Annotated in this window: 53 protein-coding genes and 1 riboswitch (2 of these 54 only partly in view); of the genes, 42 read left to right on the top strand and 11 right to left on the bottom strand. The window is 39.3% G+C overall.

The features are described from left to right. The 15 genes from pstB (IGJ14_RS09635) to IGJ14_RS09565 all read left to right on the top strand — a co-directional run. On the top strand, positions 1-480 hold the 3' portion of the coding sequence (gene pstB, locus IGJ14_RS09635; protein WP_071866762.1) for a phosphate ABC transporter ATP-binding protein PstB. It extends 327 nt beyond the left edge of the window; only the last 480 of its 807 coding nucleotides appear in the window; the start codon falls outside the window, past its left edge; its stop codon occupies positions 478-480. Between the two features lie 15 nt (positions 481-495). Continuing rightward, positions 496-1,254 (top strand): phosphate ABC transporter ATP-binding protein PstB, encoded by a 759-nt coding sequence (gene pstB / locus IGJ14_RS09630; RefSeq protein WP_010734920.1) that lies wholly within the window; start codon positions 496-498, stop codon positions 1,252-1,254. A gap of 12 nt (positions 1,255-1,266) precedes the next feature. Continuing rightward, complete coding sequence (phoU, locus tag IGJ14_RS09625) at positions 1,267-1,953, top strand: phosphate signaling complex protein PhoU (protein ID WP_010734921.1); 687 nt, start codon at positions 1,267-1,269, stop codon at positions 1,951-1,953. A 705-nt stretch (positions 1,954-2,658) separates the two neighbouring features. Further along, positions 2,659-3,705 (top strand): YibE/F family protein, encoded by a 1,047-nt coding sequence (locus IGJ14_RS09620; RefSeq protein ID WP_410300574.1) that lies wholly within the window; start codon positions 2,659-2,661, stop codon positions 3,703-3,705. Further along, on the top strand, positions 3,705-4,463 hold the full coding sequence (locus IGJ14_RS09615) for a YibE/F family protein (protein ID WP_430607654.1): 759 nt from the start codon (positions 3,705-3,707) through the stop codon (positions 4,461-4,463). The genes IGJ14_RS09620 and IGJ14_RS09615 overlap by 1 nt, the downstream gene beginning before the upstream one ends. Positions 4,464-4,574: 111 nt before the next feature. After that, a complete protein-coding gene (liaX, locus tag IGJ14_RS09610; protein ID WP_430607652.1) occupies positions 4,575-6,146 on the top strand; it encodes a daptomycin-sensing surface protein LiaX in 1,572 nt (523 codons plus the stop codon). 153 nt (positions 6,147-6,299) lie between these two features. Next, positions 6,300-6,605: a PspC domain-containing protein gene (locus tag IGJ14_RS09605; RefSeq protein ID WP_010734926.1), complete on the top strand. Its 306-nt coding sequence runs from the start codon at positions 6,300-6,302 to the stop codon at positions 6,603-6,605. Beyond that, the gene (locus IGJ14_RS09600; protein WP_019723337.1) at positions 6,605-6,961 is read left to right on the top strand and encodes a phage holin family protein; all 357 of its coding nucleotides are present in this window, start codon (positions 6,605-6,607) and stop codon (positions 6,959-6,961) included. Before IGJ14_RS09605 ends, IGJ14_RS09600 begins: the two co-directional genes overlap by 1 nt. Positions 6,962-7,189: 228 nt before the next feature. Continuing rightward, positions 7,190-8,128 (top strand): HPr(Ser) kinase/phosphatase, encoded by a 939-nt coding sequence (gene hprK / locus IGJ14_RS09595; protein ID WP_010734928.1) that lies wholly within the window; start codon positions 7,190-7,192, stop codon positions 8,126-8,128. A 14-nt stretch (positions 8,129-8,142) separates the two neighbouring features. Beyond that, entirely contained in the window at positions 8,143-8,973 is an 831-nt protein-coding gene (gene lgt / locus IGJ14_RS09590; RefSeq protein WP_019723336.1) for a prolipoprotein diacylglyceryl transferase, read from the top strand. A 43-nt stretch (positions 8,974-9,016) separates the two neighbouring features. Next, positions 9,017-10,030, top strand: a complete 1,014-nt coding sequence (locus IGJ14_RS09585; protein ID WP_065096315.1) for an NAD(P)H-dependent glycerol-3-phosphate dehydrogenase — start codon at positions 9,017-9,019, stop codon at positions 10,028-10,030. 22 nt (positions 10,031-10,052) lie between these two features. After that, complete coding sequence (gene galU / locus IGJ14_RS09580) at positions 10,053-10,985, top strand: UTP--glucose-1-phosphate uridylyltransferase GalU (protein WP_010734931.1); 933 nt, start codon at positions 10,053-10,055, stop codon at positions 10,983-10,985. Positions 10,986-11,109: 124 nt separating this feature from the next. Further along, complete coding sequence (locus IGJ14_RS09575; protein ID WP_010734932.1) at positions 11,110-11,553, top strand: DUF948 domain-containing protein; 444 nt, start codon at positions 11,110-11,112, stop codon at positions 11,551-11,553. Between the two features lie 2 nt (positions 11,554-11,555). Beyond that, a complete protein-coding gene (locus IGJ14_RS09570) occupies positions 11,556-12,119 on the top strand; it encodes a YtxH domain-containing protein (RefSeq protein WP_019724317.1) in 564 nt (187 codons plus the stop codon). Positions 12,120-12,213: 94 nt separating this feature from the next. Then, positions 12,214-12,642, top strand: a complete 429-nt coding sequence (locus tag IGJ14_RS09565; protein WP_195475779.1) for a GNAT family N-acetyltransferase — start codon at positions 12,214-12,216, stop codon at positions 12,640-12,642. 537 nt (positions 12,643-13,179) lie between these two features. On the opposite strand, the gene IGJ14_RS09560 is transcribed toward IGJ14_RS09565, so the two are convergent. Further along, complete coding sequence (locus IGJ14_RS09560; RefSeq protein ID WP_066026353.1) at positions 13,180-14,283, bottom strand: aminopeptidase P family protein; 1,104 nt, start codon at positions 14,281-14,283, stop codon at positions 13,180-13,182. Between the two features lie 213 nt (positions 14,284-14,496). Here IGJ14_RS09560 and ccpA point away from each other — a divergent pair, with 213 nt between their 5' ends. After that, positions 14,497-15,498, top strand: a complete 1,002-nt coding sequence (gene ccpA / locus IGJ14_RS09555; protein WP_023520019.1) for a catabolite control protein A — start codon at positions 14,497-14,499, stop codon at positions 15,496-15,498. Positions 15,499-15,722: 224 nt separating this feature from the next. On the opposite strand, the gene IGJ14_RS09550 is transcribed toward ccpA, so the two are convergent. Beyond that, the gene (locus IGJ14_RS09550; protein ID WP_065096318.1) at positions 15,723-18,068 is read right to left on the bottom strand and encodes a transglycosylase domain-containing protein; all 2,346 of its coding nucleotides are present in this window, start codon (positions 18,066-18,068) and stop codon (positions 15,723-15,725) included. A gap of 261 nt (positions 18,069-18,329) precedes the next feature. On the opposite strand from IGJ14_RS09550, the gene IGJ14_RS09545 reads away from it, so the two are divergent. Beyond that, positions 18,330-19,229, top strand: coding sequence for a deoxyribonuclease IV (locus IGJ14_RS09545; protein WP_195274256.1), 900 nt, complete (start codon positions 18,330-18,332; stop codon positions 19,227-19,229). 106 nt (positions 19,230-19,335) lie between these two features. Here IGJ14_RS09545 and IGJ14_RS09540 read toward each other — a convergent pair whose 3' ends face one another. Beyond that, positions 19,336-20,898 carry an Nramp family divalent metal transporter gene (locus IGJ14_RS09540; protein ID WP_019723117.1) on the bottom strand — a complete coding sequence of 521 codons (1,563 nt, stop codon included), beginning with the start codon at positions 20,896-20,898 and terminating at the stop codon, positions 19,336-19,338. Positions 20,899-21,142: 244 nt separating this feature from the next. On the opposite strand from IGJ14_RS09540, the gene IGJ14_RS09535 reads away from it, so the two are divergent. The 5 genes from IGJ14_RS09535 to IGJ14_RS09515 all read left to right on the top strand — a co-directional run bounded on the left by IGJ14_RS09535 (position 21,143) and on the right by IGJ14_RS09515 (position 28,376). Beyond that, entirely contained in the window at positions 21,143-21,367 is a 225-nt protein-coding gene (locus IGJ14_RS09535) for a YneF family protein (RefSeq protein WP_010734944.1), read from the top strand. 215 nt (positions 21,368-21,582) lie between these two features. Further along, positions 21,583-23,334: an ABC transporter ATP-binding protein gene (locus tag IGJ14_RS09530; protein ID WP_019723116.1), complete on the top strand. Its 1,752-nt coding sequence runs from the start codon at positions 21,583-21,585 to the stop codon at positions 23,332-23,334. Further along, positions 23,334-25,112 (top strand): ABC transporter ATP-binding protein, encoded by a 1,779-nt coding sequence (locus IGJ14_RS09525; RefSeq protein WP_430607644.1) that lies wholly within the window; start codon positions 23,334-23,336, stop codon positions 25,110-25,112. The genes IGJ14_RS09530 and IGJ14_RS09525 overlap by 1 nt, the downstream gene beginning before the upstream one ends. A 429-nt stretch (positions 25,113-25,541) precedes the next feature. After that, positions 25,542-26,399: a BglG family transcription antiterminator LicT gene (gene licT / locus IGJ14_RS09520; protein WP_430607641.1), complete on the top strand. Its 858-nt coding sequence runs from the start codon at positions 25,542-25,544 to the stop codon at positions 26,397-26,399. 90 nt (positions 26,400-26,489) lie between these two features. Next, positions 26,490-28,376: a beta-glucoside-specific PTS transporter subunit IIABC gene (locus IGJ14_RS09515; protein WP_430607638.1), complete on the top strand. Its 1,887-nt coding sequence runs from the start codon at positions 26,490-26,492 to the stop codon at positions 28,374-28,376. A 250-nt stretch (positions 28,377-28,626) separates the two neighbouring features. Here IGJ14_RS09515 and IGJ14_RS09510 read toward each other — a convergent pair whose 3' ends face one another. Further along, the gene (locus IGJ14_RS09510) at positions 28,627-29,532 is read right to left on the bottom strand and encodes a MurR/RpiR family transcriptional regulator (protein ID WP_430607636.1); all 906 of its coding nucleotides are present in this window, start codon (positions 29,530-29,532) and stop codon (positions 28,627-28,629) included. 307 nt (positions 29,533-29,839) lie between these two features. Between IGJ14_RS09510 and IGJ14_RS09505 the strand changes: the two genes are divergently transcribed. The 5 genes from IGJ14_RS09505 to IGJ14_RS09485 all read left to right on the top strand — a co-directional run bounded on the left by IGJ14_RS09505 (position 29,840) and on the right by IGJ14_RS09485 (position 36,112). After that, positions 29,840-31,240, top strand: a complete 1,401-nt coding sequence (locus IGJ14_RS09505; RefSeq protein ID WP_430607633.1) for a 6-phospho-beta-glucosidase — start codon at positions 29,840-29,842, stop codon at positions 31,238-31,240. Between the two features lie 5 nt (positions 31,241-31,245). Then, positions 31,246-32,679: a 6-phospho-beta-glucosidase gene (locus IGJ14_RS09500; RefSeq protein ID WP_430607631.1), complete on the top strand. Its 1,434-nt coding sequence runs from the start codon at positions 31,246-31,248 to the stop codon at positions 32,677-32,679. A gap of 143 nt (positions 32,680-32,822) precedes the next feature. Continuing rightward, entirely contained in the window at positions 32,823-33,758 is a 936-nt protein-coding gene (trxB, locus tag IGJ14_RS09495) for a thioredoxin-disulfide reductase (protein WP_104776172.1), read from the top strand. 261 nt (positions 33,759-34,019) lie between these two features. After that, positions 34,020-35,747, top strand: a complete 1,728-nt coding sequence (locus IGJ14_RS09490) for a phospho-sugar mutase (RefSeq protein WP_195475783.1) — start codon at positions 34,020-34,022, stop codon at positions 35,745-35,747. Between the two features lie 65 nt (positions 35,748-35,812). Further along, a complete protein-coding gene (locus IGJ14_RS09485) occupies positions 35,813-36,112 on the top strand; it encodes an ArsR/SmtB family transcription factor (RefSeq protein WP_010734954.1) in 300 nt (99 codons plus the stop codon). Positions 36,113-36,340: 228 nt separating this feature from the next. Here the strand turns inward: IGJ14_RS09485 and IGJ14_RS09480 are convergent, their stop codons facing one another. Further along, positions 36,341-37,198 carry a pyruvate, water dikinase regulatory protein gene (locus IGJ14_RS09480; protein ID WP_010734955.1) on the bottom strand — a complete coding sequence of 286 codons (858 nt, stop codon included), beginning with the start codon at positions 37,196-37,198 and terminating at the stop codon, positions 36,341-36,343. A gap of 91 nt (positions 37,199-37,289) precedes the next feature. On the opposite strand from IGJ14_RS09480, the gene IGJ14_RS09475 reads away from it, so the two are divergent. From IGJ14_RS09475 to IGJ14_RS09465, 3 genes are all read left to right on the top strand, one after another. Continuing rightward, the gene (locus IGJ14_RS09475; protein WP_010734956.1) at positions 37,290-37,718 is read left to right on the top strand and encodes a Fur family transcriptional regulator; all 429 of its coding nucleotides are present in this window, start codon (positions 37,290-37,292) and stop codon (positions 37,716-37,718) included. Positions 37,719-37,882: 164 nt separating this feature from the next. Further along, a complete protein-coding gene (gene rpsU, locus IGJ14_RS09470; protein WP_002356740.1) occupies positions 37,883-38,059 on the top strand; it encodes a 30S ribosomal protein S21 in 177 nt (58 codons plus the stop codon). Positions 38,060-38,085: 26 nt separating this feature from the next. After that, the gene (locus IGJ14_RS09465) at positions 38,086-38,532 is read left to right on the top strand and encodes a GatB/YqeY domain-containing protein (protein WP_010734957.1); all 447 of its coding nucleotides are present in this window, start codon (positions 38,086-38,088) and stop codon (positions 38,530-38,532) included. 284 nt (positions 38,533-38,816) lie between these two features. Here the strand turns inward: IGJ14_RS09465 and tnpB are convergent, their stop codons facing one another. Continuing rightward, entirely contained in the window at positions 38,817-39,959 is a 1,143-nt protein-coding gene (gene tnpB / locus IGJ14_RS09460) for an IS200/IS605 family element RNA-guided endonuclease TnpB (RefSeq protein WP_430607627.1), read from the bottom strand. A 16-nt stretch (positions 39,960-39,975) separates the two neighbouring features. Further along, on the bottom strand, positions 39,976-40,380 hold the full coding sequence (gene tnpA / locus IGJ14_RS09455; protein WP_430607624.1) for an IS200/IS605 family transposase: 405 nt from the start codon (positions 40,378-40,380) through the stop codon (positions 39,976-39,978). 369 nt (positions 40,381-40,749) lie between these two features. Between tnpA and IGJ14_RS09450 the strand changes: the two genes are divergently transcribed. From IGJ14_RS09450 to glyS, 8 genes are all read left to right on the top strand, one after another. Continuing rightward, positions 40,750-41,721: a PhoH family protein gene (locus IGJ14_RS09450; protein WP_010734958.1), complete on the top strand. Its 972-nt coding sequence runs from the start codon at positions 40,750-40,752 to the stop codon at positions 41,719-41,721. A gap of 21 nt (positions 41,722-41,742) precedes the next feature. Then, entirely contained in the window at positions 41,743-43,932 is a 2,190-nt protein-coding gene (locus IGJ14_RS09445) for an HD family phosphohydrolase (RefSeq protein ID WP_065096279.1), read from the top strand. Positions 43,933-43,952: 20 nt separating this feature from the next. Next, positions 43,953-44,429: an rRNA maturation RNase YbeY gene (gene ybeY / locus IGJ14_RS09440; protein WP_010734960.1), complete on the top strand. Its 477-nt coding sequence runs from the start codon at positions 43,953-43,955 to the stop codon at positions 44,427-44,429. Then, positions 44,413-44,820: a diacylglycerol kinase family protein gene (locus IGJ14_RS09435; protein ID WP_029594236.1), complete on the top strand. Its 408-nt coding sequence runs from the start codon at positions 44,413-44,415 to the stop codon at positions 44,818-44,820. The genes ybeY and IGJ14_RS09435 overlap by 17 nt, the downstream gene beginning before the upstream one ends. 13 nt (positions 44,821-44,833) lie before the next feature. Continuing rightward, positions 44,834-45,733 (top strand): GTPase Era, encoded by a 900-nt coding sequence (era, locus tag IGJ14_RS09430; RefSeq protein WP_010734962.1) that lies wholly within the window; start codon positions 44,834-44,836, stop codon positions 45,731-45,733. A 280-nt stretch (positions 45,734-46,013) separates the two neighbouring features. Then, a complete protein-coding gene (gene recO / locus IGJ14_RS09425) occupies positions 46,014-46,817 on the top strand; it encodes a DNA repair protein RecO (RefSeq protein ID WP_019724240.1) in 804 nt (267 codons plus the stop codon). A gap of 375 nt (positions 46,818-47,192) precedes the next feature. Then, positions 47,193-48,110, top strand: coding sequence for a glycine--tRNA ligase subunit alpha (glyQ, locus tag IGJ14_RS09420; protein ID WP_104776401.1), 918 nt, complete (start codon positions 47,193-47,195; stop codon positions 48,108-48,110). Between the two features lies 1 nt (position 48,111). After that, positions 48,112-50,181 carry a glycine--tRNA ligase subunit beta gene (gene glyS, locus IGJ14_RS09415; RefSeq protein ID WP_065096281.1) on the top strand — a complete coding sequence of 690 codons (2,070 nt, stop codon included), beginning with the start codon at positions 48,112-48,114 and terminating at the stop codon, positions 50,179-50,181. Between the two features lie 60 nt (positions 50,182-50,241). Here glyS and yidC read toward each other — a convergent pair whose 3' ends face one another. Further along, positions 50,242-51,180, bottom strand: a complete 939-nt coding sequence (gene yidC, locus IGJ14_RS09410; RefSeq protein ID WP_104776400.1) for a membrane protein insertase YidC — start codon at positions 51,178-51,180, stop codon at positions 50,242-50,244. 219 nt (positions 51,181-51,399) lie between these two features. Beyond that, positions 51,400-51,675 carry an acylphosphatase gene (locus IGJ14_RS09405; protein WP_034687338.1) on the bottom strand — a complete coding sequence of 92 codons (276 nt, stop codon included), beginning with the start codon at positions 51,673-51,675 and terminating at the stop codon, positions 51,400-51,402. Positions 51,676-51,783: 108 nt separating this feature from the next. Here IGJ14_RS09405 and IGJ14_RS09400 point away from each other — a divergent pair, with 108 nt between their 5' ends. The 4 genes from IGJ14_RS09400 to IGJ14_RS09385 all read left to right on the top strand — a co-directional run bounded on the left by IGJ14_RS09400 (position 51,784) and on the right by IGJ14_RS09385 (position 55,524). Next, complete coding sequence (locus IGJ14_RS09400) at positions 51,784-52,545, top strand: TrmH family RNA methyltransferase (RefSeq protein ID WP_104776399.1); 762 nt, start codon at positions 51,784-51,786, stop codon at positions 52,543-52,545. A gap of 123 nt (positions 52,546-52,668) precedes the next feature. Next, a complete protein-coding gene (locus tag IGJ14_RS09395) occupies positions 52,669-53,172 on the top strand; it encodes an HD domain-containing protein (protein ID WP_010734969.1) in 504 nt (167 codons plus the stop codon). 279 nt (positions 53,173-53,451) lie between these two features. Continuing rightward, positions 53,452-54,108: a FusB/FusC family EF-G-binding protein gene (locus tag IGJ14_RS09390; RefSeq protein ID WP_195273232.1), complete on the top strand. Its 657-nt coding sequence runs from the start codon at positions 53,452-53,454 to the stop codon at positions 54,106-54,108. Between the two features lie 40 nt (positions 54,109-54,148). Continuing rightward, positions 54,149-54,216, top strand: a riboswitch (Fluoride riboswitch). Between the two features lie 51 nt (positions 54,217-54,267). Next, positions 54,268-55,524, top strand: coding sequence for a voltage-gated chloride channel family protein (locus tag IGJ14_RS09385; protein WP_104776398.1), 1,257 nt, complete (start codon positions 54,268-54,270; stop codon positions 55,522-55,524). A 51-nt stretch (positions 55,525-55,575) separates the two neighbouring features. Here the strand turns inward: IGJ14_RS09385 and IGJ14_RS09380 are convergent, their stop codons facing one another. Both IGJ14_RS09380 and IGJ14_RS09375 read right to left on the bottom strand, forming a co-directional pair. Further along, positions 55,576-56,778 carry a YdcF family protein gene (locus tag IGJ14_RS09380; protein WP_104776397.1) on the bottom strand — a complete coding sequence of 401 codons (1,203 nt, stop codon included), beginning with the start codon at positions 56,776-56,778 and terminating at the stop codon, positions 55,576-55,578. A gap of 335 nt (positions 56,779-57,113) precedes the next feature. Next, positions 57,114-57,671, bottom strand: the final stretch of a protein-coding gene (locus IGJ14_RS09375) for a serine hydrolase (RefSeq protein ID WP_104776396.1). The gene runs 750 nt beyond the window's last position; 558 of the gene's 1,308 nt are visible here — the last part of the coding sequence; its start codon lies beyond the right edge, outside the window — the gene reads right to left on this strand; its stop codon occupies positions 57,114-57,116.

The following is a 57,671-nucleotide window of genomic DNA, read 5'->3' as shown; positions in this document are numbered from 1 at the left end:
CGTCCGAATCCTTTTAGTAAATCAATCTATGACAATATTACGTTTGCCTTGAAACAGCATGGTGAGAAAAACAAACAAAAACTAGATGAGATCGTCGAAACTAGTTTGAAGCAAGCGGCATTATGGGATCAAGTCAAAGATAGTTTGAATAAAAGTGCTTTGGCGTTATCAGGTGGACAACAGCAACGTCTTTGTATCGCTCGTGCAATTGCGATGAAACCAGATATTTTATTGCTTGATGAACCAGCGAGTGCGTTAGACCCGATTTCAACTGGGACTGTTGAAGAAACGTTAGTCAACTTAAAAGAAGATTATACGATTATTATTGTGACTCACAATATGCAACAAGCTGCCCGGATCAGCGATTACACTGCGTTCTTCTATCTTGGAAATGTGATCGAGTATGACAAGACGAATAAGATATTTACTAGACCTAAGATTCAGGCAACTGAAGACTATGTGTCCGGTCATTTTGGTTAAGACGGAGGACTTGCTATGACAAAAGAAATTATCTCATCAAAAGATCTTCATCTGTATTATGGGGAAAAAGAAGCCTTGAAAGGCATTGATCTAAGTTTCAATAAAGGCGAGATCACTGCAATGATCGGACCATCTGGTTGTGGGAAATCTACTTATTTACGTTCATTGAATCGTATGAATGATTTGATCCCAGGTGTAACGATCACTGGTAGTGTCGTTTACAAGGGCAATGATATCTACAGTCCTAAAACGGATATCGTTGGACTACGTAAAGAAATCGGTATGGTGTTCCAACAACCAAATCCTTTTCCATTCTCCATCTATGAAAATGTCATTTATGGGTTGAAAATCAAAGGTGAAAAAGACAAAAAAGTGTTAGACCAAGTAGTAGAAGAGAGCTTGAAAGCAGCATCTGTTTGGGAAGATGTCAAAGATAAATTGCATAAAAGTGCGTTGTCTTTATCAGGTGGACAACAACAGCGAGTGTGTATTGCCCGTGTGTTAGCTGTCAATCCAGAAATTATTTTATTAGATGAGCCAACTAGTGCCTTAGATCCAGTCTCTACTGGTAAAATAGAAAGTATGTTATTAGAGTTAAGAGAACGCTATACGATGATCATTGTGACTCACAATATGTCACAAGCATCACGTATCTCAGACAAAACAGCTTTCTTCTTAGATGGCAATTTGATCGAGTTCAACAATACGAAAAAAATATTTATGAATCCTGATAAAAAAGAAACGGAAGATTATATCTCAGGACGATTCGGATAAGGAGGAAAGAGGATGTTACGAACACAATTTGAAGAAGAATTATTGAACCTTCATAATCAATTTTACGAAATGGGAATGATGGTTAGTAATGCCGTGCATAAATCAGTGCGCTCTTATACAAAACACGACAAAGTTCTTGCAAAAGAAGTAATTGAAAATGACATTACAATCAATGATATGGAAACACGATTAGAGAAAAAAAGTTTTGAAATGATTGCTTTGCAACAACCGGTGACAACTGATCTACGAACGATCATCACAGTCATGAAAGCAAGTTCAGATTTAGAGCGTATGGCTGACCACGCAGTATCAATCGCCAAGTCAACGATTCGTCTTAAAGGAGAAACAAGAATTCCTGAAATCGAAAAAGAAATCTCTGATATGTCTGATTATGTCAAAAAAATGGTAGATAATGTCTTAGTCGCTTACGTTAAAACAGATGAAAAGGACGCACGTACGATTGCAAACATGGATCATCGTGTCAATGAATCCTTCAATCGGATCTACAATGCAACGATCAAAAATATGCAAGCAAATCCCGAAACTGTTATCAGCGGAACGGACTATGTCAACGTAGCAAGTTATTTAGAGCGGATCGGTGATTACGTAACAAATATCTGTGAATGGATCGTGTATCTAGCTACAGGTAAAATCACTGAGTTGAACACAAATCATAACGAAGAGACTAATCAAAGATAAAAATCATTCGCTGATTTTTGTCAAATGCTGATCAGTATTTCTGAGAAATAAGCGCCAACTTCCGAAAAGAGAGATATATTTTTGGAAGTTGGCTTTTTTATTAATATAGAAGACAATTATTCGAGATTTGGCGATGATTAATTATTTGTTGTTATCCATTTCATAAATTTTAAGGATCGGGTACATTAGATATCCTGTTCCTTCTAAAAACGAATAGACGGTGTTCAAGAAGCTGACCTTCAACACTAAGCTAAAAAATTGTAAAATATGAAAAACTATTTTTCAATTTTCTATCTTACTGCTCAGGTCAAGTCGCTTCTTTCACAACCTAGATAGACGGTGTTCAAGAAGCAACACTTCGGACATAAGTCAAAAAAATCAAAAATGAAAAAGCCATTTTTCGATTTTTCTTCCTTATGCCTTAGTGCTGACCGCTTCTTTCACAACCTTAGAATAAACGGTGTTCAAGAAGTAGCTCCTTCAGAAATAAGCGTGAACTCCCTAAAATTTGAAGAACAATTTTCGGTTCTTCACGCTTATTTCTCGGAGCTGAGCACTTCTTTCACAACCTAGATAAACGGTGTACAAGAAGCTGACCTTCAACACTAAGCTAAAAAATTGTAAAATATGAAAAACTATTTTTCAATTTTCTATCTTACTGCTCAGGTCAAGTCGCTTCTTTCACAACCTCTGAAAGGAAGGCGTATGTACAAAAAAAATCGATTATTGATCAAATGTTTGATTCTTTGTAGTTGTTTTGTGGCCGCATGGGTAATCCAACATGCCACTGAATGGTACGAAGACCCAATCATGCAAGTACAGCAAGTATCGCTAGAAAATGAACAACAAGTAATCAAAGGAGAATTGATGAATACGCAAGCGAAAGGAACAGAACTCACTCTGTTTATTCCGCACCAAGAAAATCAGATCGAACATGCAAAAGTTAAGACGAATCAACTTTATCTCGTACGAAAAATCGGGGATGAATGGCAGATACTCAGCAAAAAAAATGACGGATGGTTATTCCTTTTTACAAGTTTATTTATCTGCGCGCTCTTGTTCGTAGGCGGAAAAGCAGGCATATTCACTTTGATCAGTGTAGGACTCAATCTCTTGTTATTGATTTTACTTCTTCAAGGTTTCACGCAGCTCCAAGGGATATCTTTGGTGATGACGAGTGTCCTTTTTGTCTTTCTAGGAACGGTCATTTGCGTTTTTGCTTTAGATGGTTGGCAACAAGGTGGACTGATAAAAATCGTCGCAACCATGACGAGTGTAGGTGTAGCTTTTCTAATTTGTTTGTTCGCAATGGATTATTTGAACGATCAAGGATTACGTTATGAGGAAATGAGTTACTTGACTCGACCGTATCGTTCCGTTTTTTTAGCTAGTTTATTAGTAGGGATGACAGGTGGGGTATTGGATACAGTCGTCACAGTCACGACGACTTTAGATGAGTTGGTGAGTAAACAACCAAAAATAACGATGAAGCGATTGTGGCAGTCTGGTCAAATGGTAGGACAAGATGTAATTGGCTCCATGACGAATATCTTACTATTCGTATACGTCAGTGGGACGATCCCAATGTTACTTGTTTACTTTAACAATGGTTGGCCCTTGAGAGATGCGATTGAGCTACATCTCTCGTTGGAATTGCTACGTGTGATCAGCGGAAGTCTAGGCATTGTCCTTTCGATTCCCATTACACTTTTATGCTATTTAGGCCATTTGAAGTATCGGAGGGCGATTTGATGAATGTACTTTTGCTCTTAGCGCTTCTCTTAGTGCTATTGATTTTACTGGTTGGTGGGAAAAATGGGCTCTATACGATCTTAGGTCTGTTCATCAACGTATTGTTGTTTTTCCTTCTATTGGTCCTGTATCATTTTCGTTTGCCAATATTGCCAAGTGCCATCGTGATCTTTTTATTGATCACTAGTGTCACATTGTTTTTTGTTAATGGCTATAATCTCAAGATGAAAGCAGCTTTTCTTAGTGTATTACTTTTTTTAGTGGTTTTCTTAGTGGTGACGCCGGTTCTTTCTGAACTAGCGGTCCAAGGATTTACAAGGATTGAATTAGATGAGCTGACAGGGTTTGATTTGCATGTACCTTTGGATTTTTTCGCATTGACACGAGCGATTTTATTGATCAGTGTCAGTGGAGCCGTGTTAGATGCAAGTGTGTCGATCGCTAGTGCGACGTATGAAGTATATCTTACAGATCCATTACAAACGTATCGCGAATTAGTAAAATCGAGTATGCGGATCGGCAGAAAAATTTTAGCTACAACAGTGACAACATTGGTGTTTGCTTTCATGGGAAATTGTTTGGCACTGATTTTATGGTTTATCGATCTAGAATTGTCTTTTGCTCAGTTGATCAACGAAAAAACCTTCGTTTTGGAGTATGTAACTGTAGTGATCACCACAAGTGCAGCGATCCTTGTTTTACCGATAACATCAGTCATTTCTTCAGTTTTATTTACTCGACAGAAAAAATCATCCTAAGAATGAGAGAAAGTTACAACTTAAGTCCTATGACTTTTTCTTCAAATCATTGCATAATGTGTATGTAAGGAAAAGCTTGCAAACAATTTTTGCTATAAGGAGGCAATTTCCATGAAAGAAAGAGAACGTATTTTAGAATTAGTTAAAAAAGGCATCCTTTCCACAGAAGAAGGTTTAGACCTATTAGAGAGCATGGCAACTGAAAAAGATGAAAAGCAAATCGCAAAAGAGGCAGATCGTGTACATGCTGATCGTAAAGAAAAAGATGAAGCAAGTCGTTTGATCGATGAACTTGAAAATGGCAAAGCTGAACGTGAAGCAGTAGAACCAGATACAAGACAAAAAGAACAAGAAGACAAAGAGAATCTAGAAAAAATCTTAGATGAATTGGCGACTGAAGCGAACAAAACTTCTGCTCACTTAGATGAAGTCAACGCAAAACTTTTTGAAAATAAAATTGCACGCAATGAAAAACAGGAAACATTGATGCAATTGAATACAAAAGAAGAGTTGGATCAACTAACAGAAGAAGAATTGACACAACGTCAACAATTGGAGCAAGAAGTCAAAGAACTTGAAGCAGCCGGAGATCTCTTATCTGAAGAGCGGATCAAGCTTGAAGCTGAATTAAAAGATATCCGTAAAAACCAATGGTCTGAGAAAAAAGACACCTTTGCTGAGAAATTTGACTTGCCAGAGGATTGGAAAGAACAAGCAAATGACACATTGAACCAAGTCGGCGAAAAAATGACTGAAGCTGGGAGTCAACTAGGTAAATTCTTAAAGAAAACCTTCCAAAATGTTTCCGTAACAGTGAATGACAATATGGAATGGAAAGATGTCAGCTTACGAGTACCTGGGATCGCTACAACTAAATTTGAACACGAATTTTACTATAGCGCGCCACAAGCAAGTATTATCGACATCAAAGCGGCTAATGGGAATGTCACCTTGAAAACTTGGGATAGCGAAGACGTAAAAGTCGAAGCAAAAATCAAGCTTTATGGAAAAATGGGTGCAGAGCCTTATGAAGCTTTTGCTGAACGCAGCCAAATCGAAGTCAATGATGAACACATTTCTTTCCAAATCCCGAACAAACGTGTACGTGCCGATTTAGTCTTCTACTTACCAAAACGCATGTATGACCATACAGCAATCAAATTACTCAATGGTAATATTGTAGTTGAAGATTTAGATGTAAAAGATATTTACATGAAATCAACAAACGGTAATATTTTGGTTGAGCAAATGGCTGCAACGATGCTTGAGATTGGTGGAGTCAATGGGAATATCGATGTCCGTAATGGAGATATTTTAGATTCAATCATTGAAACAGTCAACGGTACAGTTACTTTTGGCGCAACACCAGAAAACTTAGCGATTTCATTAGTCAATGGGGATGTTCGTTTGACAATGAAAGAAGATCGTTTGAAGAAAATCGAAGCAAGCTCAGTCAATGGTAACGTCAAAGTTGCATTGCCAACAACCATCGGTATGGACGGTCATGCAAAAACAAGTCTCGGCAGTATCAATAGCCGCCTGTCTGATTATGAAGTGATCCGTGAAAAGAAAGAGCGCACGAATCAAATGTTAGAATTCCGTCGCGTTTCTGAAAATGAAATGGCGAAAATTGAATTGTCTACTACAACTGGTAGTATCTATTTAAAAGATACAGATAAATAATTTTTTCGCTTCGACCTTCTGAAAGAGGAAGGCGAAGCGAAAATCATACTTATAAGAAACAAACAATAGGTTTATTATTCCAATAAATCTTCCGAAGTAAGATTGTTTTAGCATCTTTCTTCAATTAAAATAGGAGAACAGAGGTGAAAGAAAATGAAAAAAAAGTTGACAAAATCAAATAAAAATATTGTATTGACTGGTACTTTAGCCGGGATTGCTGAATATCTTGGGATTGATCCGACAGTTGTTCGTGTCATTTACGTCTTCTTAAGTTTAGTAGCATTTGGAAGCCCAATTATTTTATACATTCTGTTGGCTTTGCTTGTGCCTTCAGGAAAGAATAATCAACGTCGTTATGGACATGACAACGACTATTATCAAAAAAACAACTACAGAGAACAAACGAATAAACGAAAAGAGGCAGAGAAAATCAACGATGACGAATGGAGTGACTTTTAATGTCTTATCTTCAACGTATTGTTGTTAGTACGCTGACGTTTATCTCTCTGGCAGTTATTTTTCCAAATATGATATTTGTGAATAGTATTTGGACCGCAGTTGTGGCGAGTTTTGTTCTTTCTGTGCTGAATCTATTCGTCAAGCCATTCATTATGTTTTTATCGATCCCCTTTACCTTGTTGACGTTTGGATTATTCACTTTTGTAATCAACGCATTGATTTTACAGATGACCTCCTTCTTTGTCGGAGCAGCTAATTTTAGCTTTTCGTCATTTGGATCAGCTATAATGATTGCAGTGATCATGTCATTCGTAAATATCATCGTTAGCAATCGTAATATGAACAGGAATCGTTAGAAAACAATCCAAAGGACAATAAAGCACAATCAAATAAGTGGAAAGAGGAAGTGGCAATTGTCGCTTCCTCTTCTTATTTCTAAAGAAATGATAGCGATTTCTTGATGGGTGCTTGCAAAAAAAACGAGTGTAATGAAAAGGATATCCCTTGTTTTTTTTATTGGTAGTACTTTTACCGATAGAATGATAAAATAAAAGAGAACAGTTTAATAGAAATGAGGTATACGAATGGCAGAAATGGTAAAAGTTAGCCAATTAGTAGAAAAACTATCATTAGAAATCGTCACTGGTGACGAGCAAAGTTTAAATCGTGTCATCGTAACCGGTGATATCTCCAGACCTGGACTGGAATTGACCGGTTATTTTAATTATTATTCGCATGATCGACTACAGTTATTTGGGAGCAAAGAAATCAGCTTCGCAGAACGGATGATGCCGGAAGAGCGTTTGATGATCATGCGTCGTTTATGCAGTGAAGACATGCCAGCCTTTATCATCTCTAGAGGTTTAGCTGCACCGGAAGAAATGATTCAAGCAGCAAATGAACATGGCATGGCCGTTTTGCGTTCGCCGATCTCAACCTCACGTTTACTTGGTGAGTTATCAAGTTATTTAGATGGACGATTAGCACCTAGGACAAGTGTTCACGGCGTCTTAGTCGATGTCTATGGACTAGGTGTCTTGATCCAAGGAGATAGTGGTATTGGGAAGAGTGAGACAGCGTTAGAACTGATCAAAAGAGGCCATCGATTGATTGCAGATGATCGAGTGGATGTGTATCAACAAGATGAGCTAACTGTTATTGGAGAGCCACCAAAAATCCTTGAACATTTGATTGAGATTCGCGGAATCGGGATCATTGATGTGATGAATCTTTTTGGTGCCAGTGCAGTCAGAGGATCAATGCAAGTCCAATTAGCTGTCTACTTAGAAGCTTGGGCAAAAGAGAAAAAATACGATCGTTTAGGGTCTGAAGATACTTCTGTTGAAATTGCGGAAGTAGGTATTCCCCAAATCAAAATACCTGTGAAAACTGGACGAAATGTCGCGATCATCATTGAAGTTGCTGCGATGAATTTCCGTGCGAAAACGATGGGATTCGATGCAACGAAGACATTTGAAGAAAGATTGAGCCGTTTGATCGAAGAAAATTCAAACGGACAATAGCTAGGAGTGAAAGTATGATTGCACAAATCAATCGGGTCGCTTTTGACCTTTTAGGAGTTCCTATTTACTGGTATGCATTGATCATTGTTTCAGGCATTATCATCGCCATGTGGTTAAGCAGTCGAGAAGCAGTAAGGGTAGGAATGAAAGCAGAAGACGTCACTGACTTTATGTTATGGGGATTACCGCTATCGATCATTGGCGCACGCTTGTATTACATCTTGTTCGATTTACCACAGTATATTGCAAATCCGATCCAAATATTCAATATCCGTTCAGGCGGTCTAGCGATTTATGGTGGTCTGATTGCAGGCGGTATCACATTATATTTTTACACGAAATATCACTTCATTGATGTCTGGACGTTCTTGGACATTGCTGCACCTAGTGTTTTATTAGCACAAGCAATTGGACGCTGGGGAAATTTCATGAACCATGAAGCATTTGGACCAGATACAACAAGGAGTTTCTTAGAAAGCCTATATTTACCAAATTTTATCATTGATAATATGTATATCGATGGGATCTATCGGCAGCCAACCTTCCTTTATGAATCGATGTGGAGCCTTCTTGGTGTGATCATTCTCTTATTACTGCGGAAAAAAGCGCATCTTTTGAAAAAAGGGGAAATCGCACTGCTTTACTTGATATGGTATAGTTTTGGTCGTTTCTTCATCGAAGGAATGAGAACGGATAGTCTTTACTTTTTAGATACGATTCGTGTGTCACAGCTTTTATCTGCTGTGCTATTCATTGGAGCAATCGTTCTATTCATCTGGCGTCGGAAAAAAGGCAACTTACCAGATTACGACCGATCTTTAGGGAAAAATCAATTCATTATCTAAAGTCCAAGTCGAAAAAAATGAAAAAATTTGCAGGAGTGGTAAAATGAAATATAGGGTAGCGGTTTTAGGTGCTGGCTCGTGGGGAACAGCATTAGCACAAGTGCTTGCTGAAAATGGTCATGACGTTCGACTCTGGAGTCACCGTGCCTCACAGGTTAATGAAATCAACCAAAAGCATACCAATGAGCGTTATTTACCAAAACACCAATTGCCCAAAACGATCATCGCATACTCGGACATGGCGAAGGCTGTTTCTGATGTAGATGCTGTTTTGTTCGTTGTACCGACTAAGGCGATTCGTTCTGTATGTCAAGAACTCGTTGAGGTCTTGAAAACAAAACCAGTGATCATCCATGCAAGTAAAGGCTTAGAACAAGGAACACACAAGCGGATCTCAGAAGTCCTGGCAGAAGAGATCCCAGCAGAAAAGAGACAAGCAATTGCTGTTTTATCGGGTCCAAGTCATGCAGAAGAAGTGGCTCGTCACGATATTACGACGATCACTGCTGCAAGCACGGAAGCAGATGCTGCTAAATTTGTTCAAACACTATTTTTGAATCATTATTTCCGAATCTATACGAATCCTGATGTTATTGGGGTCGAAATGGGTGCCGCTTTAAAAAACATTATCGCAATCGGTGCAGGTGCAATCCATGGCTTAGGTTTTGGGGATAATGCAAAGGCAGCTATCATGACAAGAGGATTAGCAGAAATCAGCCGCTTAGGTGTTGCTATGGGAGCAAATCCGTTGACCTTCATCGGACTGAGCGGTGTCGGTGATTTAATTGTCACGTGTACAAGTATTCACTCGAGAAATTGGCGTACCGGTCATCTGCTTGGACAAGGCCATGAATTAAGCGAAGTCTTGGATAATATGGGCATGGTCGTGGAAGGTGTCCAGACCACACGAGCTGCTAAAGAGTTAGCTGAGACCATGGGGATCGAGATGCCGATCACTCAAACGATTTATGAAGTGCTATATGAGCACAAGAACATAAATGAAGCAGCGACAGAGATCATGTTGCGCGATGGCAAAAAAGAGAATGAATTTCACTAACATTTTTAAGGGAGAGAAAAAAATGAAAGTAAAAAAAGCAGTGATTCCAGCAGCAGGTTTAGGAACAAGATTTTTACCTGCAACAAAAGCGATGGCAAAAGAAATGTTGCCGATCGTTGATAAACCAACGATTCAATTTATCGTAGAAGAAGCGTTAAAATCAGGGATTGAAGATATTTTGATCGTCACAGGGAAAGCAAAACGCCCAATTGAAGATCATTTTGACTCAAATATCGAATTAGAAACGAATTTAGGCGAAAAAGGAAAAACTGAATTACTAAAATTAGTGGAAGAAACAACGGATGTAAACCTTCATTTTATTCGTCAATCGCATCCTAAAGGGTTAGGACACGCTGTGTTGCAAGCAAGAGCATTCATCGGAAATGAACCGTTTGTTGTCATGTTAGGCGATGACATCATGGAAGATGAAATCCCATTGACACAACAACTGATCGACGATTATGAGCGTACACATGCTTCAACGATCGCCGTGATGCAAGTACCTCACAAAGATACATCTAAATATGGGATCATCAATCCAGGAGAAGAACTAGAAGACGGCTTATTCAATGTCAAAGATTTTGTTGAAAAGCCTGAACCAAGTAAAGCACCAAGTGATTTAGCAATTATTGGACGCTATTTATTGACACCCGAAATCTTTGATGTGTTAGCAGAGCAAAAACCAGGTGCAGGTAATGAGATCCAATTGACCGATGCAATCGATACATTGAATAAGACACAACGCGTATTCGCACGTAAATTTACGGGTAAACGTTATGATGTCGGCGACAAATTTGGTTTTATGAAAACAAGCATCGAATATGGATTGACACATCCAGAAGTGGGTGGACCATTAAGAGAATACATTCTATCATTAGGCAAGTCTTTAGCAGCAGAGACGCCTTCATCTTTCAATCAATCAACAGAAACTTCTGAACCAACTAACAAAAAGTAAACAAGCGAGATGCTTCAGCTGCTGATCAAAATGTAGGTAGTTGAAGCTTTTTGCTATTTTTTATTTGTTTAAAAAATATGAAAATGCTATCCTTATAGCAAGAAGAGGAGAAGGAGGCTTGATTATGACAGTTGGAGAAATTGCTGGCTTGATTGCAGCAATTGCTTTTGCAATACTTGTGGTCTTTCTAGTACGTGTATTGATTCGATTAGCAAAAACGATTGAAAAAGCAGAACAAACAGTAACAGAAGCAAACACAACGATTGAAGTCGTTACCAAAGATGTTGATCTTTTATCGAGACAAGTCGAAGGCTTGTTAGTGAAAAGCAACGAATTGTTGAATGATATCAACGGAAAAGTAGCAACGATCGATCCTTTATTTACAGCTGTCGCTGATTTGAGCGAGAGTGTATCAGAATTGAATTCTTCAAGCAAACACATCGTTACAAAAGTTGGTGGCATCGGTAAAACAACAGCAAAAGCAACTGTTGCCAGCAAAGTCGGTGGGACTGCAGTGAAATTCTTTAAACATAAAAAACCAACAACAGATACGACAGGAGGAAAATAATCATGGCAAAAAAAGGTGGATTTTTACTAGGTGCAGTGATTGGTGGTACAGCAGCAGCAGTAGCAGCTCTACTACTTGCACCAAAATCAGGTAAAGAATTACGTGATGAATTAGCAGCACAAGCGGATGATTTTCTAGATATGGCTTCTGATTATACAGAGATGGCAAAAGAAAAATCAACTGAATTGACAAGTATCGCAAAAGACAAAGCGCATGATCTTTCACAACAAGCAGGCGATTTAGCTGGTAATGTCAAACAAACAGTCTCAGACGCAACAGCCGACGCAGGAGACGAATCAGAAGATATTTTAGTGACATTGAAAGAGCAATCAGCTGATTTATCTGATCGTTTCAAAAAATCAGCTGCTGATTTAGGCGACACAGCAGCTGCTGCGAAAGAAGACATCATGATCGACATCAAAGATACAGCAGACCAAGCAGGTAGTACTGTAAAAGAAGGCATTGACGAAGCTAAACCAGTAGCTGAAGATGCAAAAATCTTGTCTGAGATGGCAAAAGAAGATGCAGCTACTGCGAAAGAAGATCTAAAAGATACATTTAAATAAGCAACACTAAAAAGTGAGCAAGAAAAGGCACGATCAGGAAACAACCTGATTCGTGTCCTTTTTTCTCTAATCTTACGTGGAGAGGATATTGTAAATGATTGAGATCAAGAAAAGCGATTCCGAAGAAACAGAAAAGAAAATCATTGGTCTGCTGAACGAACAATATATGCAATCATTTTCTACAAATGAACACTTAACAACTCAAACCATTTCAATCAGTGCATCTAAGGATGAGAAGTGGATCGGTGGCGCAGTGGCATCTTTATTTGGAAATACCTTGCATCTATCATTGCTCGGCGTAGATCAATCGTACCGTCACGAAGGCATCGGATCGCGATTAATAGAAGCGGTTCAACAAACAGCTTTGGAAAACCAGTGTTTGTATATGACCGTCAATACGCAAGATTATCAAGCTCGAGAGTTCTACGAAAGGCATGGCTTTGAGGTGTTTGCTTCGGTGGAAAATATGCCTTTTGTTGGCACAACAAAATTCTATTTAAAGCAACAAATAGCAAATGAATAGGTATCGACAACTAACGGATATCAGAAAAAGCAACTAAAAAAATAAGCGATAACCCGAAAATAGTTTCTACTTTGGGGTTATCGCTTATTTTACAGGTCAAAACGCTTCTTTCACAACCTAGATAAACGGTGTTCAAGAAGCAACACTTCAATAATAAGCCAAAACCATCAAAAATGAAAAAGCCATTTTCGATGGTTCTGTCTTATTACTCAGTGCTGAACGCTTCTTTCACAACCTATGATAAACGGTGTTCAAGAAGCTGACCTTCAACATTAAGCTGAGAAATCAAAAAATATGGAAAGCTATTTTCTGATTTCCCCTCTTACTGTTCAGGTCAAAACGCTTCTTTCACAACCTAGATAAACGGTGTTCGAAAGCCAGCTCCTTCAGTATTAAGGCAGAACGGCTTTCTCACAACCTCGATGAACGGTGTTCAAGAAGCAACACTTCAATAATAAGCCAAAACCATCAAAAATGAAAAAGCCATTTTCGATGGTTCTGTCTTATTACTCAGTGCTGAACGCTTCTTTCACAACCTTACTCCACCACTAATAATTCTTTTGGTGTTGTTGTAAATGGGATACAACTGTCACTTGTGACATAGACGCAATCTTCGATTCTTACGCCTACTTGATCAGGGATATAAATACCTGGTTCTAATGAGAAGCACATGCCTTCTTCGATCACTAGATCATTGCCTGCCACTAGTGAGGGATATTCATGAACCGTTGTACCAATACCATGACCTAGACGATGATTGAAGTATTCACCGTAGCCGTAGCTTTCAATGACGTTACGTGCGACTTGATCAAGTTCAGCGGCTGTGACGCCTGGACGAACAGCTTCTTGAGCTGCTAATTGGGCTTCAAGCGTGATTTGGTAGATTTTCTCTTGAAATTCTGTCGGTTTTTGGAAGGCAACTGTTCGTGTCGCATCACTACAATAGCCATCCCATACGACGCCTAGATCGAACAAGACAAGTTCATTTGGTTGGATCGTAGTACTTCCAGGTGTTCCATGAGGGCTTGCTGCATTTGTCCCCGCTAAAACTAGCGTGTCAAAAGACATTTGAGATACCCCTTGTTTTTTTAGTTGATATTCGATTTCAGCAATAATTGCTTGTTCCGTTACGCCTTCTTTGATGGAGCGAAAACCAATTTCAAAAGCTACATCTGCCCATTTTCCTGCCGCAATCAATTGCTCTTTTTCTTTTGTTGTTTTGATTAATTGCAGACGTTGGATGACTGGAGTCAGGTCAGCAAATCGGACACTGCTTGTCATTTGTTGCGATAACGCGTCAAAGCGATCAACCGTCAACGCATTTTTTTCGATCCCGATCGTTTTTATTTGTGGATAACGGGTGCGGATCTCTTGCCCGATCAATAGCCAAGGATCTTCACTATCAAGATAACCTCGGACATCATAGGCCCAAGGACTATTTTGTGCATCTTCTACTTCTAACGCTGGTGTAAACAAGAAAGGATCTTGGTCAAGTGGAAGAAATAGAGCTAGTACACGTTCGTGGGGTTCACTTTCATAACCAGCAAAATAGGCGATATGACCTGGATCACTGATATAAGCAAGGTCGATTTCTTTTTGAGCCATCCATTGGCGTAATTCATTGATTTTTTCAAGATTCATTTGGACATCCTTCTTTCGCATTTATGGCATGTTTCGATAATTCATTGTACCACTCTTGTAAAAAAAGACCAATTGACTAAAAGTGAAAAAGGTGATTTTTTTCATGAAAACGCTAGTAAAACGGTTGCAATTTCTGTCAATCTTTGATATCCTGTTTTAGAAATGTAAATCGTATTTTCAGAAAAGATATAAAAACAGAATAGGAGAACAACGATGGAAAAACAAACTATCACTATTTATGACGTAGCGAGAGAGGCAAATGTTTCGATGGCTACTGTTTCACGTGTTGTCAATGGGAATCCAAATGTAAAACCAGCTACAAGAAAAAAAGTATTGGAAGTCATTGACCGCTTAGATTATCGCCCAAATGCTGTAGCTCGTGGTCTTGCAAGTAAAAAAACAACGACGGTTGGGGTCATCATCCCAGATGTCAGCAATATGTTCTTTGCTTCATTAGCACGTGGGATCGATGATGTGGCAACGATGTACAAATATAATATCATTTTGGCAAATTCAGACGGAAATGACCAAAAAGAAGTCAACGTACTGAACAATCTTTTAGCCAAACAAGTTGACGGTGTGATTTTCATGGGGCATCATATCACAGATGAAATCCGTGGCGAATTCTCACGTTCAAAAACTCCAGTTGTTTTAGCTGGTTCGATCGATCCAGACGAACAAGTAGGAAGTGTCAATATCGACTATACTTCAGCGACAAAAGATGCAGTGACTAAATTAGCTAAAAACGGCAATAAAAAAATTGCCTTTGTAAGTGGTGCATTGATTGACCCGATCAATGGCCAAAACCGTTTGAAAGGCTACAAAGAAGCGTTGAAAGAAAACGGACTGACTTATAGTGAAGGGTTGATCTTTGAATCAAGCTATAATTTTAGAGATGGCTTGTCATTAGTAGAACGTATCCACAATAGTGGAGCAACTGCTGTTTATGTAACGGATGATGAACTAGCAATCGGTATTTTAGATGGCTTGATTGACCGTGGTGTCAAAGTACCAGAAGAATTTGAGATCATCACAAGCAACAATTCTTTATTGACTGAAGTTGCTCGCCCACGCTTGACAAGTATTACGCAACCATTATATGACTTAGGTGCGGTATCAATGCGTCTATTGACAAAAATGATGAACAAAGAAGAAGTGGAAGAAAAAACAATCATCTTACCATATGGAATTGAAGAAAAAGGTTCAACGAAATAAATCGATTGAGATAAACATCAAGCGATTGATCAAATAAAACGATAATTAAAAGTAGCTGAAATGACAAAGAATCGTCGTTTCAGCTACTTTTTTTATGGAAATAACAGGGGCAAAGTTTCACCAAAGATAAGTAAAAACGAATAAAAAATGAGCCGGATCTTGATATCATTTATCAAGATCTGACTCATTTTTTTGAGAAAGAGTAGTGGACTCAGATTGTTTTGTTAATCGTCGTCTTTGTCATCCTCTTTGTTCTGTGGATTTTCACGTTCGAATGTTCCGACAGTATTCCAATAATCTTTGTAATTTTCATCTGTTCCACCTACACCAAATTTGAAGGTGCTTTTCTCAGGACCATTTTTTGCCCAAAGTGACTCGACAGTTTTGCTAGGTGTATTGATCGATCTTCGGTCAACGGTCACTTTTCCAGGTAATTGTCCTGTGAAGGCAGAAACGTCTTCTTTCTTCACATCAGAAGCAAGTGTGAATTTCTGATCGGTACCAAAAATCGTTGGGTTTACTTGATACACTTGATTGATTAAATTCGCTAAATATTTGGATGAACGCAATCTTGCTTGGGCATCCATTCCGGTATTATCATCGTGTCCTGCCCAACTACTGATCGTGACAGAGGGTGTGGAGACAACTAACCATGAATCTCGGTAATCATTCGTTGAACCAGTTTTACCGATCCAGTCCGCTTGACCTAAGCTGCCATTGAGACTAGTGATATCATCTTTGAATGGTGTGGTGATCTTTTCATTGATAACGCTACGCAACATATCATTGACGATCGAAGCGGCGGCTTCGGAAAAGACACGCACTGGCTTAACTTCGTGTTGATAAATGACATTCCCCTCGTTGTCAGTGATCGCATCAATGATATACGCTTGCTGGAATTCGCCATTATTTGCTAATGCCTGGAAGCCATTGGTTTGTTGAAGAGTGGTGACATCGACTGTTCCCAGTGGTGCCGATTCAACGCCCCAGTTAGCATTTGCGGGATAGTTCATTTTTGATAGATACGTTTCGTAGGCGTATTGTTTTGAGCCGCCATTGTTCAAAACATCTTGATATAAATGGTAAGCAGGGATATTGTTCGACCATTCCAATGATTCACGAACCGTTTGGAAGGTATTTGATCCTTTATTCGTCGCATTGACGATGTCTTCTCCGGCATTTGAGCCTTCTTGCCAAGTAGTTGCATAGTCAGAAACACGTGATTCTGAACCAACTAAGCCCATATCGATCGCTGGGCCATAAACCAACATCGGCTTGATCGATGATCCGGCTTGTCTTTGAGTATCAAAGGCATGATTATTTTGGTTCAGCGCATAATTACGACCACCGACAAATCCATAAACTCGACCGGTTTTATTATCCATCAGAACGTTACCAGTCTCAACAGGTGTGCCTTTTCCGTCATCAAGTAAGTAACCATAATTGGCAACACCTGCTTGCATCGCATCATAGATGCCTTTATCGATCGTTGAATGAATCGTGTACCCTTGATTTTGGATCGTTTGTTCTGCACGTTGATAGTAGGCATTGTAGACGTCTGTATCGGATAGATCTGCGTTATCTTTTTCTCCCAATTGTCTAGCAATGATATCGGTCGCAGCATTCATGACCGTGTAATATAAGAAGTCACGGTCAGTTTGTTCTGCCACTTGTTGACCTAAGAAATCTTTTGTTAAGTCATAGGCTTTTGCTTCTTCATATTGTTCTTTTGTGATTTGGTGTTCACGATACATGCTAAATAGCACGATGTCTTTTCTTTCTAAGCCGGCAGTAAGGTCTTCTTTCAATGCACCTGTATTGGTATAAGGGCTATAAGTGATCGGACTTTGTGGTAAACCTGCGATAAATGCCGCTTGTGGTAAGGATAAATCGCTCGCATTGACTCCGAAGATCCCTTGCGCAGCTTCTTGGACACCGGCAATATTTTGGCCTTTATTGTTTCTTCCGAAAGGTGAAACATTCAAATAAGTGGAGATGATTTCGTCTTTTGTAAAATGTTTCTCGACTTGAGCAGCCAATAAGATCTCATTTGCTTTACGCTTAAAGGTTGTTTCATCGGTCAAAATCTGTTGCTTGACTAACTGCTGTGTCAGTGTTGATCCTCCAGATGAGCCGATCCCAGTTGCTTCAGAGAAAAGTGCTCGGATCACCGCTTTAGGAACATAGCCTTTATGTTCTTCAAAATATTCATCCTCTGTGCTGATGATCGCAGATTTTAAATAAGGCGACATTTGATCTGAAGGGACGGTTGTCCGCATCAAATCAGTTTGGATCGTCGAGATCTCTGTATTATCGGCATAAACAAGTTTTGATGTTTCGGTTATATTACCTAACTCAGATTGTAACTCAGATTTGGAAGGTAGCTTTGTATCTTCAACTAGATACGCAAAATAGCCGGCACCGACTCCCACACCTAATGCAGCGAATAGAATGATAAGAACCATGATAAAAACGGTTAATGATTGAAAAACGCGAAAAATGACCTTAGGAACAAACCACTTTTCTTTTGTTCGTCGTGCTTGTTTTCTTCGTGTATTATTACGTGGCAAAGGTTTCACCTCAACTAATGGTTTTATTTCGCTAATTATAGCAAATAATAGAACAAAAAAACAGACATGGCTTTTTTTGTGTCTTATTTGACCTTTGGTTTTGAGAAAACATTAAAAATTCTTCTAGTTATTTTGTATCTGCTCGGATCATTGGACAGATTTCAAACTTTTCTTTCAAATCCGTTTCAGTTAAGATAAAAGGAGAGTGAACAAATCCATTCACTGAGTGACTAGCCGAGAGGGCTTTATAGGAGGAGTACGATGTTATTAGGTTCACATGTCAGTATGAGCGGTAAAAAGATGTTACTAGGTGCAGCAGAAGAAGCAGTCAGCTATGGTGCTTCTACTTTTATGATCTATACAGGCGCACCACAAAATACCCGTAGAAAACCAATTGAAGAAATGAATATTGAAGCTGGAAAACAATATATGGAAGAAAATGGACTGAAGAATATAGTGGTCCATGCACCGTATATCATTAATTTAGGAAATACAACGAAACCAGAGATGTTTCCTTTTGCTGTACAGTTTTTAAGAGAAGAAATCGTTCGAGCGGAAGCATTAGGAGCAACTCAGATCACATTGCACCCAGGCGCACATGTCGGTGCTGGAGCAGAGGCAGGGATCGCAAGGATCATTGAAGGGCTAAATGAAGTCTTGACGAAAGAACAGACCGCACAAATCGCCTTAGAGACAATGGCAGGAAAAGGTACAGAGATCGGCAGAACGTTCGAAGAGTTGGCACAGATCATTGATGGGGTGACATTGAATGAAAAGCTATCAGTGACCTTTGACACGTGCCACACGAACGATGCCGGCTATGATGTAGCGAATGATTTTTATGGCGTCATTGAAACGTTTGATAAAGTGATTGGTTTAGATCGCTTGAAAGTACTACACATCAATGATTCCAAAAATCCACAAGGTTCACATAAAGACCGCCACGCCAATATCGGCTTTGGTACGATCGGTTTTGATGCATTAAATAAAATCGTCCATGAACCAATGTTCAAAGATGTTTCAAAGATTCTTGAAACACCATATGTCGGAAAAGATAAAAAATTGGCTTATGCCCCTTATGGGAAAGAAATCGCGATGTTCAAAGCTGAAACCTTTGATCCAGAAGTATTTCCAGAATTATTAGTAGATGTAGAAGCCTGAATAATCTGTAAAGGTTATTAGATAAAGAAAAAAGCCTAGATCACAAAAATATGTAAAAATATTTTTGTTCATCTAAGCTTTTTTTGTTTAGTTTAAAAACCTTTGATCAAGACAACTCTTGTAATCGTTGTTCATAGCGTTTATTTCCCTTATAAAGATCAACGATCGTCCAAGCGAGTAAGGCGAGAACTGCAACGATGATGATGTAAGCGATCCGATCAGCAAGGACGATTGACGCAGTGGAAGCTTGATCGCCAAAGAAAGCTTCGATTTGTCCTGGGAGTCCGCGCAAGTTTAAATACGTCAAACTGATGACAGAAAACCAACCAAGTATTTTGACGATCAGTGAATTTTTGAAACGGGCACCCATTTCTGCTTGGCTGTTGGTCATCATCAATAAAGGAATCATTGAAAAAGGCAAGGCAAAAGCTAAGAATACTTGGGACTCATTCATTAGATTATTAAGTGCTGTATGTTCTTCGATCGTGCCTTTGGAGCTAGTGAACAAGACACAAAGTAGTACTGGAATGACGGACAATAGTCGAGTGACTAAACGGCGTAACCAGATCGGCATGCGCATATGGATAAAGCCTTCCATAATGACTTGTCCAGTCAATGTACCGGTAATCGTTGAATTTTGACCAGAAGCAAGCAGTGCTACTGCAAATAAGGTTGATAAAATGCCTGATTTTGCTACGGCGATCAAGACGCCGTTACTCATCGCAGATGGATCGGAAAGTGCTTCATACAAACCAAAGAAAGAGGGATCTTGAACTGCACCAGTTTTAAAGACGGCAACCCCCATGATCAATAGAAGTGCATTGACAACGAAAGCCATCGTTAATTGAATATTGGAATCCCATGTCGAGAAACGCACCGCTCTGGCAATATCTTCTGGATCTTTTCGATCGATCTCGCGGGTTTGGGAAACAGCAGAGTGCAAATAGAGATTGTGAGGCATCACAGTTGCACCAATGATCCCTAAAGCTCCAGTCAATGGGGTCTCTCCACCGATTTTTGGTTCTTCAGCAAATGTTTGGCTATTAGGAATAAAGCCTTTGAATAGACTGCTCCAATCAGGGTTTGAAAGCGCCACTTGGTAGACAAAGACAAATAGGATAACGAAAATCAAACAGACGACTAACGCTTCGATTTTACGAAAACCGATCTTTGTCAAAAGAAGCAAGACAAAGACATCCAAGACGGTAATAAAGACAGCAATTGCCAAAGGAATATCAAATAATAAATATAGAGCGATCGCTGCACCAATGACTTCAGCGATATCTGTCGCCATGATCGCTAATTCGGTCAAGATCCAAAGAATGACCCCTAGCGTTTTACTCGTACGAGCACGAATCGCCTGTGCCAGATCCATTTGGCTGACGATCCCAAGTTTGGCAGCCATATATTGTAGTAACATAGCAATCAAGCTGGACATCAGAATAACTGACATCAATAAGTATTGGAAATTTTGGCCACCGGTGATCGATGTTGACCAATTACCTGGGTCCATATAGCCGACTGCTACGAGTGCACCAGGTCCGGAATAGGCAAGTAAGGTGCGGAAGAAACTTTTTCCTTTTGGTACTTTGACCGTACCGTTTACTTCTGAAAGGGATAACCCATTAGTGTGTTCAATCCATTTATGTTTATTCTCGTGATTATTCAAATGAAAACCACCCTTCTATTTCTTTTCGAATTCATTCTACACCCAGAGACGAAAAAATAAAAGAAAAAAATTCGGCTAACCTAAAAATTAAATGTGGCTTACTTTCTAAATGGGTGTTTTTGTATAATCATGAAATAAAAATGACTTTTTTTACATATTCTTAAGAAAACGCCTTTCTTTTTTTTGTAAGTTTTAGTAAAATGAATCATTGAGAGCAATTAGGAAAAGGAAAGGAGAGATTTACATGGTATCAAACGGAATCGTTGTACTTATTGCAGTTATTGCATTGTTAATCGGCGCAGTCGGTGGATTCTTTCTTGCGCGTAAATATATGAAAGATTACTTAGAAAAAAATCCTCCCGTTAATGAGGAAATGTTAAGATCAATGATGATGTCTATGGGGCAAAAACCATCTGAAAAGAAAATTCGTCAGATGATGCAACAAATGAAGAACCAAGGGAAGAAGTAGGTTCTTATTCGACAACATCAAAAAGCGGGCTGATTGATTTCAGCTCGCTTTTTTCTTTTTCTCAATTTGAGAAAAGCGCATTCATGCCGATCAATGATTATTTTTTTATAAATTGTATGACGATCATATTTTTTCGATTGTGATCAACGATATCTGAGGATTCAATTCAACCTCGGAAATAAATGAAATTTTTAGGAGTTAGAAGGAGGAAATATATGTCGATTTTCAGAAAATTGGGTTGGTTTTTTAAACAAGAGAAAAAGCACTATTTGATTGGCGTATTTTCTTTGTTCGCGGTGGCAATAGTGCAGTTGATCCCACCTAAAGTCATCGGGATCATTATCGATGAAATCGCCGATCAAAATATCTCGATGCAAATCATTGCATTGTGGATAGGTGTATTGATCATTGCAGCTTTTTTGCAATATCTTTTTCGCTATATTTGGCGAATGAACATTTGGGGCAGTGCAGCTAGGCTTGAAAAAGAATTACGCCAGCGTCTATTTGCTCATTTTACGCGAATGGATAGTTTGTTCTATCAAAAATACCGGACGGGTGATTTGATGGCTCATGCAACGAATGATTTGAACGCGATTCAAAATGTGGCTGGTGCAGGAATTTTAACATTTGCAGATTCAGTGATCACTGGAGGAACGACGATCATTGCGATGGTTCTATTCGTTGATTGGCGGTTAACTTTGATTGCATTGATCCCATTACCATTATTAGCGGTTACTTCAAGGATCTTAGGCTCAAAATTACATGATGCGTTTCGTGATTCACAAGAAGCCTTTTCAAGTATCAACGATAAAACACAAGAAAGTATCACAGGTATCAAAGTCATCAAAACATTTGGCCAAGAAAAACAAGACTTGGAAGATTTCCAAGAAAAGATCGATGATGCCATTGAGAAAAATAAGCGGGTAAACTTTTTAGATGCGCTTTTTGATCCATTCATCACGTTGATCATTGGCTTGTCATATGTGGCGACAATTATTTTAGGAGGACGTTATGTCTTGGATGGTACGATCTCAATTGGACAGATGGTTTCTTTTATCAGTTATATCGGTATGCTTGTCTGGCCGATGTTTGCGATTGGGCGACTGTTCAATGTACTAGAAAGAGGGAACGCTTCGTATGATCGTGTCAATGAACTATTGCATGAGAAAACACATATCGTCGAAAAAGTAGGAGCAGAAATGACACCAGCAAAAGGTGAGTTGAATGTGGCAATCACACAATTTACCTATCCAGACGATGAACAGCCAGCATTAGAACACATCAAATTTGCGATCAATGAAGGTGATACGTTAGGTATCGTTGGTAAAACAGGTGCCGGTAAGACGACAATCATCAAATTATTGATGCGTGAGTATGACCATTATCAAGGAGAAATCAAATTTGGCGGACGAACGATCAGAGACTACTCACTAGATGCCTTGTTGCGCTCGATTGGTTATGTGCCACAAGATCATTTCTTGTTTTCGATGACGATCCTAGATAATATTCGCTTCTCCAATCCACAGAAATCACCAGAAGAAGTGGAAGAAGCAGCGGAATTGGCGTATATCAACACAGAAATCAAAGGACTGCCAGAAGGGTACCAGACAATGGTCGGTGAACGTGGGGTCTCTCTTTCTGGTGGACAGAAGCAACGGTTGTCGATTGCTCGTGCATTGATCCAAAGTCCCGAATTATTGATTTTGGATGACGCATTATCCGCTGTTGATGCTAAGACAGAAGAAGCAATCTTACGTAACCTTAAAGCAGAACGGAAAAACAAAACCACGATCATTGCGGCCCATCGTTTAAGTAGTGTCATGCACGCCAATGAAATCATCGTCATCGATCATGGTCGGATTATTGAACGTGGCACACATCAAGAGTTGTTAGCTCTTGGTGGTTGGTACGAACAAATGTGGCAGAAACAACAATTAGAAGCAAAAATTGAAGGAGGTGGCGAATAATGGAAGATCAATATCAGTCGGAATGGTCAAAATCCATGACCTATAAAGAACAAGCTTCGATCATTAAACGGTTGATGCAATTTGCTAAACCCTTTCGCTCGACATTCATCATTGCGATTTTATTTGCTCTAGTATTATCAGTCATCAATGTGCTATTGCCAAGGATCATCCAAACATTCATGGATGAGCATCTAGCGAAGCAGTCAGCAACGACACAAGTCATTCTTTTCTTTGCAGGGCTTTATCTTTTTGGGGTCATTGTCAAAAGTATCATTTGGTTTTTCCAATGGTATTTATATTCGATGGCGTCATTGAAGACCTACCAACATATCCGTGTAAAGCTGTTTGAAAAACTGCATACATTAGGAATGCGGTACTTTGATCAAACGCCAGCTGGATCGACGGTTTCTCGTGTGACCAATGACACAGAAACACTGTTTGAATTTTGGTATGTCTTTCTGATGGTTTTAACAGGGATTTTTGCCGTGATCTCTTCATTTATTGCGATGTTTCAAATCAATCAAAAAATCGCGTTATGGTGTCTGATCTTTTTACCGATTTTAGGAGTAGTGATTTGGTATTATCAAAAATTTAGTTCAAGGATCTATCGAAATATGCGTGAACGCTTGAGTCAATTGAACACAAAACTAAATGAATCAATTTCTGGGATGCGGATCATCCAACAATTTCGTCAAGAATCGCGTTTGGCAAAAGAATTTGAGGAAGTCAATGAAGAGTATCTGGCAACTCGTTATGCTATGATCAAGACAAATTCGATTCTTTTGAGTCCAATCATCAGTTTTTTATATGCTTTAGCGATTGCCTTGACTTTGACGTTATTCGGACTCGATGCCTTACATTCACCAGTTGAAGTCGGCTTGATCTTTGCCTTCACCACCTATGTTCAAGGATTCTTTAACCCGATGTCGCAAATGATGGACTTCTTAAGTGTCTTTACTGATGGAACAGTTGCAGGGAGCCGTATCTTGAAAATCATGGATACGGAAGAATATGCACCACAGCAAAAGGAAGCAGCGGATCGAACGATCACTGCTGGGAAAATCGAATTTCGCAATGTCAGTTTCTCTTATGATGGAAAAAACAACGTGTTGAACAATATTTCATTTGTTGCTAATCCAGGAGAAACTGTGGCATTAGTCGGGCATACAGGAAGTGGGAAAAGTTCGATCATCAATGTATTGATGCGTTTTTATGAGTTTTATGAAGGACAGATCTTGATCGATGACCATGACATTCGTGAATATCCGATTGCTGAATTACGCAATAAAATGGGCTTAGTATTACAGGATGCGTTCTTATTTTATGGGGATATCGCTGGAAACATCCGGATGATGAATCCAGAGATCACAGACGAGCAAATACGCGAAGCCGCTGAGTTTGTCCAAGCGAATCAGTTCATCGAAGAATTGCCGAAAGGGTATCATTCAAAAGTAATTGAAAGAGGGGCAAGCTATTCAAGTGGGCAACGCCAATTGATCACGTTTGCCAGAACGATTGTTACTGATCCTAAAATCTTAGTTCTGGATGAAGCAACGGCGAATATCGATACAGAAACAGAAGTCTTGATCCAAGAAGGACTTGCGAAGATGCGTCAAGGTCGGACAACGATTGCCATCGCCCATCGACTTTCGACGATCCGCGATGCAGAGTTGATCCTCGTACTAGACAAAGGACATATCGTAGAGCGTGGCAATCATGAAACACTGTTAGCCGAAGAAGGACTATATGCAGATATGTACAAACTACAAAGTGAATAATAGAGGATTACTTTTTAAACACTATTTATCATAAGCCTGTGATAGAATCGTTCAGGTCAGAGAAATAAGCCTTGTACCCAAAATCGTTCCAACTTTGGGTATCAAGGCTTATTTTTAAATGACTTGATAGCGACGTTATTCAAAATGAAAGAAGTCAATCAACTGTTTGACTGTCAATTTCATTGTTGTTCTGGTGAAGTGGTAGTTTCCCTGCAGCTTGTAATAATTTTTTTGGTAAATATAGAAATAACACAAAAGAAAGCGTTGACATTTTAAAATTGTTTCGCTAATATGAAGAAAAGAACATACTGTTGGATAGTGATTGCATCACGCAAGCTAAACCTAATCAGTCACCATGAATCGATTCCATGGCTGACTTTTTGGGTTTTTTTGTTTTTTTAGGAGTGACAATCATAGAAAGGGGATATTATGCGGATTGAAAAAATTCTAAATAATAATGTCGTTGTCACAAGGGACAAATTAAATCGAGAAATGATCGTTATGGGAAAAGGATTGGCGTTCAAAAAAAAGATCGGTGATGCCATTTTAGAAGCGGGTGTAGATAAGGAATTTCACTTGACGGATGATCGACTGTCTAAACATTTTCAAAAATTAGCGGAGGATATCCCAATGGAATACCTCGAACTTTCTTACGAGATCATCGAGTATACGAAAGAAAAATTGGATGTGACATTGAATGAATCCATTTATATTTCCTTGACCGATCATTTGTACAATGCGATCAAACGTTATAAAACCGGCGTTGGGTTACCGAATGTTTTATTATATGATATCAAGCAATTATTTCCGAGAGAATACCAAATAGGTAAAAAAACGATTGAAAGAGTCCATCATAAGTATGGATTCGATTTATCCGAAAATGAAGCTGGATTTATTGCCCTTCATTTAGTCAATGCACAATCAGAACAAGATAGTATGAACAATATGTACCAGTTTACGAAAACCATTCAGGATATCTTGAATATCGTTCGCTATTATTATCAAACACCCTTTGATGAAGAATCGATTTATTTTTTCCGATTTGTTACGCATCTTCGTTTTTTTCTTAGCCGTGTGATGAATACGTCTATCACCTATGAGGGTGAGGTTGAGGAAGAATTGATCCAGATGATCCAGCGAAAGTACCAAACGGCCTCTGGCTGTGTGGACAAAATCGCTTTATTTTTAGAAGAAACATTTAATTATCATATGTCAGACGATGAAATTGTCTACTTAACGATCCATCTGGCTCGTTTGGCAGATAATAATCATTTAAAAAATCATTAAAAGGAGGGCCGTGGGTTCAACGAATGGGTACCAAAGGATAGTGACATTGAGTTGGCTAAACCTTCAATCAAACAATTGGAGGAAAAGAACATGGGAAAATACCAAGATTTAGCAAAAGAAATCGTGAAATATGTTGGCGGAAAAGAAAATATCAGTAGTTTGACGCACTGTGTGACTCGTTTGCGTTTTCGGTTAAAAGACGAAAGTAAAGCAGCTGATGAGACACTGAAGAATATGGATGGTGTCGTGACCGTCATGAAAAGCGGTGGACAATACCAAGTAGTCATCGGTAATCATGTCCCAGACGTATATGCAGATGTCTTGAGTGTAGCAGGAATCTCAGAGGATGCTGAATTAGCTCCTGCGAAAGGCAATATTTTTAATCGTTTGATCGATATTTTGAGTGGTTGTTTCCAACCTTTCTTAGGTGCTCTAGCCGCTGCCGGGATGGTCAAAGGATTGAATGCGTTATTTATCTTTTTAGGATTCTATGAACAGACTTCTGGAACTTATATCATGTTAAATGGGATCGGTGATTCGATCTTTTATTTCATGCCAGTTATTTTAGGGTATACAGCAGCTAAAAAATTCAAATTGAATCCAATGGTCGGCATCGTGATCGGTGCAGCCCTTGTCTATCCGACCGTGCAAGGACCGGCATTACAAAGTGGCTTTGAAGCAGCAAATCAAGGTGCAGCTGCGCCGCTTAGCCTTTTAGGATTGCCCGCGTATGAAAGTTTCTTGGGTATTCCTTGGGTAGGAGCTTCCTATACATCAAGTGTTGTTCCAGTCATCTTCATTATTGCTTTTGCGGCACAAGTCCAAAAATTTGCGAAGAAGATCGTACCAACCGTTGTCCAAACATTTGTTGTTCCATTTATGGTTTTATTGATTGCTCTACCGATCGGCTTTTTGGTGATTGGACCAATCGTTAGCTTGTTAACAGAGTGGTTGAGTGCAGGGTTCCAAGCATTGATGGATTTTTCACCAGCATTATATGGTGGGGTCCTAGGTTTCTTCTGGCAAGTATTAGTTATCTTCGGTCTACATTGGAGTATCATTCCTTTGGCGATCATGCAGCTGGCACAAAATGGCTCAAGTCAAATGCTGGTAGGTGTTTTTGGGGCAAGTTTTGCACAAACTGCTGTTGTGTTAGCAATGTACTTCAAGTTTAAAGACAAGAAAATGAAAGCATTATGTATGCCTGCCTTTATCTCAGGAATCTTTGGCGTAACAGAACCAGCCATCTATGGGATCACTTTACCTAAAAAGACCCCGTTCATTTATTCAATGATTGGTGGCTCGCTCTCTGGTATCTATTTGATGATGAGTGGTACCACAGGTTATACAATGGGTGGCTTGGGAATCTTTGGCGTTGTCAATTTCATTAGTGGTGGTGATGCAAGTGGAATGTACAATGCTTTTATCGGAATTGTGATTGCTGCAACGATTGGTTTTACTTTAACCTTCTTGTTCTGGAAAGATGCGGAAGAAGTAGTACCTGAGAAAAAAGAAAGCAAAATCAAAGAAATCGTCAAAACACCGATCCAAGGTGGTATTGCTTCTTTAAGCGAAGCGAAAGACCAAGCATTTGCTAAAGGCGCGTTAGGACGGGGAATCTTGATCTATCCAGAAAAAGGTGAAGTTGTTGCCCCATTCGATGGGACAGTGATGACGTTATTCCCTTCAAAGCATGCCATCGGTTTAGTTTCTGAAAGTGGGTTAGAGCTGTTGATCCATGTTGGTTTAGACACTGTGCAATTGCAAGGAAAACATTTTGAATCTTTTGTGAAACAAGGGGACAAAGTGAAACAAGGAGACGTTTTATTGCGATTTGATATCAATGCGATCGAAAGTGAAGGATATAGTGTAGAAACCCCTGTCATTATTACCAATTCAGCAGATTACCTCGATATCGTCGAGAATCAATCGAAGATCGTGACGAATGGGGACGAGTTGATCACAGCTTTGACTTAACGCAATAAAAAACCTCTAAAATCAAGGGTTTGACAGAGATAGCTAAGCGGTAAGGAGCATTTTTCCACAGAAAGCTGTGTCTGATTACCTGATTCCGCAAAAAAAGTCGTAACATCCGAGGATTTCCTCTCATATTTTGGATGTTACGGCTTATTTTCTTAGAAGTTCAGCTATTTAATTAGAGAGTAAATTTCAAGGAGCAACTTTGTTCTGAACGAATCTTTCTTATCGTTCCCGCTATAAAAGTAGACTAATCGCCATCTTCGATTGAATCGGTAAATAGTTCTTCCTTCATAATAGATGAACTGATCTGACGGGTATCGACTTTTTGCCCGACTTCGATCAAATAATCGAGGTTCTCACGATAATGTTCAGCAAAGACACAACTATATAAAACATCCAACAAATAGGAGATCGACGTATTGATCGTGAAGCTGCTGATTTTTGAGTACAATCGTTCGCGAGTTGTCAGTCGCAATACTACATCGCTCGCTGTGGACAAACTTGACTCTCCGATGCTCGTCAATGATAAAATCGGAACATTCTTCTCTTTTAGTATTTCAGCAGTCCGAAGCATCATCTGATTTTCTCCCGTATAAGAGATCAAGATCGCACAGTTTTCAGGCTGACAATTGTAGGCATCGTAATAAGACTCGCCAGAAGTTGGCACAATGGTCACTTCCTGTTTGATCCGATTCATTTTCAATTTGAAGGATTGAGCAATCAATGTGTTAGTGTCACTCGAAAATAATACGATTTTATTAGATCGTAACAGCAGTTGTTTTGCTTGTTGGAGATCGTCGTGCATCAACAAGGATAACGTATCTTGGATCGTCATGCGTTCAAGTGCTGCAATTCGATTGGCAATCGTCATGATGCCTTCATTTTCGGAAAAAGGAAGATTGGCATCCACTTCTTGAAAATTCCCTTGCAGATATTCTGTTTCAGCGATGAATGCATCTCTAAAATCCACCCATCCATGAAAGCCCATTTTTTTGGCGATCCGAATCAAAGTAGAAGGATGGACATAGCAAGTTGCTGCAATTTGCTGAATCGTGCGATCGGCCAAAGTCGTTTCATTGGCTTGGAGAAAACGAATGACTTCGCTTTCTGAGGGTGAAAAGTTGATTTGTTTGAGCTTTTCCTTTAATAGCATAATTCGATCCTCTTTTTTTACGTTTTTGGTTAAAAGTATGTAAAATAATTGTAAACGGTATTATTTAGTGTGTCAATGAAATGAATAAAAGAGAAGTGACTCCTTAACTAGTTTGTTTTAATTAAAAAATTAGGATTTGTTTGGTTTGTATTCATTGTTTTTCTTTTTGTTATGCGCAATAAATTTACAAAAAATCACAAGAATATCGATCATTTTGTAAATGATTATTCAAAGTAATCAAAAAGTATTGTGACTTTTATTTACAAAAATGATAATAGAGTTGTAAAAAAGACGAAGGAGTGAGTGTATGAATCAAGGAATCAAGATCGCGACAATTGGTGGCGGAAGTAGTTACACACCGGAACTAATGGAAGGATTCATCAAGCGTTACGATGAATTACCGATTCGTGAAATCTGGTTAGTCGATATCGAAGCTGGACGTGAAAAACTAGCAATCGTCAGTGAGATGGCCCAACGGATGTGGGATGCTTCACCATATGATGTGAAAATCTATGCCACCTTAGATCGCGAAGAAGCATTGAAAGATGCCGACTTTGTCACTACACAATTTCGGGTCGGTCAATTGGATGCTCGTGTAAAAGACGAACGTATCCCTGCGTACTACGGCATGTTGGGACAAGAAACCAATGGAGCTGGGGGGATGTTTAAAGCATTTCGGACGATCCCAGTCATTTTAGCAGTAGTGGAAGATATGAAACGCCTCTGTCCGAACGCTTGGTTGATCAATTTCGCGAATCCAAGCGGTATGGTGACTGAAGCAGTCGTTCGTTATGGGAAATGGGACAAAGTGATTGGTTTGTGTAATGTGCCAGTAATGGCAATGATGACAGAGCCAGTCATGATCAGTGAGAAGAAAGAAGAGTTGATCTATAAATTTGCTGGGCTGAACCATTTCCATTGGCACAAAGTAGCGGATGCAAAAGGAAATGATCGTACCGAAGATTTGATCGAACAACTTTATGCGGAAGATAACGGGTTGCCAAAAAACATATTCGATGTGCCATTCTTTAGAGAACAACTAGATCAAATGAAAATGATTCCTTGTGGCTATCACCGCTATTACTATCGTGAAGAAGAAATGTTGGAGCATGCGTTGGAAGAATACCGCACGATCGGAACGCGAGCACAACAAGTCAAACAAACAGAAGCGGAATTGTTTGAGCTTTACAAAGATCCGCAACTTGATCATAAACCAGAACAACTACAACAACGAGGCGGTGCCTATTATTCTGATGCGGCATGTGAAACGATTGCTTCGATCTATGGCAATAAAGAAACCCAAATCGTTGTCTCAACGAAAAACAATGGGGCTGTGCCTGATCTACCAGCAGACTGTGTCGTTGAAGTAACAGCTTATGTAGGTGCGCAAGGAGCAAGAAGTGTTGCTTTTGGTTCATTACCTGCAGCAGAACGTGGGTGGTTACAAGTGATGAAAAATATGGAGTTGTTGACGATCGAAGCAGCTGTCACAGGTGATTATGGGACGGCGTTACAAGCCTTTACGATCAACCCATTAGTTCGTTCTGGTAAAACAGCAAAACGTATGATGGATGAATTATTTATTGCTCATCAAGAGTATTTACCACAATTTAAAGAAGCCATCGATCGCTTAACAGCAGAAGGCATCGAAGTGCAAGATGAATTAGCAAGAGAATTGTCAGAAAAACGTGTAGTGGAAGGAGTATAACAACGATGGGATTTAGAAAAGACTTTTTATGGGGTGGCGCAACAGCTGCCAATCAATGTGAAGGTGGATACGATGAAGGAGGACGTGGCTTAGCCAATGTGGATGTCGTACCGATTGGTCCAGATCGTTTTCCAGTGATTACCGGTCAACAAAAAATGTTTGAGTTTGATGACGAACATTTTTATCCAGCGAAAGAAGCCATTGATATGTATCATCATTACAAAGAAGATATTGCCCTTTTTGCAGAAATGGGCTTTAAAACCTATCGCCTATCGATTGCCTGGAGCCGTATTTTCCCATTAGGTGATGAGAAAGAGCCAAATGAAGAAGGGTTGAAATTCTATGAAGATGTCTTTAAAGAATGTCAGAAACATGGGATCGAACCTTTAGTAACGATCACTCATTTTGACTGCCCAATGCATTTAGTCAAAGAATATGGGGCATGGCGTTCGCGTGAATTAGTCGGATTTTATGAAAACCTTTGTCACGTGATCTTTAACCGCTACAAAGGATTAGTGAAATACTGGTTGACTTTCAATGAAATCAACATGATTCTACATGCACCGTTCATGGGCGCTGGCTTGTATTTTGAAGAAGGCGACAATGTAGAGCAAGTCAAATATCAAGCAGCCCACCATGAGTTACTAGCGAGTGCGATTGCCACGAAAATCGCCCATGAAGTGGATCCTGAGAATAAAGTCGGCTGTATGTTAGCTGCGGGAGCTTACTATCCTTATTCATGTAAACCAGAAGATGTCTGGGCTTCACGCCAAGCAGACCGTGAAAATTATTTCTTTATCGATGTACAGTCAAGAGGGGAATATCCAGCATATGCGCTAAAAGAAATGGAACGCCAAGGCATCGAGATCGACATGGAACCAGGAGACTTAGAATTATTGAAACAACATACCGTTGATTTTATTTCATTCTCTTATTATTCTTCTCGTGTTTCAACAACCGATCCAAAATTATTAGAACAAACAGCAGGAAATATCTTTGAATCAACGAAAAACCCTTATCTAGAAGCAAGTGAATGGGGTTGGCAAATTGACCCATTAGGTTTACGGGTGACATTGAATGATATTTATGATCGGTATCAAAAACCATTGTTTATTGTTGAAAATGGTTTGGGCGCGGTAGATACTCCGGATGAGAATGGCTATGTGGAAGATGACTATCGCATTTCATATCTTGCTTCACACATCCAAGCGATGAAAGATGCAGTCGAATTAGATGGTGTTGATCTTTTAGGTTATACGACTTGGGGCTGTATCGATCTAGTTTCTGCTGGGACAGGTGAAATGAAGAAACGCTATGGTTTTATCTATGTTGATCGTGACAATGAAGGCAATGGTACATTGAAACGAACGAAGAAAAAATCATTTGATTGGTACAAACAAGTGATTGCTTCAAATGGTGAAAATCTAGCGAACAAATAGGATAGAATAAGAATGTCTATTGTTTTTGTCTATCGATTTCGAGTATAATATATCTATTCGAAACTCGTAGGCAGAACAATAGACTTTTTGTGTGATTGGCTGTAAAGTAGGCTTACTTGATTTTAAAACGGAGGAATCTACATATGTATGATGTAATCGTAATTGGCGCAGGGCCTGCTGGCATGACCGCTGCTTTATATGCTTCAAGATCAAACTTATCAGTAGCGATGATCGAACAAGGGGCACCTGGCGGGCAAATGAACAATACCGCAGAAGTAGAAAATTATCCTGGATTTGATTCGATCATGGGTCCAGACCTTGCGTATAAAATGTATGAAGGTGTTTCACGATTTGGAACTGAAAATGTCTATGGTATCGTCCAAGATATCAAAGATCATGGCAACTATAAAGAAGTTATCTGTGAAGATAAAAGCTACGAAGCGAAAACAGTCATCATTGCGACTGGCTGTATCCATCGTAAACTAGGGGTGCCAGGCGAAGAAGAATATGCTGGACGTGGTGTTTCTTACTGTGCAGTTTGTGACGGTGCATTTTTCCGTAACAAACGCTTAGTCGTGATCGGTGGTGGCGATTCTGCGGTAGAAGAAGCCGTGTATTTGACTCAATTCGCTTCAGAAGTCGTTGTCGTTCATCGTCGTGATGAATTGAGAGCGCAAAAGATCATCCAAGATCGTGCATTTGCAAATGAAAAAATCTCGTTTGTTTGGGATACGATCACTGATGAGATCGTCGGGAACGATATGGTCGTCACTGGTGTCAAAGGGCACAACGCAAAAACAGGGGAAGAAATCGAATTAGCAGCTGATGGTGTGTTCATCTACGTTGGACTAGATCCATTGACTGAACCTTTCCGCAAAGCTGGGATCACGAATGATGCTGGCTGGATACCAACAGATCAAGATATGCGTACGAACATGCCTGGCGTATTTGCCATTGGCGATGTACGAGAAAAAGATCTACGCCAAATCACTACAGCAGTAGGCGATGGCGGGATTGCTGGACAACAAGTGTATAAATACTTGGAAGCTTTAGAAGAAACGCCAAACGCTCAAGGATAACTAATGATTTGAAAAACGAAAGGTGTCTGGGACATTAGTCCTCTTGTACCACCTAAAACCGAATAAACGGCGGGAACAGAAGTAACCTCTTCGGAAATAAGGCGCCATCCACAAAAATTTGAAGAACAATTTTCGTGGATGGCGCCTTATTTCTCGAGGCTGAACACTTCTTTCCCGACCTCTTTTTCTTATGCTTTGCTATCTAAAAAGAGAATGCTATACTTAGAAAGGAACATATTTTTAGAAAGAGGTGTCGGCTTCATGTCTTGGAAACAAGTTTACGAGCAATGGGCAACTGAAGAATCATTAGAAGAAAATTTAAAAAAACAATTAAAAGAATTAAGTGAAAATCCTGAAAAATTAGAAGATGCGTTCTACGCACCTTTGGAATTTGGTACAGCAGGAATGCGCGGGATCTTAGGACCTGGAATCAATCGAATGAACATCTATACTGTACGTCAAGCAACAGAAGGGCTTGCACAATTTATGGATGAACAAGGAGCAGAAACTAAAAAACGTGGGGTAGCGATTGCTTATGATTCACGTCATCAATCGCCAGAATTTGCGTTGGAAGCGGCAAAAACTTTAGCGCAACATGGTATTCCATCTTTTGTATTTGAAAGCTTACGACCAACTCCAGAGCTTTCATTTGCGGTTCGTCATCTTAACGCATTCGCTGGGATCATGGTTACAGCTTCTCATAATCCAGCGGCATATAATGGCTATAAAGTCTATGGCGAAGATGGTGGACAAATGCCGCCTGCTGATGCAGACGCATTGACAAAATATGTACGAAACATCAGCAATCCATTAAAAGTAGAAGTTTTAGCAGAAGAACAAGCAAAAAATAGTGATTTGATCACGATCATCGGCGAAGAAATCGACCAAGCGTACTTGGAAGAAATCAAAGCAGTGACGATCAATCATGAATTAGTAGAAACATTAGGGAAAGAATTGAAGCTAGTCTTCACGCCGTTACACGGAACAGGCAAAATGTTAGGTGAGCGTGCGTTGACTCAAGCGGGATTTGAACAATTTGTCTTGGTTCCTGAGCAAGCAGTCGCTGACCCAGACTTCACCACAGTCAAATCACCAAATCCAGAAGAACACTCTGCTTTTGAATACGCAATCCGTTTAGGCGAAAAAGAAGGCGCAGATCTATTGATTGCTACTGATCCAGATGCCGATCGTCTAGGTGCAGCTGTACGCTTGCCAGACGGTTCTTACAAAGTATTGACAGGAAATCAAATCGGCGCTTTGCTTGTCCAATATATCCTGGAAGCTCACCGAGAAAAAGGAGCACTGCCAGAAAATGCGGCGGTCTTGAAATCAATCGTTTCAAGTGAACTACCGACAGCAATCGCTAGACATTATGGTGTAGAAATGATGAACGTTTTGACTGGCTTCAAATTTATTGCTGAAAAAATCCAACAATTCGAAGAAACCAAGGCGCATACATTCATGTTTGGTTTTGAAGAAAGCTACGGTTATTTAGTCAAACCATTCGTTCGCGATAAAGACGCGATTCAAGCACTATTATTATTAGCAGAAGTTGCTGCATTTTATAAAAAACAAGGTAAGACCCTTTATGATGGGTTACAATCGATTTTTGAAACGTATGGCTATTATGCAGAAAAAACAATTTCAGTCACAATGAGTGGTCAAGAAGGTTCAGCGAAAATTGCTGCACTGATGGAGAAATTCAGAAAAGATGCACCAACTGAATTTGCCGGAGAAAAAGTTTTACAAACAGAAGATTTCAAGGCACTGACAAAAACAGATGCTCAAGGAAATGTAGAAAAACTAACGACTCCACCTTCAGATGTATTGAAATATACACTAGAAGAAGACGGTTGGATCGCGATCCGTCCTTCTGGAACGGAACCAAAAATCAAATTTTATATTGGTGTCAAAGGTGATTCAAACGAAGCAGCACAAGAAAAAATTGCTGCACTTGAAGCTAGCATCAAATCAATGACAGAAGAATAAACAGTTGAGACTGACGAAAAAAGTGGTACACTTTAGTAGTCAGTCTTTTTTTGGAGGTGAATCGTTTGTCGGGGAATCAAAACATTAAAGTAGAAAAAGTGAGTCAATTATTCAAGGTATTAAGTGATCCGACACGTTTGAATATTTTACTTTATTTAAAAGATGGAGAAAAAAATGTGACGTCGATCAGTCAATCTGTTCAAATGGAACAATCGGCTGTATCTCATCAATTACGGTTGTTACGTGAAAACCACGTGGTGAAATCACGACGTGAAGGAAAAACGATCCTTTACAGTTTGGATGACTTTCATGTATTAGATATTTTAGAACAAACGATCAAGCATGTAGAGCATCAAAAAAGCTAACTAAAGTCATTAAAAAAGGATTTGAAAGTGTCTGGGACATCGGTCCTCTTGTACCACCTACAACCGAATAAACGGCGGGAACAGAAGTAACCACTTCGGAAATAAGGCGCCATCCACAAAAATTTGAAGAACAATTTTCGTGGATGGCGCCTTATTTCTCGAGGTTGAACACTTCTTTCCCGACCTCGATCAACTCCTATTTTTATCATTTAAAAAGATAATAAAAAGCTATTTCTCTTCCGAAGTTTCTGTGCCGTAATAGCTATGGTCTTCCAGCTCTAACTCATTCAATATCAATGATGCTGTTTCTTCAATGGAAAGAGAAGCAACATTGATGACGACACACCCTAATTTTTCATAAAGTTCATTGGCAAATTCCAATTCTGCACGAATTTTTTCGATATCGGAGTACGCAGTATCTGGATTCAGGCCATATGAACGCATGCGTTCTTTACGAATGTTATTTAAAATATCAGGGTTATTTGTTAATCCAACAATCTTCTTCGGATCGATTTCCCACAATTGCTTAGGGATATGTGCTTGAGGTATCAGTGGGAGATTTGCTACTTTTAAATTTTTATTGGCTAAAAACAAACTTAACGGTGTTTTAGAAGTTCTGGAAACACCAAGTAAGACGACATCGGCTTCCAAAAAACCTCGAGGATCTTTTCCGTCGTCATATTTCACCGCAAACTCCATCGCTTTGATCCGTTTGAAATAATTTTCATTCAATAAGTGAAGTGCCCCTGGTTGACGTGTCGGTTTGATGCCAGTCAAGCGCTCGATTTCTGCAATTGGCGGGGTCAATACATCAAAGCTGTATAATTTGTTTTTTTGACAAAATTCATTTGTTAAATCCACCAATTCTTGGTTGATCAATGTATGGAGAACTAATGCTTGTTCTGACAATGCATCATTTAGTGCGCGTTGCAACGTCTCTGGATCAGTCACAAAAGTTCGTCGAAATAAACTAAATTCGATGGATGGATATTGCGCCATTGTGGCTTGGGCTAATTTTGTTGCTGTTTCACCTGCAGAGTCTGAAATGACAAAAAAGGTGACGACTTCATTTGATTCGGCAGTCATAAATAAAAAACCTCGCTTGCTTTTTTTTTAGGTTTATTATACCATACTCGAGTGTACATACTTCGTAATCATTTTGATTTGGGGGATAATGATGAATAAACAAACATTGATCGAACAATCTTTAGAAACATTGAAAAATAACGGGTTCAAATACACGAAAAAGCGAGAAGCATTACTCGCATATTTAATCAAACGAAATCGTTACGTCTCTGCAAAAGAAGTCTTTGACTATATGAGTCAGGAATTTAAAGGAGTCAGCTATGATACGATCTATCGTAATTTACATGACTTTTCAGAGTTAGATCTTTTGGAAGAAACGGATCTAAATGGAGAAATGAAATTCCGTTTTCATTGTTGTCAAGGCGAGATTGGGCATCATCACCACTTTATATGTACCGTTTGTGGGACGACAAAAGAAATCCATATGTGTCCAATGAATTATTTTGAAGAACAACTCAGTGGGTGTACCATTGAAGGGCATCGCTTTGAGATATTTGGTCGCTGTGAGAGCTGTCAATAATAATTTCCAATAAAATAACAGGTGATTATTTAAAAAAATCATAAGATTCTCTTGACGGTCAAAACTGCTTTAGCTATAATGTTTATAGAACAGTCTTGTTTCTTGAGATTAACATTTCAATAACAATTACGGTTACTTTTTAAGCTCGGAGGGAGGGAATTAATATGTCAAAAACAGTCGTTCGCAAAAACGAATCACTTGACGATGCTCTTCGTCGCTTCAAACGTTCCGTGTCAAAAGCGGGTACTTTACAAGAATCTCGTAAACGTGAATTCTACGAAAAACCAAGTGTAAAGCGTAAGAAAAAATCTGAAGCAGCTAGAAAACGCAAAAAATTCTAGTTCTTTGATGAATTGGAGTTGGTAGTGTGTCACTACTAAGTAGATTGAACGATGACATGAAGACAGCGATGAAAGCTAAAGATAAAGAATCTTTACAGGTGATTCGTATGATCAAGTCATCTATACAAAACGAGCAAATTAAAGAAGGTCACGACTTGACAGAAGAAGAAGAACTAACAGTGTTGTCTCGCGAAATGAAACAACGCCGTGATTCTTTGCATGAATTCGAGGAAGCTGGACGTGACGATTTAGCTGAAAAAGTGAAAAGTGAAATTGTGATAGTCGAAAAGTATATGCCAGAGCAACTTTCTGAAGAAGAAATTCGACAACTTGTTCAAGATGCGATCACGCAAACAGGTGCTTCATCAGCAAAAGAATTTGGTAAAGTCATGGGAGTTATCATGCCTAAAGTCAAAGGAAAAGCTGATGGAAATCAAGTAAATGCTATCGTAAAAGAACTATTGCAGTCTTAATCTTAGCAAACGAAACTACGGACGCGAAAGTGTCCGTAGTTTTTTTGTGTTCATTAAAAGAATAGTTTTTTGATCAATATTTTTTTGTTTAAAAACATTTGTTGTTACTTCGCAAAAGATTCATAGAGTGAACTACTCACCACTTAGCTAAACCTGACGGTTCTTAACGCTTGAAGTGGGAGCTTCTTGGGAATAGAGCATACTTGATAGTGTATTTCTTTACTAACAGCGGTGTCTCTTATTTGCCAAGCTATACCCGTAGTTCCTACGGTTCTTGATTTTATCTAAGCTAATTGTTTTATTCGGAGACCTTCGGTGAGAATATTGATGCTTGCGTTTATATCTCGGTCATGATGAGCATGACAAACTGGACAAGCCCATTCTCGTATTTCGAGCGTTTTCTTGCCATCTTGATGACCACAAGCCGAACAGAGTTGACTAGATGGGAACCATTTATCCACTTCGATAATATTTCGACCGTACCAGTCAGCTTTGTATTGTAACCTAGTCACAAAACTAGACCATGAAACATCCGAAATACTTTTTGCTAGTTTATGATTACGCAACATACCTTTTGTATTTAAGTCTTCTATACAGATCATATCGTGGTTTTTGATAATCTCTGTGCTCAACTTGTTTAGAAAGTCATTGCGTTGATTCATTACTTTTTCATGTAGTCGTGCTATTTTACGTTTTTGTTTTTGATAATTTCTAGCTTCAAACAGATTGATACCTTTTTGTTTAGCTAATAATGCACGTCTTGACAACTTACGTTGTTCACGTTTTAGTTTCTTTTCCATTTTTGACGTGAACTTATTATTATCAATCTTTTGACCGTCAGAAAGAATGGCAAAATCAGTTATACCAAGGTCAATTCCAATAGAAGAATCGTTTTTAGGAAGTTCAACTATTTCTTCTTTACACAACAAAGAAATATGGTAATTACCACTTGGATGACGTGAGATTGTGGCAGATTTGATAATTCCTTTAGGTTGTCTATGGAGTTTAATCTTGATTAAAGACTTCAACTTAGGAACTTTGATGAATTTATTATCAATCAAAGCTACTGTTCCTTTTTGGTTGTTAGTAGTATAGATTTGTACAGGATTCTTCTTACTTTTGAATCGAGGAAACCCAACGGATTTATCTCTAAAAAAATTCTTATATGCCTTATCTAAATTAAGTTGTGCATTCGCTAAAGCAAGGCTATCTACTTCCTTCAAAAACGGAAATTCTTCCTTATATTGAGCTGGTGTTGGAAATTTTATTTTTGTAGAAGAATCATTTTTAGTTTCTTCATAATTTTTCATTCGGTCATCAAGCATTAGATTGTAGACCTTACGGACACAACCAAAAGACTTAGCAAAGAAAATTTCCTGCTCTTCTGTTGGATAAATTCTGAATTTATATGCTTTTAGTCGCTCCATAAGACTCACCTACTCTCTATTTGTGGTTATTACCTTGATTCTGAATATACTTTTTGATGACATCAATTGATGCGCTACCAGTTGTCAACAGGCAGAAACTTTTAGACCAAAACATTTCTTTCCAAAGATATTGTTTTACTCTAGGATAGTCACGCTTTATCAAGCGTGAACTAGCGCTTTTATAAGCGTTGATGAACTTCGTCAGCTCTGTTTTTGGCTGTGCTTTGAACATAATATGAACATGATCTTTCTCATGATTCCACTCAACGAGAGTGATGTGATGTGACTCTGCAATTCGTACAAAAGTTATTTTAGCAAATTCAGATATTTCATCATCAATCACTTGTCTACGGTATTTAGTTACCAGTACAAGATGATAATAGAGAAGAAACACTGAATGATTATTAGTATCTAGTTCCATTGTTATATCAGCTCATTTCTTATATAGACTGATTATACCATAGTACAAAATAAAAAGGCAATATGCCTTATATGTCGGTTTTCGAGTTACCAACGGTAACCCTCATACCGAACGGCATTCATCACCCGCCTATAGAGGATGGGCGACTTCTGCCTGAATTAAGTTAAAATAAATCGGACAACTGATGTTCAAAGTCAGGTATCTCTGCTAGTTACTAAATGATTAGGTTGTTTTAGTTGAAGAACGTTTTGTCTCAGTAATCCAAATTAAAACTTTTTTCTCAAGTCGTCTCATTTTATTCGCTATATAGTTTTTCATGATTATGGTAGAATAGGTAAGAACGATTTGAAATAAAGGAGATGTCTATTTTTGACAGAAGCGTCTAGTTCTTTGGATATTAGATTAACAGCAACTGATGATATCAGTATGCTTTTAGGGTCACATGATAAACATATCAAACTGATCGAAGAAACAACTGAAACGACGATTCACACAAGAGGCGAAGTAATCCAGATCATCGGAGAAGAAACCGATATTTCTTTGGCTGCTTCCGTGATCCGAACGTTACAAGAATTGATCAAACGAGGGATCCATATCAGCATGCCTGATGTGGTCACTGCACTAAAAATGGCTCAAAAAGGGACGTTGGATTATTTTGTTGAGATGTATGAACAAGAGATCGTCAAAGACCGCAATGGAAAACCGATCCGTGTCAAAAACAGCGGACAAAAAAAATACGTCGATTCTGTCGCCAAACATGATGTGGTCTTTGGCGTAGGACCAGCTGGTACTGGGAAAACATTTTTGGCTGTCGTATTAGCGATTGCTGCCTTAAAGAAAGGCGAAGTCCAAAAAATCATCTTGACTCGTCCAGCCGTCGAAGCAGGTGAAAATCTTGGATTCTTACCTGGAGATCTGAAGGAAAAAGTCGATCCATATTTACGACCAGTTTATGATGCACTATACCAGATTTTTGGTTTGGATCATACCAATCGTTTGATGGAGCGAGGAATCATCGAGATTGCACCACTTGCATATATGCGTGGTAGAACGTTAGATGATGCCTTTGTGATTTTGGATGAGGCGCAAAACACAACAGTCGCCCAAATGAAAATGTTTTTGACTCGGCTTGGCTATCAGTCAAAAATGATCGTCAATGGGGACACGAGCCAAATCGATTTACCAAAAGGGACAATGAGTGGATTGATCCATGCAGAACGAACGCTCAAACAAATCAAAAAAATCGATTTTGTGAATTTTGAAGCGAGTGATGTCGTTCGTCACCCTGTCGTGGCAGAAATCATCAAAGCTTATGAAAAAGCGGATCTTCATCAAGAATAGCTTTTTTAGGAGGATTACCACATGTTGAACAAAATATTGCAGCAGCTTCAAGCGAAATTAGGGAAAGCTGCAGCACCTTTTCTCTTATTGCTTTTCTTTCTTTTGATGTGTGGGATCACGTTTAGCAGCGTGAAGCAAAAGCCCAATGATTTTAGAGAAGGACAAGTAGCGGAAGAAAGTATCCGTGCCAATAAAACGATTGAGAACACGGAAGAAACCGAACAAAAAAGGAAATTAGCAGCTGAAGCAGTGACACCTGAGTACACCTACCAAAGTGACCTAGCTTCGGAACAAGATCGTCGGATCAATCAACTGTTTGTTTTGATCGATCGTGCGAATGACACGATCGACAAACAATACGAAGAAAAAGTCAGTAAGGCAAAAGAAGATGAAAATGTTCCAAAGCCAACAGTAGAAGAACGGATAGCCGCATTGAAACGAATATTCGAAAGTTCAAATGCGGATGATGTCGCGTTTTACCAAAAATTACCAAATAGTTTTTACTCAACGATCATGAATATGTCAGAAAGCGAGATTACGACGGTTCGTGATGAAAGCTTGAAATTGATTGACGAACAAATGAGTAAGCAAGTTCGAGAAAGCGATTTAGATAATTTCAAACAAGAAGCAGAGGATAAGATCCAGTATTTGAATGTTTCGGCAGAACAACAAGAAATGATCCGTTATTTAGTCGATCAGGGCATTGTTGTGAATGATGTGCTAAATGAAAAACGTACGGAAGATCTGAAGCAAGAGGCGCGAGATTCCATTCAACCCGTCATGATTTTCCAAGGGGAGATCATTGTTCGGGAAGGAAATCAAATCGATGCAGCTGCTATGAAAAAATTAGAGTTGTTAGGTTTGACGAGTCAATCTACTTCAATTTTTCCACTTGTCGCTATGATTCTAGCGGTGTTGTTACAAATTGGTGTGTTGTTCTACAATTCACTCCAGTATAAAGATCTATTCAAACGAACAGAGTATATTCTTTTCTACGTAACAGCGATGTCCATCAGTATTTTATTGATGAAATTTTTCCAAGTCTTTCAAACAGAACAAGCGACGTATATTCCGTTACTTTACCCCGCAGCGTTTGTACCGCTTGTCTTGAACTTTTTCTTGAATCGAAGAGCGGGTATCATGGCTGCGTTGTTCCAAGCAGTTTCAGCGCTATTCATTTTTTACAATTCGATCGGTACGAATTTCTTGACTGTGATTTTGGTTTCGTACCTATTTGCCGGCTTTTTAGCAGCGATTTTAAAACGGCAACGTATTTCAGAACAATGGTTCCCAGCAATCATGTGGGTCGTTGTCTTTCCGTTATTGATGGATGTCGTTTTAGTGGTTTATCAAGGCATGAGCTTTAGTGATGGCACCACTTGGTTAACACTTGTATGTGGCTTCATGGGCGCATTTCTGTCGTATTTACTGACGATCGGTCTGCACCCTTATATTGAGCTATTAGTCAATGACGACAGTGTGATCGTTCTAAATGAATTGAGTAACCCGAACCATCCATTATTGAAGCAATTGCTAGAAGAAGCACCGGGAACGTATCATCATAGTATGATGGTTGCGAATCTGAGTGCGAATGCAGTTGCTGAAATCGGTGGGCGTTCATTGTTGACACGTGTGGCTTGTTATTACCATGACATCGGCAAAATCAAACATGCCAGCTTTTTCGTAGAGAACTTACCTTCTGGTGCGGAAAATCCCCATAACTTTTTACTTCCTGAAGATAGTAAACAAATTATTTTTGGGCATGTAACAGACGGTGCGAAGATTTTAGAAGAGTACGATATGCCACAAATGGTGATCGATATCTGCAAGCAACATCATGGGACGACTTTGATGCGTTATTTCTATATCAAAGCAAAAGAACGTAATCCCGAAGTAACAGAGGAACAATTCCGTTACCCTGGCCCTAGACCACAAACACGGGAAGCTGGGATCGTCAATATTGCGGATAGTTGCGAAGCCGCTGTGCGAGCAATGGATCATCCAACCAGTGAGAAAATCGAAGCTTTTGTGCATAATTTGATTGAAGAACGGATTTCTGATGGTCAGCTTGATGATAGTGGATTGACACTCAAAGAAATCCGCAAAGTTGAAAAATCTCTTGTTAGTGGATTGAGCAGTACCTTCCACTCAAGGATCAAATACCCTAAGATGAAGTCTGAAGCAGAAAAAATGAAACAAGAAAAAGAATAGCAAGAAGGAAGCGATGACTAATGGATATTACATTTATCGATGAAACAAACACTGTATCTGAAACGAAAATCAAAGAAATTGAAGAATTGCTTCAATTTGCGGCAAAAAAACTTTCTTTATCAGATGAGACGGAAATGTCGGTGACCTTCATGGATAATCCGTCTATCCAAGAAATCAATCGTACGTACCGTGGCAAAGACGCACCAACAGATGTGATCAGTTTTGCGTTAGAAGATGAAGGTGAAGACGAGATCCCAGTCATTTTTGAAGAGGACGATGAGCCAATGCCTCGTGTATTGGGAGATATCATGATTTCAATCGATCGGGCAAAAGAGCAAGCTGAAGAATATGGTCACTCCTATGATCGCGAACTAGGCTTCTTAGCCGTCCATGGATTTTTACACATCAACGGCTACGACCATATGACACCTGAAGATGAAGCGGAAATGTTTGGCTTACAGAAAGAGATTTTAGATGCTTATGGACTTAAAAGATAAAAGAGAAGAACAAAAAGTAGATAAAAACAAACATTTTTTGATGTCAGTGGAGTTTGCTTTACAAGGAGTCAAAACCGTTTTTGATGAAGAACGAAATATGAAGAAACATGTGGCTCTTGGGATCATTGCTCTGATCATGGGGTTCATCTTTCAATTGGATCGAATGGAGTGGCTATGGTTGCTCCTTTCAGTCTTTCTCGTATGGATCGTTGAAATCATGAACACTGTTTTTGAGAATGTAGTGGATATGTTCACAGACTTCCATTTTCATCCCATTGGAAAAAAAATCAAAGATATGGCAGCTGGGGCAGTGTTATTGACTGCTTGCTTCGCTGTAATCGTGGGGATCATCTTATTTGGTCCAAAAATCTATCAACTGTTTTTTAATTAAAAGGAGAGTAATTATGTCAGAACATAAATCTGGATTTGTAGCAATCGTCGGACGACCAAATGTTGGTAAATCGACGTTGCTCAATCGGATCGTTGGTCAAAAAATCGCGATCATGAGTGATAAAGCGCAAACGACAAGAAATAAGATCCAAGGAGTGTATACGACTCCTGAAGCACAATTGATCTTTATTGATACACCAGGAATCCATAAACCCAAACATCGCTTAGGCGATTTTATGGTAGAAACAGCTTATAGTGCTTTACGTGAAGTTGATGCGGTATTGTTCATGATCAGCGCCGATCAAAAAAGAGGAAAAGGCGACGATTTCATCATCGAACGCTTGAAAAATGTCCAATCACCGGTATATTTAGTGATCAATAAGATCGACAAAGTCCATCCAGATGAGTTGTTAGGGATCATTGAAGATTATTCCTCACAAATGGAGTTTGCCCAAGTTGTTCCGATCTCTGCGACAGAAGGAAACAATGTCGAACGTTTGATGGAGGTCTTAGTGGACGAAATGCCTGAAGGCCCGCAATATTTCCCAGACGATCAAGTCACTGACCATCCGGAGTATTTTATCGTTTCTGAATTGATTCGGGAAAAAGTCTTGTTTTTGACACGAGATGAAGTACCCCATTCAGTCGCAGTAGTCATCGATACGATGAAACGTAATGAGAATAATAAAATCCATATCCAAGCTACGATCATCGTCGAGCGTGATAGTCAAAAAGGAATCATTATCGGTAAGGGCGGTAAGATGCTGAAAGACATTGGAACAAAAGCACGAAGAGACATTGAGAATCTATTAGGAGACAAAGTCTTTCTAGAACTTTGGGTAAAAGTCCAAAAAGATTGGCGAGATAAACGAGTCTATTTACAAGACTTTGGATATCGTCAAGACGAGTATTAAACAAGGTTGTGAGAAAGCCGGTCAGCTCCGAATAGTAAGGCGAAACGTGGGAAAATAGCTTTCCATATTTTTTCACGTTTCGCCTTACTATTGAGGAGTTGCTCTTGAACACCGGTTATCCAGTTATAGAAGTTAGAGGACAACTAAGTCATGGAAGCAATTAAGAGTCTGGAATAAAAGTAATAGTTACTTTTGTCTCGACTTCACGTATGCTCGCATGACTTTTTCCTTCTTTCAATTTAAAAAAGCAATCTACGTTAAAGTCAGAGGAGGGGTGACGATGAGTCAGCTTGCAGAATCAAAAGGAATCATCCTTTCTAGTCGCAACTACAAGGAAAAAGATAAATTAGTTAAGATATTTACAGAATCGGCAGGAAAAATGATGTTTTATGTCAAGGGGATCCATCGTCAAAATCAACCGATTGCACCCGCATTGTTGCCTTTTACGGAAGCAATTTATATTGGTCATTTTCATAATGAAGGCTTGTCCTTTGTTAACAGTGTAAAAGATGTCCACTCGTTTCGTAAGATACAAGAAGATATTTTTCTTAGCGGTTACGGGACTTATTTGTTGAACTTAGTGGATGCGGCGATCGAGGATCGGCAATATGATCCGAATCTATTTCAATTCACACACCAAGCATTGCAACGCATGGATCAAGGAGATGACCCAGAGATCATTACGAATATTTTTGAGATCCAATTATTGCAACGTTTCGGGATCTCGCCAGTTTGGACCCACTGTGCAGTGTGTGGAAAGACGCAAGGAAAATTTGATTATTCATCCAAATATGGGGGCGTCTTATGTGAAAATCACTGGGAGTTAGATCATCATCGGTATCACGCGGACCCACGTGCAGTTCACTTCGTACGGCTCTTCTCAGCAATCTCGTATGATCGCATCAGCGGGATCGACCTCAAAGAAGAAACCAAACAAAAGATTCGCCAATTGATTGATCTGTTATACGAAGAATACGTAGGCATCCATTTGAAAAGTAAAAAGTTTATTGATCAAATGAAAAGTTGGGAACATATCATGAAACCGACCAATGAGGCAACGAAGGAAAATCCTGCAGAAGAATGAAAAATTGTTTGAAACAATGGTTTTTTTTCAAAAATATTTGACAAAGTACTTGGTTAACGTCTATTATAAAGCCTAGATAGTAACTATTGTTTTTTCAATAGACGAATGTCATTTATAAAGGATATTCAATAATCACATACGTACGATGATCAAGATCAGTAGAAAATCAAGTGGCACAAGCGAGTTCGGGAGAGTGTGAGCCGAATGCTAACGGTTTTTGAAGAGGCACTTGTGAGTACGATCAACGAAGCTGCCGACTCGCTCGGAAGTAGGGTGGAACCGCGAAGATATTCGTCCCTATGTTTGTTTACGCAAACATAGGGACTTTTTTTGTTACTATTTTTGATTCTTGGTTAAGATGGAAGGGGTAATTATATGAGTAAGAAGCAAACAGTTCAAGAAATGATTTTGACATTACAAAAATTTTGGTCATCGAACGGTTGTATGCTGATGCAAGCATACGATACAGAAAAAGGGGCAGGTACAATGAGCCCTTACACGTTTTTACGAGCAATCGGTCCAGAACCTTGGAATGCCGCTTACGTTGAGCCATCACGTCGACCAGCTGATGGTCGTTATGGTGAGAATCCTAACCGGTTATATCAACACCATCAATTCCAAGTGGTGATGAAGCCATCACCAGAAAATATCCAAGAACTTTACTTGGAAAGCTTGCGTTTGTTAGGGATCGATCCGTTGGAACATGATATCCGCTTTGTTGAGGACAACTGGGAGAACCCTTCGATGGGTTGTGCCGGTGTTGGTTGGGAAATCTGGTTAGATGGCATGGAAATCACGCAATTTACGTACTTCCAACAAGTCGGCGGTTTGCCATGTAAACCAGTTACTTCAGAAATCACTTATGGGTTAGAGCGTTTAGCTTCTTATATCCAAGAAGTGGAAAGTGTGTATGATCTTGAATGGTCAGCAGGTGTCAAATATGGCGAGATCTTCAAACAGCCTGAATATGAACACTCAAAATATTCATTTGAAGTGAGTGATCAAGAATTATTATTAAGTAATTTTGATCGTTTTGAAAAAGAAGCGAAACGTTGTATTGAAGAAAATCTGGTCCATCCAGCATATGATTACATTTTAAAATGTAGTCACACCTTCAATCTATTAGATGCTCGTGGTGCAGTATCTGTGACTGAACGTGCTGGCTACTTGGCTCGCATTCGTAACATGGCGAAATCTGTGGCGAAAATCTTTGTTGCAGAACGTGAAAAACTTGGATTCCCATTGCTGAATAATCAATCAGAAAATCCAATGATTGTTAAGGAAGGTGAATAAGATGGCAAAGGACTTATTATTAGAAATTGGCTTGGAAGAAATGCCAGCGCATGTTGTGACACCAAGCATGAAACAATTAGAAGAAAAAACAGCAGCGTTTTTAACGGACAATCAATTGACTTACGATGCAATCGAGACATTCTCTACTCCGAGACGTTTGGCGATCAAAGTAACAAATGTGCCAGAACGTCAGGCTGACAGTGAAGAAGAAGTGAAGGGACCAGCGAAAAAAATCGCATTAGATGCTGAAGGCAACTGGTCGAAAGCAGCTCAAGGATTTGTTCGTGGGCAAGGATTGACGACAGACGATATCACCTTCCGAGAAATCAAAGGTGTGGAATATGTCTATGTGACGAAATATACTCAAGGAAAACCGGCAATCGAAGTCTTGACAGGATTGATCGATGTGATTAAAAGCATGACATTCCCTGTGACAATGCACTGGTCTTCCTTTGACTTTGAATATATTCGCCCGATTCATTGGATCGTGGCACTATTTGGAGAAGAAGTGATCCCGTTTGAATTTTTAGATGTGAAAACTGGACGTACTTCTCGTGGGCATCGTTTCTTAGGTGAAGATGTGACATTTGCTCATCCAGCAGAATATGAAGAAAAGCTATCTGAACAATTTGTAGTTGCTTCGCCACAAAAGAGAAGAGCAATGATCATGGAACAAGCGACTCAATTATCAACAAAAAATGATTGGCACATCGATTTTGATGAAGACCTACTTGAAGAAGTCAATAATCTAGTGGAGTATCCAACTGTCTTTGCTGGTGATTTTGAAGAAAAATATCTATCTGTACCGGAAGAAGTACTCGTGACTTCCATGAAGGAACACCAACGTTATTTTGATGTTCGAAATGCCGAAGGTCAACTCTTACCACATTTTATCGCTGTACGAAATGGCGATCGTGTAAAGCTAGATAACGTTATTCGTGGGAACCAAAAAGTACTGACTGCGCGTTTAGAAGATGCGGAATTCTTTTACAATGAAGACAAAAAATTCCCAATCGAGCATTATGTCAATAAGTTGAAATCAGTGACTTTCCATGAAAAGATCGGTAGTATTTATGAAAAAATGCAACGTGTGCAAGTGATTGCATCTGTTATCGGCAAGTCTGTCGGTTTATCCGGGGAAGAACTAGCTGCATTACAACGTGCCGGCGAAATCTATAAGTTTGACCTAGTGACGAACATGGTTGGAGAATTTCCAGAACTTCAAGGAATCATGGGTGAAAAATATGCGTTGTTGCATGGAGAAGATCCAGCGGTTGCGACAGCGATCCGTGAACATTATTTACCGATCGCTAGTGAAGGTGAACTGCCAGAAACGACGATTGGTGCAGTCTTAGCCATTGCCGATAAATTAGATAGTATTTTCTCTTTCTTTACTGTAGGAATGGTGCCAAGTGGTTCAAACGACCCTTACGCATTACGTCGTCAAGCATATGGGATCGTTCGGATCATTGAAGCAAAACAATGGGCTTTCCCATTGGCACAATTACAACAAGAAGTGAATGCTGCAATCAATGAAAATCAAGAGCGTTTCGGGTTAGCTTTCGTTCAAGGAACTGATGTAATCGACTTTATCAAAGGTCGTTTGCGCCAACGATTGATGACAAAAGCCATTCGCCACGATGTGATCGATGCTGTCTTGAATGCGAAGGAAAGTAATTTGACAACCGTTTTTGCCGCTGCACGTCTGTTGAAGGAACGTTTGCAAGATGAAAACTTCAAACCATCGATGGAAGCTTTGACGCGTGTGATGAATCTAGCGAAAAAAGCCGAAGGAACAACGAATGAGATTGATCCAAGCCTGTTTGAAAATGAAGCAGAGCAAGCATTGTACGAAGCAGTTGAGAAAGTGAAAGCTCAGTTTGTGGAACGTACACTTAAAGAGAACTATGAGCAATTAGTCAGCTTAAGACCAGTTATCGATCAGTATTTTGATCAAACGATGGTCATGGTCGAAGATGAAGCTGTCCGTAACAACCGTTTAGCACAGTTGCAACAAATTGCTGACATGGCATTAAGTATTGCTAGTCTGGATCAAATCATTACAAAATAAGACGGATCAAGTAAAAGCTTGAAACAAAAAAAGGTTTGGGATGCGAACATCCCAAACCTTTTATTTTTTACGTTGCTGTTTACCGGCATTTCGACCGTTAGCATTTTTCTTGGTTGCTTGTGTATTGATTTTTTTCGTTGGTTTCGTCGCTTCTTCAGGTGTCACATCTTTGCGAGGTGTCACGACTTGTTTCGGTGGATTTTGTTTCAATTCTTCTGCGACCTGTGCTTTTAAGCGTGGCTTCATGATCACATTGGTGATAAATGTTTGTAGACAACTAAAGATACCGCCGACTACCCAGTAAAGGGTCACTCCCGCAGGAGCACTGATCGACATGAAGACGATCATCGCAGGTGAAACGATCAACATAGTGCGCATCGTTTTTTTCTGTTCTTCAGGAATACCGATCGTTGAGATATACCCTTGGATCAGGTAAGCAATCCCGGCAATCGCAACTAAGAGCAAACTTGGATTCCCTAAATCAATGCCATAAAAAGTCGATTCACGGATACCCTCTGTATAACGAGCAGTAAAGTACAGCGCTGAGAAGATCGGCATTTGGATCAATAAAGGTAAACAACCGATTCCGCCTGTCATACTTAACCCATTTTCGCGATACACTTGTTGCATTTCTGCTTGTGCAGCCATTTGTTCTTCACGGGTCGTCGCCGCTTTTAGTTTTTCTTGGGCGGCACTGACTTGAGGTTTCAATGCTTGCATTTTTTCAGATTGGATCATTGTCTTTTTCGATTGACTGATTCCTAAAGGTAAAATGATGATTCGTACGATCACAGTCATCAAGATAACAGCCCAACCGTATGACCAGTTGAAATTCTGCACGAGATATGTAATCGCTTGTCCCATAGGTTGTACTAATACGCGATAGACGATTCCAGATGTATCAGGGTTTCCATCAGCATCCATTCTGACACAACCAGATAAGAAAAGTAAGAGTGTTACAAGACCAGAACCTAGTAACCAATTTTTCCATTTATTCATAAAATACTTCCTCTTTTAAAATTTTTACACAAGCTTAACTATACTAAAAATATGAGAATAATTCAATGAACTTCATAGAAAATTCAAATAATCCCCTTAAGTTTAGCCGATCATGGGAGGGACAGGGAAGCGCACATAAAAGAACAGAGAATTGAAACGATCATCTTCTAGTAGACAGCAACAACGACTTTCTTCATATGTGCTTTCAAGAAGAAACATTTAGCCGATCACATCAAATTTTTTTCGTTCTTCCATCATCGGATGTTCTTGCAAGTCGACATATTGGACACGTCCACTGGGACTAGGTGATTGCTTGACTTCTTTGATGAACTGATCGATGGTTTCCTCCTCACCAGCGGCTTCGATCGTCACCGAACCATCTTCTTCGTTTTTAACTGTTCCTGTCACGCCCAATTGATCAGCTACTATTTTTGTCATATAACGAAAACCTACACCTTGGACACGCCCTTGCACATTCATTTTAACTTTTTTCATTTGAAGCACCACTCTTTCCTCTATTTGATAAATTTATGATAACGATTTTTTATAAAACTAACAAGCCCAACGATTGATTCCATGCTATAATGAAGTGAGGTGGAAAACGTGAAAAAAATTCAATCAGCAAAAAATCCTAGAATCAAAGAAATAAAAAAATTACATAAAAAGAAGCACCGCGAAGAAGGACAGGAGTACCTGCTTGAAGGGTTTCACTTGATCGAAGAAGCTGTGAATGCCAAAGTCATGCCTAAAGAGATCTTTCTGACAGAACGAGGCTGGTCAGAATGGGGGACATGGGTCGAACAACACGAATTGGATTGCTTTTTAGTCACTGATGAGGTGATGGCGGTGATCTCTGATCTACCAACACCACAAGGAATCGTGGCAGTGATGCCGCTAGAAGTTAGCCAAGTGTCAATAGATACAGGAGGCTGGTTGCTTTTAGACAATGTCCAAGATCCTGGAAATGTCGGAACGATGATCCGAACAGCAGATGCGTTTGGTTTAGCAGGTGTGATCTTAGGGAAAGGCTCAGCTGATATTTATAGCACCAAAGTTTTAAGAAGTATGCAGGGAAGCAATTACCATTTACCAGTTATCTCACAAGAGTTAGACGCACTCATTCCTGAATTGAAAGAAAAAGGATTTGCGATATACGGAACAGAACTCAATGAAGAAGCTGTTTCTCTTCCAACCGTCGTACCAACAAAAAATTATACGATCATTATGGGAAATGAAGGACAAGGGGTGCGATCAGAATTATTGGCGCTAACTGATAAAAATATCTATATCCCAATGAATGGCCATGCCGAATCATTGAATGTCGGCGTAGCTACCGGCATATTGTTGTACCATCTTTCTTCTTGATTAAGGAACTATTAAGCTTTTTGGATTTTTAGTCAACCTCACTAGAATATTCCGAACATGAATGATATACTATGTACAATTTCAACGATAAATGAAATTCAAAAAGGTGGCAGATCGAAAATTATGACAGAAAAATGGCGTGAAGACGAAGAATACATGTCTTATATCGAAGATCTATTAGAAACAGAAGCAGTACAAAAATTAGCTGATTATATCCAACATGTACATTCGACAAGATTGGAACACTCGATCAGTGTTTCTTATTACAGTTACAAATTAGCAAAAAAATGGGGTGGAGATGCAAGAGCTACTGCACGTGCAGGACTTTTACATGACCTATTCTATTATGACTGGCGTACAACAAAATTTGATGAAGGCACACATGCGTATGTGCATCCTAGGATCGCTGTGAAAAATGCAGAAAAGATTACTGAACTTTCTGATTTAGAGCGCGACATCATCTTGAAACATATGTGGGGGGCAACGATCGCTCCACCAAAATACAAAGAAAGCTATATTGTGACATTTGTTGACAAGTATTGTGCAGTGAAAGAAGCGGCGCAACCAGTAACGGATACAATGAAACAAAAATGGCAACGATATTTTGGAAAAGAACAGTCGATCTAACTATTTGACCAGCCGAACGGAAACAGTCGAAGGTCCCGATCATGGGAAACCTTTGACTGTTTTTTTTGCGAAAGTAGTTGACGAAATAAGATTTATAAGGTTAACTCTTTATTAGGTGAATGTACATAGATGAAAAAAGCATAAAGGGGGTGATGATAAGATGCCATACGTATCTTATTTAGCAGAGTTCAAGGACTTCAGTTATTAAGCTAACTTTGTTGAAGGACTCTTTTTTCTTCAAAGTAGCTACTTTTGAAAGAAGAAAGGACTCAAAAAATCATGGAAACAACAATCAAAACGTATCAATATTTCTTTATCAAACGGGAAATCGAGCAACTGTTAAATGTCTATCATTCAGTGAATGATAAAAAAACTGTCGCAACCGTTCAAGCACTAACCACAGAACGAATCAATGAGGTAGTAGAAAATGATCCACAAGTAATCGCCTTACTTGAACCATTTGTGAAGCAAGTTATGGATACAAACTTGAAAAAAGAAAAAGCGACAGAATTGCTCGAACGTTTAAAAGAACATGTTGCGCCATTCAAGCAACCATCAAAAATCCAAGTGGAAAAAATATTCCGAAAAGTGAAAAAGTTGAAACACCCAGATTGGCAAACATTGGATCTTAAAGAGCATACTTATGTGGGCTGGAATGATCCAGGAACACAGAAGAAATATCTGCTCTATTATGCAGATGAGCGGCTACAAGGTGTCCATGGCACACTTTCTCCGACGATCATCAAAGGGGTATGCGCGATTTGCCATAAGACTTCGAGTGTTTCGATGTTTCTTTCCACGACAAAATCAGGATCAGATGGCACGTATACTAAAAAAGGAAATTACATTTGTCATGATAGTGATCAGTGCAATCAGCAACTAGTAAAGCTGGCACCATTTTATGAATTTACAGACATCGTGAAGAAAGAAAAATAGCGCCATTGTTTTTCTTGAGAATGTATGATAAACTTTCTGTAAATGAATAGGTGATGGTGTTCGCCTTTAAATGTCGATCGATAGATGACTAATGACGCCTACTAAAAATCGGAGAATCCGTTTTTTTAGTAGGCTTTTTTTGTGGGGAGGAATAGAAAAATGGATCAACGTTTACTTAGTCCATTCAAAATAGGGACATATATGGTGAAATGGTTAGTGATCACTGCTTGTTTAGGCGTACTAATGGGAGGACTTTCCGCTTTTTTTCTAAATAGCTTAACCGTGGTGACGGATTTACGAGAAGCACATACTTGGTTATTGTATCTATTACCTGTCAGTGGGGCATTATTTGCGTTTCTTTATCAACGATACGGTGGGAATGCTAGTCGTGGGAATAATCTGGTCATTGATCAAGGGAATGGTGGGGAAGAAAAAATCCCGCTTCGATTGATTCCTTTAACGCTTTTCGGTACGATCACGACGCATCTCTTTGGCGGTTCTGTCGGTCGAGAAGGAACAGCAGTCCAAATGGGTGGCGCTTTAGCTGAAAATCTAGCAAGGGGATTAAAATTGAGTCCTATCGAGCGAGAGGTGCTGGTCATCAGTGGGATCAGTGCAGGATTTAGTTCAGTGTTTGGGACACCTTTAGCAGGCACATTGTTTGGACTTGAAGTACTAGCAATCGGAAAGATGCGTACAGAAGCGATCTTTCCCAGTTTTTTTGCTGCTTTATTTGCTAACTTCGTAACGGAAAGCATTGGTGTCACACATATCCATTATAAGATGGGGGAAATTCCAGGGTGGAGTCCAGCACTCTTTGGCAAACTGATGGTGGCGGGTATCGCTTTTGGGATTATTGGTTGGGTTTTTAGTCGTTCAATCGTCTTTTTGAAAAAGTGGTATCTGAAATGGTTCAAACATCCAATCACTAGAAATTTTATAGGTGGAGGAATTGTCGTAGTTGTGGCACTGATTTTACAAACACAACGCTACTTAGGACTTAGCTTGCCTTTATTGCAAGATGCGTTTGCCGGAAAAGCACATGCCTATGATTTTATCGGTAAGTTAGGATTTACTGTCCTTTCTTTAGGCGCTGGCTATCAAGGTGGGGAAGTGACCCCTTTGTTTGAGATTGGCGCAACTCTAGGGGCAACTTTAGCGCCCATCCTGCATGTTTCGATTCCTTTTCTAGCTGCATTAGGATTTATCGGTGTGTTTTCTGGAGCGACGAATACACCCATTGCATGTTTTGTCATGGGCATCGAATTATTCGGAGGAGAAGCAGCTAGTTTCTTTTTTATGATTTGTTTGATCAGTTTCATGTGTTCGGGAAATAACGGAATCTATTCCGCACAAAAAGTAATGATCAAAAAAGGGATTTTATTTTTACCAATGAATAATGATCAGAGAGAATAGTTTACTGATTGAAAGAAAAAAAGAAGTTGCATGACACGCAACTTCTTTTTTTTAGGCAATAAGTGTGATCAAAGCTAACAATGCAGTCAGGCCAAGGATGATACCACATACGATCATGTGACGTTTTTTATGCAACATCAAGATCGCGATATATTCTCTAAGAAAAGCATTTGGCAAATAATAAAAGGCTGTTTTTGCACCAATGCCATTGGCTTTTAACTGTGCTTGCTTCGCAAAGAGTCCTGCACGGAAAATGTGGTAATTATTTGAACTGAAAATCGCACGATAAGCGCCACCGCCAGATTCACGATCCATTAATTCTTTGGAGAAACGCATATTTTCTAAAGTGGTTGTTGAATTTGTTTCAACTAAAATGTCCCGCTCCGGAATCCCTTTTTCTAAGGCATAGTTTTTCATGGCAATTGCTTCTGGTAACTTTTCATCTGTACCTTGACCACCAGACATCAAAAGAATCGGTGGATTGAGCGTAGCATGACTTTGTGCCCAATAAAAAGCAATTGCTTTGTCGATCCGTTTGGCTAGGAGGGGAGAAACACGTTCCCCGTTGATCAGGCCTGCGCCTAACACGATAATATAATTCTGGTTATAACGTGGTCGGTTGAACTGATATAAGAAAGAGACAGTCATAAAATTATAGAAGACAATAAACAGATAAATCAAGATGACTGCTATACCAGAAAGAAGAACATTGATCCACGCTGGTAAGTAGTTGATTAAAAATACAGTGGCAATTAAATATAGCGTTAAGGCAATCCCTAGCAGTAAAGTCAAAAGATTGGCTAATGAACGTGATTCTCTTTTTAAGACGATGATGCCATTCCAAATGAGAAAGACGACCAAAATATATATGCCAAATAGTAAAATCAATAAAGCTGGTACTGCAATCAAAGCAAAAATCCCACCAATAAAGATATTCTGCGTCTCAAAAAGTAAGAGTAATAAATAAGCGCCGAAACTAATCAAAAATAAATTGAAAATCAAACCATTCAGTAGTCGCCTTTTTTCGGTGAAGTAAAAAAAAGCAAAGATACTGAAAAAAGCGAGAGGGATCAAGAAATAAAAACTCGCATAAAAAATCTCTAATACAACGAAGTACGTAAGCATCAATGTGAATGTCCAAGTACCACAATAAAAGAATAACGCGGGATCTTTTTGTTTCCTGCGCCAGATGATGATCCCAACCATCCCTACGATATAGAGAATCGAAAAAATCAAATCTCTTGTTAAATTCATAATACCAACTCCTTTTTCTAATCGTGGAGTCATCACTGCGAATGAAAAGGAAACAGCTGATTAGCAGACTAGTGATGATTATTCAACACGAACTGATAGTGTTACTCGCCCCTCATAGACCAACCCTACAAGTAACAATCTACCATATACAGTATAACGAAAAATTTGTAAAAATGCTGTTATAAAAAAAGAAAAAATAGAAAATACATTTATTTTCTGTAAGAAGCAGAAAAATACCCAAACAGTAAAGGTTGATGGCGTCTCGTCAATTCGTGAAGAAGAGCCAGCATTTACTGTTTGGGTAAGGAGTGGATGTAACTATTTGGAATGTTTATTTAGAATAGATTACTGAAAAAATTAGTGACATTGCGCCAGCCAATCACAAAGATATTCGCTTTTTCAACCGAACTAGCAGTGATGATGTCTGTGCTTGGAGAGGCACCATCTTCTAAGTAACCTAATTGATCATCAGCTAAAGTGATAGTGGCTGTTCCAACCTTTGTGCCTCTAACGATCGGTGCTTCAAGTTCATTATCCTTTACTTTTGTCTCATCGATCTTAGGTGTGATCGTCAATTGACCCGTATCCATATCATTTCTGACCCAGACACTGACTGGGCTTTTTAGTACGACATTGACAGAAGTTTCTTTTCCGTTTTTCACATCGATCGATTTGAGTGAAGGAATGCTTGCGTTTGCTTTACCGATTTCTTTGACTGACCAGTTATCATAGCAATAATCCATCAAGCGAGCCGTTTCGGTGAACCGAACGCTTGGATTTAACTCATGGCCTTCCGCATTCAATACTACTGTAATGATTCGTTTGCCGTCTCTTTCGATGGTACCGACAAAACAAGCCCCAGCAAAATCAGTCGTTCCAGTTTTTAGACCATC

Source organism: Enterococcus sp. DIV1304_2, assembly GCF_050555445.1.
Lineage (GTDB): Bacteria > Bacillota > Bacilli > Lactobacillales > Enterococcaceae > Enterococcus_B > Enterococcus_B pernyi.
Note: the sequence above shows the minus strand (reverse complement) of the source record. Positions and strands in the feature narration are given on the sequence as shown.

What these genes read in the sequence shown, in the direction of transcription:
- IGJ14_RS09525 (WP_430607644.1), top strand. Translation starts at nt 23,334, where the DNA reads ATGGAAGATCAATATCAGTCGGAATGGTCAAAATCCATGACCTATAAA.
- IGJ14_RS09605 (WP_010734926.1), top strand. Translation starts at nt 6,300, where the DNA reads ATGAAAAAAAAGTTGACAAAATCAAATAAAAATATTGTATTGACTGGT.
- IGJ14_RS09570 (WP_019724317.1), top strand. Translation starts at nt 11,556, where the DNA reads ATGGCAAAAAAAGGTGGATTTTTACTAGGTGCAGTGATTGGTGGTACA.
- IGJ14_RS09545 (WP_195274256.1), top strand. Translation starts at nt 18,330, where the DNA reads ATGTTATTAGGTTCACATGTCAGTATGAGCGGTAAAAAGATGTTACTA.
- IGJ14_RS09535 (WP_010734944.1), top strand. Translation starts at nt 21,143, where the DNA reads ATGGTATCAAACGGAATCGTTGTACTTATTGCAGTTATTGCATTGTTA.
- IGJ14_RS09585 (WP_065096315.1), top strand. Translation starts at nt 9,017, where the DNA reads ATGAAATATAGGGTAGCGGTTTTAGGTGCTGGCTCGTGGGGAACAGCA.
- IGJ14_RS09405 (WP_034687338.1), bottom strand. Translation starts at nt 51,675, where the DNA reads ATGAAAAAAGTTAAAATGAATGTGCAAGGGCGTGTCCAAGGTGTAGGT.
- pstB (WP_010734920.1), top strand. Translation starts at nt 496, where the DNA reads ATGACAAAAGAAATTATCTCATCAAAAGATCTTCATCTGTATTATGGG.
- era (WP_010734962.1), top strand. Translation starts at nt 44,834, where the DNA reads ATGTCAGAACATAAATCTGGATTTGTAGCAATCGTCGGACGACCAAAT.
- IGJ14_RS09600 (WP_019723337.1), top strand. Translation starts at nt 6,605, where the DNA reads ATGTCTTATCTTCAACGTATTGTTGTTAGTACGCTGACGTTTATCTCT.
- hprK (WP_010734928.1), top strand. Translation starts at nt 7,190, where the DNA reads ATGGCAGAAATGGTAAAAGTTAGCCAATTAGTAGAAAAACTATCATTA.
- IGJ14_RS09505 (WP_430607633.1), top strand. Translation starts at nt 29,840, where the DNA reads ATGAATCAAGGAATCAAGATCGCGACAATTGGTGGCGGAAGTAGTTAC.
- IGJ14_RS09510 (WP_430607636.1), bottom strand. Translation starts at nt 29,532, where the DNA reads ATGCTATTAAAGGAAAAGCTCAAACAAATCAACTTTTCACCCTCAGAA.
- IGJ14_RS09565 (WP_195475779.1), top strand. Translation starts at nt 12,214, where the DNA reads ATGATTGAGATCAAGAAAAGCGATTCCGAAGAAACAGAAAAGAAAATC.
- lgt (WP_019723336.1), top strand. Translation starts at nt 8,143, where the DNA reads ATGATTGCACAAATCAATCGGGTCGCTTTTGACCTTTTAGGAGTTCCT.
- IGJ14_RS09490 (WP_195475783.1), top strand. Translation starts at nt 34,020, where the DNA reads ATGTCTTGGAAACAAGTTTACGAGCAATGGGCAACTGAAGAATCATTA.
- trxB (WP_104776172.1), top strand. Translation starts at nt 32,823, where the DNA reads ATGTATGATGTAATCGTAATTGGCGCAGGGCCTGCTGGCATGACCGCT.
- liaX (WP_430607652.1), top strand. Translation starts at nt 4,575, where the DNA reads ATGAAAGAAAGAGAACGTATTTTAGAATTAGTTAAAAAAGGCATCCTT.
- IGJ14_RS09620 (WP_410300574.1), top strand. Translation starts at nt 2,659, where the DNA reads ATGTACAAAAAAAATCGATTATTGATCAAATGTTTGATTCTTTGTAGT.
- IGJ14_RS09390 (WP_195273232.1), top strand. Translation starts at nt 53,452, where the DNA reads ATGGAAACAACAATCAAAACGTATCAATATTTCTTTATCAAACGGGAA.
- IGJ14_RS09380 (WP_104776397.1), bottom strand. Translation starts at nt 56,778, where the DNA reads ATGAATTTAACAAGAGATTTGATTTTTTCGATTCTCTATATCGTAGGG.
- IGJ14_RS09615 (WP_430607654.1), top strand. Translation starts at nt 3,705, where the DNA reads ATGAATGTACTTTTGCTCTTAGCGCTTCTCTTAGTGCTATTGATTTTA.
- ybeY (WP_010734960.1), top strand. Translation starts at nt 43,953, where the DNA reads ATGGATATTACATTTATCGATGAAACAAACACTGTATCTGAAACGAAA.
- IGJ14_RS09445 (WP_065096279.1), top strand. Translation starts at nt 41,743, where the DNA reads ATGTTGAACAAAATATTGCAGCAGCTTCAAGCGAAATTAGGGAAAGCT.
- rpsU (WP_002356740.1), top strand. Translation starts at nt 37,883, where the DNA reads ATGTCAAAAACAGTCGTTCGCAAAAACGAATCACTTGACGATGCTCTT.
- IGJ14_RS09435 (WP_029594236.1), top strand. Translation starts at nt 44,413, where the DNA reads ATGGACTTAAAAGATAAAAGAGAAGAACAAAAAGTAGATAAAAACAAA.
- IGJ14_RS09575 (WP_010734932.1), top strand. Translation starts at nt 11,110, where the DNA reads ATGACAGTTGGAGAAATTGCTGGCTTGATTGCAGCAATTGCTTTTGCA.
- tnpB (WP_430607627.1), bottom strand. Translation starts at nt 39,959, where the DNA reads ATGGAGCGACTAAAAGCATATAAATTCAGAATTTATCCAACAGAAGAG.
- recO (WP_019724240.1), top strand. Translation starts at nt 46,014, where the DNA reads ATGAGTCAGCTTGCAGAATCAAAAGGAATCATCCTTTCTAGTCGCAAC.
- licT (WP_430607641.1), top strand. Translation starts at nt 25,542, where the DNA reads ATGCGGATTGAAAAAATTCTAAATAATAATGTCGTTGTCACAAGGGAC.
- IGJ14_RS09515 (WP_430607638.1), top strand. Translation starts at nt 26,490, where the DNA reads ATGGGAAAATACCAAGATTTAGCAAAAGAAATCGTGAAATATGTTGGC.
- yidC (WP_104776400.1), bottom strand. Translation starts at nt 51,180, where the DNA reads ATGAATAAATGGAAAAATTGGTTACTAGGTTCTGGTCTTGTAACACTC.
- IGJ14_RS09560 (WP_066026353.1), bottom strand. Translation starts at nt 14,283, where the DNA reads ATGAATCTTGAAAAAATCAATGAATTACGCCAATGGATGGCTCAAAAA.
- IGJ14_RS09395 (WP_010734969.1), top strand. Translation starts at nt 52,669, where the DNA reads ATGACAGAAAAATGGCGTGAAGACGAAGAATACATGTCTTATATCGAA.
- tnpA (WP_430607624.1), bottom strand. Translation starts at nt 40,380, where the DNA reads ATGGAACTAGATACTAATAATCATTCAGTGTTTCTTCTCTATTATCAT.
- ccpA (WP_023520019.1), top strand. Translation starts at nt 14,497, where the DNA reads ATGGAAAAACAAACTATCACTATTTATGACGTAGCGAGAGAGGCAAAT.
- IGJ14_RS09480 (WP_010734955.1), bottom strand. Translation starts at nt 37,198, where the DNA reads ATGACTGCCGAATCAAATGAAGTCGTCACCTTTTTTGTCATTTCAGAC.
- IGJ14_RS09530 (WP_019723116.1), top strand. Translation starts at nt 21,583, where the DNA reads ATGTCGATTTTCAGAAAATTGGGTTGGTTTTTTAAACAAGAGAAAAAG.
- IGJ14_RS09475 (WP_010734956.1), top strand. Translation starts at nt 37,290, where the DNA reads ATGAATAAACAAACATTGATCGAACAATCTTTAGAAACATTGAAAAAT.
- glyQ (WP_104776401.1), top strand. Translation starts at nt 47,193, where the DNA reads ATGAGTAAGAAGCAAACAGTTCAAGAAATGATTTTGACATTACAAAAA.
- phoU (WP_010734921.1), top strand. Translation starts at nt 1,267, where the DNA reads ATGTTACGAACACAATTTGAAGAAGAATTATTGAACCTTCATAATCAA.
- glyS (WP_065096281.1), top strand. Translation starts at nt 48,112, where the DNA reads ATGGCAAAGGACTTATTATTAGAAATTGGCTTGGAAGAAATGCCAGCG.
- IGJ14_RS09500 (WP_430607631.1), top strand. Translation starts at nt 31,246, where the DNA reads ATGGGATTTAGAAAAGACTTTTTATGGGGTGGCGCAACAGCTGCCAAT.
- galU (WP_010734931.1), top strand. Translation starts at nt 10,053, where the DNA reads ATGAAAGTAAAAAAAGCAGTGATTCCAGCAGCAGGTTTAGGAACAAGA.
- IGJ14_RS09385 (WP_104776398.1), top strand. Translation starts at nt 54,268, where the DNA reads ATGGATCAACGTTTACTTAGTCCATTCAAAATAGGGACATATATGGTG.